This is a genomic window from Bradyrhizobium sp. 142 (genome assembly GCF_023074015.1).
Taxonomy (GTDB): domain Bacteria; phylum Pseudomonadota; class Alphaproteobacteria; order Rhizobiales; family Xanthobacteraceae; genus Bradyrhizobium.
This window is the reverse complement of the sequence record NZ_JADPKQ010000517.1, coordinates 1-49,662: the sequence shown is the minus strand read 5'-3', so window position 1 is coordinate 49,662 and position 49,662 is coordinate 1. Positions and strand designations below refer to the sequence as shown.

45 protein-coding genes, 1 tRNA gene and 1 pseudogene are annotated in these 49,662 nt (G+C 60.8%); 24 read left to right on the top strand and 23 right to left on the bottom strand.

The window, feature by feature from the left end:
• Positions 1-725: 725 nt before the first annotated feature.
• The 4 genes from IVA82_RS46425 (at position 726) to IVA82_RS46410 (ending at position 4,642) form a co-directional block, all read left to right on the top strand.
• Positions 726-2,288, top strand: coding sequence for a 2-isopropylmalate synthase (locus IVA82_RS46425; protein WP_247386964.1), 1,563 nt, complete (start codon positions 726-728; stop codon positions 2,286-2,288).
• A gap of 307 nt (positions 2,289-2,595) precedes the next feature.
• Entirely contained in the window at positions 2,596-3,597 is a 1,002-nt protein-coding gene (locus IVA82_RS46420; RefSeq protein WP_247386963.1) for a TRAP transporter substrate-binding protein, read from the top strand.
• Positions 3,598-3,784: 187 nt separating this feature from the next.
• Positions 3,785-4,399, top strand: a complete 615-nt coding sequence (locus IVA82_RS46415) for a Spy/CpxP family protein refolding chaperone (RefSeq protein WP_247386962.1) — start codon at positions 3,785-3,787, stop codon at positions 4,397-4,399.
• 167 nt (positions 4,400-4,566) lie between these two features.
• A tRNA-Lys gene (locus tag IVA82_RS46410) sits at positions 4,567-4,642 on the top strand.
• 300 nt (positions 4,643-4,942) lie between these two features.
• Here IVA82_RS46410 and IVA82_RS46405 read toward each other — a convergent pair.
• Together IVA82_RS46405 and IVA82_RS46400 are read right to left on the bottom strand one after the other, a co-directional pair.
• Positions 4,943-6,469, bottom strand: a complete 1,527-nt coding sequence (locus tag IVA82_RS46405) for a hypothetical protein (protein WP_247386961.1) — start codon at positions 6,467-6,469, stop codon at positions 4,943-4,945.
• Between the two features lie 803 nt (positions 6,470-7,272).
• Positions 7,273-8,103 carry an IclR family transcriptional regulator gene (locus IVA82_RS46400; protein ID WP_247386960.1) on the bottom strand — a complete coding sequence of 277 codons (831 nt, stop codon included), beginning with the start codon at positions 8,101-8,103 and terminating at the stop codon, positions 7,273-7,275.
• Positions 8,104-8,429: 326 nt separating this feature from the next.
• On the opposite strand from IVA82_RS46400, the gene IVA82_RS46395 reads away from it, so the two are divergent.
• The 3 genes from IVA82_RS46395 to IVA82_RS46385 are packed head-to-tail and all read left to right on the top strand — an operon-like array spanning position 8,430 to position 12,871.
• The gene (locus tag IVA82_RS46395; protein WP_247386959.1) at positions 8,430-9,221 is read left to right on the top strand and encodes an enoyl-CoA hydratase-related protein; all 792 of its coding nucleotides are present in this window, start codon (positions 8,430-8,432) and stop codon (positions 9,219-9,221) included.
• Between the two features lie 4 nt (positions 9,222-9,225).
• Positions 9,226-11,325 carry an acetate--CoA ligase family protein gene (locus IVA82_RS46390; protein ID WP_247386958.1) on the top strand — a complete coding sequence of 700 codons (2,100 nt, stop codon included), beginning with the start codon at positions 9,226-9,228 and terminating at the stop codon, positions 11,323-11,325.
• 49 nt (positions 11,326-11,374) lie between these two features.
• Positions 11,375-12,871 carry a DASS family sodium-coupled anion symporter gene (locus IVA82_RS46385; RefSeq protein WP_247386957.1) on the top strand — a complete coding sequence of 499 codons (1,497 nt, stop codon included), beginning with the start codon at positions 11,375-11,377 and terminating at the stop codon, positions 12,869-12,871.
• Between the two features lie 723 nt (positions 12,872-13,594).
• Here the strand turns inward: IVA82_RS46385 and IVA82_RS46380 are convergent.
• The 5 genes and pseudogenes from IVA82_RS46380 to IVA82_RS46360 all read right to left on the bottom strand — a co-directional run.
• Positions 13,595-14,080: a helix-turn-helix domain-containing protein gene (locus IVA82_RS46380; RefSeq protein ID WP_247386956.1), complete on the bottom strand. Its 486-nt coding sequence runs from the start codon at positions 14,078-14,080 to the stop codon at positions 13,595-13,597.
• Positions 14,077-14,385, bottom strand: coding sequence for a HigA family addiction module antitoxin (locus tag IVA82_RS46375; protein ID WP_214493836.1), 309 nt, complete (start codon positions 14,383-14,385; stop codon positions 14,077-14,079). The genes IVA82_RS46380 and IVA82_RS46375 overlap by 4 nt, the downstream gene beginning before the upstream one ends.
• A 13-nt stretch (positions 14,386-14,398) precedes the next feature.
• Positions 14,399-14,695, bottom strand: a complete 297-nt coding sequence (locus IVA82_RS46370) for a type II toxin-antitoxin system RelE/ParE family toxin (RefSeq protein ID WP_247386955.1) — start codon at positions 14,693-14,695, stop codon at positions 14,399-14,401.
• 250 nt (positions 14,696-14,945) lie between these two features.
• Complete coding sequence (locus IVA82_RS46365) at positions 14,946-15,158, bottom strand: AlpA family phage regulatory protein (RefSeq protein ID WP_247386954.1); 213 nt, start codon at positions 15,156-15,158, stop codon at positions 14,946-14,948.
• Between the two features lie 142 nt (positions 15,159-15,300).
• A pseudogene (locus IVA82_RS46360) lies at positions 15,301-15,546 on the bottom strand (conjugal transfer protein TraA); the annotation flags it as partial.
• A 1,198-nt stretch (positions 15,547-16,744) separates the two neighbouring features.
• Here IVA82_RS46360 and IVA82_RS46355 point away from each other — a divergent pair.
• From IVA82_RS46355 to IVA82_RS49300, 3 genes are all read left to right on the top strand, one after another.
• The gene (locus IVA82_RS46355; RefSeq protein ID WP_247386953.1) at positions 16,745-17,155 is read left to right on the top strand and encodes a VanZ family protein; all 411 of its coding nucleotides are present in this window, start codon (positions 16,745-16,747) and stop codon (positions 17,153-17,155) included.
• A gap of 1,675 nt (positions 17,156-18,830) precedes the next feature.
• Positions 18,831-18,956 carry a hypothetical protein gene (locus tag IVA82_RS49305; RefSeq protein WP_346658763.1) on the top strand — a complete coding sequence of 42 codons (126 nt, stop codon included), beginning with the start codon at positions 18,831-18,833 and terminating at the stop codon, positions 18,954-18,956.
• A 32-nt stretch (positions 18,957-18,988) separates the two neighbouring features.
• Positions 18,989-19,252 (top strand): hypothetical protein, encoded by a 264-nt coding sequence (locus IVA82_RS49300; RefSeq protein ID WP_346658762.1) that lies wholly within the window; start codon positions 18,989-18,991, stop codon positions 19,250-19,252.
• Between the two features lie 319 nt (positions 19,253-19,571).
• On the opposite strand, the gene IVA82_RS46345 is transcribed toward IVA82_RS49300, so the two are convergent.
• The 7 genes from IVA82_RS46345 to IVA82_RS46315 all read right to left on the bottom strand — a co-directional run bounded on the left by IVA82_RS46345 (position 19,572) and on the right by IVA82_RS46315 (position 24,366).
• A complete protein-coding gene (locus tag IVA82_RS46345; protein WP_247386952.1) occupies positions 19,572-20,333 on the bottom strand; it encodes a hypothetical protein in 762 nt (253 codons plus the stop codon).
• Positions 20,334-20,421: 88 nt separating this feature from the next.
• A complete protein-coding gene (locus IVA82_RS46340) occupies positions 20,422-21,171 on the bottom strand; it encodes a hypothetical protein (RefSeq protein WP_247386951.1) in 750 nt (249 codons plus the stop codon).
• Positions 21,172-21,224: 53 nt separating this feature from the next.
• Positions 21,225-21,674, bottom strand: coding sequence for a hypothetical protein (locus IVA82_RS46335; protein WP_247493961.1), 450 nt, complete (start codon positions 21,672-21,674; stop codon positions 21,225-21,227).
• Positions 21,675-21,822: 148 nt separating this feature from the next.
• A complete protein-coding gene (locus tag IVA82_RS46330) occupies positions 21,823-22,125 on the bottom strand; it encodes a hypothetical protein (protein WP_247386949.1) in 303 nt (100 codons plus the stop codon).
• A 438-nt stretch (positions 22,126-22,563) separates the two neighbouring features.
• The gene (locus IVA82_RS49295; RefSeq protein ID WP_247386967.1) at positions 22,564-23,571 is read right to left on the bottom strand and encodes an ATP-dependent Clp protease proteolytic subunit; all 1,008 of its coding nucleotides are present in this window, start codon (positions 23,569-23,571) and stop codon (positions 22,564-22,566) included.
• A 1-nt stretch (position 23,572) separates the two neighbouring features.
• Positions 23,573-23,818 carry a hypothetical protein gene (locus IVA82_RS46320; protein ID WP_247386948.1) on the bottom strand — a complete coding sequence of 82 codons (246 nt, stop codon included), beginning with the start codon at positions 23,816-23,818 and terminating at the stop codon, positions 23,573-23,575.
• A 98-nt stretch (positions 23,819-23,916) separates the two neighbouring features.
• Positions 23,917-24,366 carry a protein bicaudal D homolog gene (locus tag IVA82_RS46315; RefSeq protein ID WP_247386947.1) on the bottom strand — a complete coding sequence of 150 codons (450 nt, stop codon included), beginning with the start codon at positions 24,364-24,366 and terminating at the stop codon, positions 23,917-23,919.
• On the opposite strand from IVA82_RS46315, the gene IVA82_RS46310 reads away from it, so the two are divergent.
• Positions 24,359-24,790, top strand: coding sequence for a hypothetical protein (locus IVA82_RS46310; RefSeq protein ID WP_247386946.1), 432 nt, complete (start codon positions 24,359-24,361; stop codon positions 24,788-24,790). The two genes, IVA82_RS46315 and IVA82_RS46310, sit on opposite strands and share 8 nt — an antisense overlap.
• Positions 24,791-25,840: 1,050 nt before the next feature.
• Here IVA82_RS46310 and IVA82_RS46305 read toward each other — a convergent pair.
• Positions 25,841-26,146, bottom strand: a complete 306-nt coding sequence (locus IVA82_RS46305; protein ID WP_247386945.1) for a hypothetical protein — start codon at positions 26,144-26,146, stop codon at positions 25,841-25,843.
• Between the two features lie 327 nt (positions 26,147-26,473).
• On the opposite strand from IVA82_RS46305, the gene IVA82_RS46300 reads away from it, so the two are divergent.
• Complete coding sequence (locus IVA82_RS46300; RefSeq protein WP_247386944.1) at positions 26,474-27,217, top strand: hypothetical protein; 744 nt, start codon at positions 26,474-26,476, stop codon at positions 27,215-27,217.
• A gap of 29 nt (positions 27,218-27,246) precedes the next feature.
• On the opposite strand, the gene IVA82_RS46295 is transcribed toward IVA82_RS46300, so the two are convergent.
• The 4 genes from IVA82_RS46295 to IVA82_RS46280 all read right to left on the bottom strand — a co-directional run bounded on the left by IVA82_RS46295 (position 27,247) and on the right by IVA82_RS46280 (position 29,947).
• Complete coding sequence (locus tag IVA82_RS46295; RefSeq protein ID WP_247386943.1) at positions 27,247-27,390, bottom strand: hypothetical protein; 144 nt, start codon at positions 27,388-27,390, stop codon at positions 27,247-27,249.
• Between the two features lie 122 nt (positions 27,391-27,512).
• Complete coding sequence (locus IVA82_RS46290) at positions 27,513-27,695, bottom strand: hypothetical protein (RefSeq protein WP_247386942.1); 183 nt, start codon at positions 27,693-27,695, stop codon at positions 27,513-27,515.
• A gap of 214 nt (positions 27,696-27,909) precedes the next feature.
• Positions 27,910-28,473 carry a hypothetical protein gene (locus IVA82_RS46285; RefSeq protein ID WP_247386941.1) on the bottom strand — a complete coding sequence of 188 codons (564 nt, stop codon included), beginning with the start codon at positions 28,471-28,473 and terminating at the stop codon, positions 27,910-27,912.
• 1,171 nt (positions 28,474-29,644) lie between these two features.
• Positions 29,645-29,947: a hypothetical protein gene (locus tag IVA82_RS46280; RefSeq protein ID WP_346658761.1), complete on the bottom strand. Its 303-nt coding sequence runs from the start codon at positions 29,945-29,947 to the stop codon at positions 29,645-29,647.
• 897 nt (positions 29,948-30,844) lie between these two features.
• Between IVA82_RS46280 and IVA82_RS46275 the strand changes: the two genes are divergently transcribed.
• The 7 genes from IVA82_RS46275 (at position 30,845) to IVA82_RS48745 (ending at position 37,610) form a co-directional block, all read left to right on the top strand.
• Complete coding sequence (locus IVA82_RS46275; protein WP_247386940.1) at positions 30,845-31,735, top strand: N-acyl homoserine lactonase family protein; 891 nt, start codon at positions 30,845-30,847, stop codon at positions 31,733-31,735.
• A gap of 126 nt (positions 31,736-31,861) precedes the next feature.
• A complete protein-coding gene (locus IVA82_RS46270; protein WP_247386939.1) occupies positions 31,862-32,800 on the top strand; it encodes an ABC transporter ATP-binding protein in 939 nt (312 codons plus the stop codon).
• A complete protein-coding gene (locus tag IVA82_RS46265; RefSeq protein WP_247386938.1) occupies positions 32,797-33,498 on the top strand; it encodes an ABC transporter permease in 702 nt (233 codons plus the stop codon). The genes IVA82_RS46270 and IVA82_RS46265 overlap by 4 nt, the downstream gene beginning before the upstream one ends.
• 12 nt (positions 33,499-33,510) lie before the next feature.
• The gene (locus tag IVA82_RS46260) at positions 33,511-35,115 is read left to right on the top strand and encodes a Gldg family protein (RefSeq protein WP_247386937.1); all 1,605 of its coding nucleotides are present in this window, start codon (positions 33,511-33,513) and stop codon (positions 35,113-35,115) included.
• Positions 35,112-36,173, top strand: a complete 1,062-nt coding sequence (locus tag IVA82_RS46255) for a DUF4340 domain-containing protein (RefSeq protein WP_247386936.1) — start codon at positions 35,112-35,114, stop codon at positions 36,171-36,173. The genes IVA82_RS46260 and IVA82_RS46255 overlap by 4 nt, the downstream gene beginning before the upstream one ends.
• Positions 36,170-37,261, top strand: coding sequence for a HupE/UreJ family protein (locus tag IVA82_RS46250; RefSeq protein WP_247386935.1), 1,092 nt, complete (start codon positions 36,170-36,172; stop codon positions 37,259-37,261). Before IVA82_RS46255 ends, IVA82_RS46250 begins: the two co-directional genes overlap by 4 nt.
• A 178-nt stretch (positions 37,262-37,439) precedes the next feature.
• Complete coding sequence (locus IVA82_RS48745) at positions 37,440-37,610, top strand: SDR family oxidoreductase (protein WP_256469840.1); 171 nt, start codon at positions 37,440-37,442, stop codon at positions 37,608-37,610.
• A gap of 24 nt (positions 37,611-37,634) precedes the next feature.
• On the opposite strand, the gene IVA82_RS46240 is transcribed toward IVA82_RS48745, so the two are convergent.
• The 3 genes from IVA82_RS46240 to IVA82_RS46230 all read right to left on the bottom strand — a co-directional run bounded on the left by IVA82_RS46240 (position 37,635) and on the right by IVA82_RS46230 (position 41,631).
• On the bottom strand, positions 37,635-38,555 hold the full coding sequence (locus IVA82_RS46240; protein ID WP_247386933.1) for a LysR family transcriptional regulator: 921 nt from the start codon (positions 38,553-38,555) through the stop codon (positions 37,635-37,637).
• Positions 38,556-38,932: 377 nt separating this feature from the next.
• Positions 38,933-41,173, bottom strand: a complete 2,241-nt coding sequence (locus tag IVA82_RS46235; protein ID WP_247386932.1) for a molybdopterin cofactor-binding domain-containing protein — start codon at positions 41,171-41,173, stop codon at positions 38,933-38,935.
• Positions 41,174-41,184: 11 nt separating this feature from the next.
• Positions 41,185-41,631, bottom strand: coding sequence for a (2Fe-2S)-binding protein (locus tag IVA82_RS46230; protein ID WP_247386931.1), 447 nt, complete (start codon positions 41,629-41,631; stop codon positions 41,185-41,187).
• An 819-nt stretch (positions 41,632-42,450) separates the two neighbouring features.
• Here IVA82_RS46230 and IVA82_RS46225 point away from each other — a divergent pair.
• The 3 genes from IVA82_RS46225 to IVA82_RS46215 all read left to right on the top strand — a co-directional run bounded on the left by IVA82_RS46225 (position 42,451) and on the right by IVA82_RS46215 (position 45,706).
• Positions 42,451-43,767, top strand: coding sequence for a sugar ABC transporter substrate-binding protein (locus tag IVA82_RS46225; RefSeq protein ID WP_247386930.1), 1,317 nt, complete (start codon positions 42,451-42,453; stop codon positions 43,765-43,767).
• A 114-nt stretch (positions 43,768-43,881) separates the two neighbouring features.
• Positions 43,882-44,652, top strand: a complete 771-nt coding sequence (locus IVA82_RS46220; RefSeq protein WP_247386929.1) for an L-iditol 2-dehydrogenase — start codon at positions 43,882-43,884, stop codon at positions 44,650-44,652.
• A gap of 190 nt (positions 44,653-44,842) precedes the next feature.
• Positions 44,843-45,706, top strand: coding sequence for an AraC family transcriptional regulator (locus IVA82_RS46215; protein WP_346658760.1), 864 nt, complete (start codon positions 44,843-44,845; stop codon positions 45,704-45,706).
• A 129-nt stretch (positions 45,707-45,835) separates the two neighbouring features.
• On the opposite strand, the gene IVA82_RS46210 is transcribed toward IVA82_RS46215, so the two are convergent.
• Entirely contained in the window at positions 45,836-46,729 is an 894-nt protein-coding gene (locus tag IVA82_RS46210) for a LysR family transcriptional regulator (RefSeq protein WP_247386928.1), read from the bottom strand.
• A 379-nt stretch (positions 46,730-47,108) separates the two neighbouring features.
• On the opposite strand from IVA82_RS46210, the gene IVA82_RS46205 reads away from it, so the two are divergent.
• Positions 47,109-47,969, top strand: coding sequence for a tyrosine-type recombinase/integrase (locus IVA82_RS46205; protein WP_028153988.1), 861 nt, complete (start codon positions 47,109-47,111; stop codon positions 47,967-47,969).
• A gap of 20 nt (positions 47,970-47,989) precedes the next feature.
• Positions 47,990-49,216, top strand: a complete 1,227-nt coding sequence (locus tag IVA82_RS46200; RefSeq protein WP_247386966.1) for an IS91 family transposase — start codon at positions 47,990-47,992, stop codon at positions 49,214-49,216.
• Positions 49,217-49,662 lie beyond the last annotated feature (446 nt).

Genomic DNA, 49,662 nt, shown 5'->3' with positions numbered 1-49,662 from the left:
CGCTCTCTCAGAGGGGTCCCGTCCTTGCTGGGCTTTGCCTCCACCCGTGCATGAAAGATCAGGGTACCGGGCTGCGCGCCCGACCGGATACAAGGTGATGCGGTCCTGCCGCATTGTCATTCACGGCCCAGGCCTCGCATCACGTCACACCTGTTATCGTCATCGCGTGCGTTGCAGGGACGCCATTGTGGCGCCGAGCTCGTCGCGCTCAAGGCCGCTGCCGCGCCGTCTCCGGCGGTGGCCTACGGCCAGCCTTGACCGCTCCTCGCCGCGGCGCCCAAGACCGCCGCCATCAAACGACGCCCTCTTGACAACTCACTCCCCATACGAGGATGACGGGACCGGGAGGGTCGCCACCTGCAACCAGGTCAACTCCGCTGACCATCTTTTGGCGTTGCAGTTGCGCCTATTTCTCGTCTAAGAACGTCCCATTGAGTTCCCGGCAACCTATCGTCAACGGTTTTGACTGAGGATTTGTGGGCTCAAAAAGGGTCTGGCAATGCTGATTCGCGGCCAAATCGATGGGATTTCGAGGGAGGTGGCTCTGGCCGCCGCCACGATCCCGGCCGCGCTGCCCACCCTTCTTATTGGCGGGCTTCTTCTTACTTGCCCCTGAGGGCCGGCTGGGCGCTGCGCGCCTGGGCACTCAGGGGATGTACGAGATCAGCGGACCCCGACAGCGCCCAAGGAAATGACCGGCGCGAAAGCTCAAAAGGAAATTTGAAATGGCTCCCGTGAACAAGTCCGACAAGGACCGCGTCATCATTTTCGACACCACGCTGCGCGACGGCGAGCAGTGCCCCGGCGCCACCATGACCTTCGAGGAGAAGCTCGAGGTCGCCGAGCTGCTGGACGATATGGGGGTCGACGTCATCGAAGCCGGCTTCCCCATCACCTCCGAAGGCGACTTCCAGGCGGTCAGCGAAATCGCCCGACGTTCCAAGAGCGCGGTGATCGCTGGCTTGTCGCGCGCGCATCCGGCCGACATCGACCGCTGCGCCGAAGCAGTTAAGTTCGCAAAGCGTGGCCGCGTCCATACCGTGATCGCGACCTCGCCGCTGCACATGCGGGTGAAGCTGAACAAGACCCCGGAGCAGGTGCTTGAGACCTCGATTGCTATGGTCGCGCGCGCGCGCAACCAGATCGACGACGTCGAATGGTCGGCCGAGGACGGCACGCGCAGCGAGATGGATTTCCTCTGCCGCATCGTGGAGGCGGTTATCAAGGCCGGCGCGACCACGGTGAACATCCCCGACACCGTCGGCTACACGACGCCGGACGAATATACCCACTTCATGAAGACGCTGATCGAGCGCGTGCCGAACTCCGACAAGGCGGTGTTCTCGGTGCACTGCCATAATGATCTCGGCATGGCGGTTGCGAACTCGCTGGCCGGCATCGTCGGCGGCGCGCGCCAGGTCGAGTGCACCATCAACGGCATCGGCGAGCGCGCCGGCAACGCCGCACTCGAAGAGATCGTGATGGCGATCAATGTACGCAATGACAAATTCCCCTACTGGAATAAGATCGACACCACGCAGCTCACTCGCGCCTCGAAGGTGGTGTCGGCGGCGACCTCGTTCCCGGTGCAGTACAACAAGGCCATCGTCGGCCGTAACGCGTTCGCACACGAGAGCGGCATCCATCAGGACGGCGTGCTGAAGGACGCGTCCACCTACGAGATCATGCGCCCCGAAATGGTCGGCCTGAAGCAGTCGTCGCTGGTGCTCGGCAAACACTCCGGCCGCCATGCTTTCGTGCACAAGCTGGAGGAGATGGGCTACAAGCTCGGTCCGAACCAGCTGGAGGATGCGTTCACGCGGATGAAGGCCTTGGCCGACCGCAAGAAGGACATCTACGACGAGGACATCGAGGCGCTGGTCGACGAGGAGATGGCCGCGTCGCACGACCGCATCAAGCTGACCTCGCTGACCGTGATCGCCGGCACCCATGGTCCGCAGCGCGCGACCATGAAGCTCGACGTCGACGGGCAGATCAAGATCGAGGAAGCCGAGGGCAACGGCCCGGTGGACGCGGTGTTCAACTGCATCAAGCGCCTGGTGCCGCACGAGGCCAAGCTCGAGCTCTATCAGGTGCACGCGGTGACTGAAGGCACCGACGCGCAGGCCGAAGTCTCGGTGCGGCTGTCGCATGAGGGACGTGCGATGACGGCCCGCGCGGCGGACCCGGACACGCTGGTGGCCTCGGCAAAAGCCTATCTCGGCGCGCTCAACAAGATGGTGATGAAGCGCCAGCGCGATACGGTAACAACGGCGGCGGCGAGCTGACGTTGTCGACTTCGCCTCTCCCGCTTGCGGGAGAGGCCGACGCGCCCCGGCCGATGCGAAGCGCCGATGCGAAGCATCGTCCCGAGCGCGTCTCTCCTCTCGGGGATACTCGCTTGCGGAGACACCCTCTCCCCGACCCTCTCCCGCAAGCGGGAGAGGGAGCGCAGGGGAGTTTGCGGCATTCAACATGAATAGCTGCCCTGCTAACGGCCAATAGCAGGTGGTGGTGTTGGCCTGTATGGATGTGGCTGGCATGAGGACAGGCCGCCCGCGCGCCGGGCGGCCCAAAAAACAGCAGGGAGAGATTATGCGCACCTTCGCGATCGCGGCGTCCGTCGCGGTATTGACCTTGAGTCTTGTCGGCCCCGCCAGCGCCGACCCCATTATCATCAAGTTCAGCCACGTCGTCGCCACCGACACGCCGAAGGGCAAGGCGTCGGAGAAGTTCAAGGAGCTTGCCGAGAAATACACCGGCGGCAAGGTCAAGGTCGAAGTCTATCCGAACTCGACGCTCTACAAGGACAAGGAAGAGCTCGAGGCGCTTCAGCTCGGGAGCGTGCAGATGCTGGCGCCGTCCAACTCGAAATTCGGACCGCTCGGCATCCGCGAATTCGAAGTGTTCGATCTGCCCTATATCCTTCCCGACCTGAAGACGCTGCGCAAGGTGACGGAAGGCCCGCTCGGCGCGAGACTGCTCAAGCTGCTGGACTCCAAGGGGATCACCGGCCTCGCCTACTGGGACAACGGCTTCAAGCAGATGAGCGCCAACAAGAAGCTGGTGACGCCTGGCGACTACCAGGGCGTCAAGTTCCGTATCCAGTCCTCACGGGTGCTCCAGGCCCAGTTCAAGACTCTCGGCTCGCTCCCGCAAGTGATGGCTTTCGGGGAAGTCTACCAGGCGCTCCAGACCGGCGTGGTCGACGGCCAGGAAAACACCTGGTCGAACATCTATACCCAGAAGATGCACGAGGTGCAGAAGTACATCACCGAGACCAACCACGGCTATATCGGCTACGTCGTGATCGTGAACAAGAAGTTCTGGGACGAGCTGCCGGCCGACATCCGCGACCAGCTTACAAAGGCGATGAAGGAGGCGACTGACTTCAACAATACGCAGTCGCAGAAGGAGAACAACGACGCGCTCGCCGAGATCAAGAAGAGCGGCAAGAGCGAGATCATCAAGCTGACGCCGGAGCAGGACGAGGCGATGCGCAAGGCGATGGAGTCGGTCTATAAGGACGCCGCAGGCCGCATCGGCCAGCCGCTGATCGACGAGTTCCAGAAGGAAGCGAAGAGCACGACGAACTGACATGAGCGGGAGGGCTCCTGTCGGTATCAGGAGCCCTCCGGTTCATTCATGACATCCCTGTTGCGAATGATTTCAAACTGCGACAACGAATTACATCTTGGTAAGGGTAAGTCTCTGTCCAACTTGTAAGTTGAATGCGATGGCGCTTGCGCTCATCTTCTGGAGCATCCTTCCAGAGGAGGTCCGTATGAAGAAGTTCACCATCGCCGCCATCGCCGCGCTCAGCATCGCCGGCTCGGGCGCGGTCTATGCCCAATATCATCATCGCCCGTGGATGTCGGAGCACTTCCGCCACACGCGCATGAACCCGGAAGACCGCGCCGCCTTCGTCGACGCGCGGATCGCCGCGGTCCATGCCGGGCTGAAGCTCAATGCCGATCAGGACAAGCTGTGGCCGCCGGTCGAGACCGCGGTGCGTGAGCTCGCCAAGCTGCGCATCGACCGCGCCAATGCGCGGATGAATGCCGGCCCCGGAGACGCCGACAAGGATGCCGGCAAGCCGGATGATCCGGTTGCCCGCCTGCGCCAGCGTGCCGAGGACATGGGCGCGACCTCCGCGGCCCTGAAGAAGATCGCCGATGCGGCCGAGCCCCTCTACAAGACGCTGGATGACGGCCAGAAGCGGCGCCTCGCCGTGCTGACCCGCCATCGCGGTCCGTTCGGCGGCGGCGACGACGGTCCGCACCACCGCTTCATGGAGCGTGGCATGGACCGCATGATGGAGCGGGGTATGGATCGCTTCCATGGCGACCATTTCGACCGGGACGGCGGTCCGGACCGGGATCGCGAGGGCCGGCTGTAAGGGGGCGGGATTTTCCGGGGACTAACCTTGGCGAAGCCGCTGGAATTCAGCGGCTTTTCGCATTTTGGGGCCTGTGGACGAACCGTTGGAAAACCTTCGTTGCATCGCTTGCCATACCCGGTTCGCTTTGCTAAACGACCGGCCTCGCAAGGCTTTGACCGCCTTTCGGGCGCATAGCTCAGTTGGTAGAGCAGCTGACTCTTAATCAGCGGGTCCCAGGTTCGAGCCCTGGTGCGCCCACCACCCTTAAGTGATTGGCCCGCAAGGGCTTTTTTTAATTTCTCCGACGGAACAAACCCGGTTTCGTGCGACGTTTTTTGTGGTCGGACGTCGCACGCGATGCGACGAGATGTAGGGACTGTTCCTTTCGGTTTAAAGCGAGGAGCTGGCTCGGTCGATTTTGCTTGGTTTCAGGCCGATGGTCGGCTGTGACGATTGCTTAGGCCCAAGCCGTTGTCGGGGCGCTGTGCGGACGCCAATACTGACAGGTCGGGCTCGGGGGATTCCGAAGGGCTTCAGCGAGCCGAAGACCCCGGTCTGCGATCAGCCCTTCATCCCTTCCTTTCGCACCTGCAATTGAAGTCGGTCGATACCGGAATCGGCGCGATCCACATTGCGGGCGCGGTAGTGCTTCACGATGGTCTGCGCACTTCGGTACGAGTGCCCGGTGATATCGCAGATCGTCAACAGGTCGCAACCGGCCCGATCGAGTAGCATTACGCAGGTATCGCGTAGATCTTGGTCGTGCTTCTGGTCGAGTTCACCGGCGCCGTTGACGAACATTAGCGCCGGGCATGGCTTCAGGCGCCACGCCGTCTCATCGCCATTACTGTCACGCGCCGCCTGCGCGTCCAACCATTCCGCCAACGCACGCTTGCGCTGATCGATCGCGCGGGCACGCTGCGCCTTGTTCTCTTCATCCAGCGGGAAGGCCGCGAACAGGTTGTCGACGTTTCCGATCAGTTCGGAGTTCAGCCGCTCTGCGCGAACGATTGCCTGACGGATGGTGTCACGTGCCAGAAAGCCGAAAACGGCGACCGCGCGCGCAGTTGAGACCCAATGGCGATAAGTGCTCTCGTCGTACGGCTCACCATTGTCCTCGTTGACGACGAGTTCGAACGGGACCGTCTCAAGCTGAAGACGTAACTTGAGCTCCTTTACGCGCACGCGAGATGCGTTCAGCCGCGCGCTGAGTTGTGGCGCCTCCTTGATGTCGACCAGTTCGCCAGTCTTGCTCTGTCGGAACGCGTGACGTCCCTCGACACCGCTCTCGTTGCGCATGATCAGACGGTCGGTCTGGCGCTGTCCGGTGAAAAGCGCGAGGTAGAAGCTATCGCCGATCGATGGCCGCTCGATCGCATCGGCTGCAGCGACCCACGCTGAAAACTCAGGCATTGCGACTAGCACGATGCGACCGTCTGGATGATCGAACTCCATGCCTTCTCGCGGGTTGGGCCCGAGGCGCCACAGGATGCTTTCCTGCCCCCAAGTGAATGCGGATGAGAGTGCCGCAATCATCGCAAGCGCCATATGATGGCCGCGCACCGATTTCGCGTAGTTGTAGAATGCTCGGAACTCCGGCTTGCCGATCGATGAGGGCGTAGCAGTCGCGATCGCTTCGAGTTCACGCGTAGGCTCGGCTAAACCGAGCAGCTTAGCGGCACGGATTTCGGCACGCATCTTCGCCGCGCCCTCGCGCGTCTGCGGTCGGTACAGGATGGCGGAGATGCACTTGCCATAGGAGGATTGAGATGAGGCCGATAGCGCCTTGAACTCGTCCGATTTGCTCCAGTCGTCGAGAAGATCTTCGATCGTGCTCCGTTTGCGAACTGTAATTTTCTTCGGCAGTTTGCCGGCGCGGCGCGCCGCCTCGATCTCAGACTTTCGTTTGTCGGAGAAATCCGACGACTCCTGAAGATTGAACCATCGGCCGACCGGGCGGCCATTTTCATCGTGGGGCGGATGACGCAAGTCGCCATCGACAAAGCCGAGTGCTCTGGCGTAAGCGCCATGCGATGAGCGTGGACGGCCGTCACGCCACTTCACGTAAGGAAACTTCGGATCGGCCATAGATAGCCTCGGTGCCAAGTAAAATGCGGCAACTATTGGAATCTAGCCCGCCAGAATGTCAAGCGCCGTGATGTCCATAGGCCATTCGTAGCCGCTCGCGATGTTCTTCATCGGTCGCTGCCGGCGGTGGCGCGAATGTGTCATTAGCGATCGTCTTCGGACGCAGTGGATGATGCCGAGTCAGCCAGGCATCGAAGCCGGTACATTCCCATTTCAGCGGTCCGCGTTCGCTGATCGGCGCCGGCAAGCCATCGCGCTCGTGCCGGAGGCGGCGCGTGCGATAGAATGTATCTAGTGAAACACCTATCGTTCTCGCGACCTCAGTCGAGGAATAGGGCGGCTGCATGCTCTGGGGGCGCAAATGCATAGTCCGCAATGCCTCGCCACTCTTTCGCTTTTTTGACTGAAGTAGATGAAGCAGAGAAGGCCAAAGGTGAAAAGCATTCTGCATCAAGCGTAGGGGATTCGGCTTCTTTGGAGTGCGAAAAGGATGCATCGCCGCTACTTCGCACGTTCACTCGCCGTCCTTGGCGATTTACGGTATCAAGACGTAACTGATGCGGTGAGCCCAACCGCGCTTGATGGGGATGGGAATTTCACTGGCCGGTCAGCGAACGCAAACCAGCAACCAGGCCGTTATGAGCGGCGCGACATCGATCGGGTTCGTTGATTTTCCAGTAGTCTTGTTTGATTCCGAGCGCGCTTATTGCATCCTGTTCAGGCCGTTTCTGGTGCGGAAGTGGTGCGGGGCAACTGGAGGCGGATGCCCGATCGTTTGAGGTTTCTCGGAAACGTGTCCAATCTCAAATCGATGCAAGCTCTTGGGACTGCTGATGCCGTAGGAGGGTTGGATCGGGGCGGGACCCCGAGAGTGCCTCCTTGCATCGCGCCGCGAACTCCATGAGGTATTTGCCAATTTCTGCGCCAAGGGCTTCGGTTGATTCAATGTCTTGCATGCTCATGTTGAGCGCGTAAATCGGCAGACCTTCGAGGACGATCGGAGTGGCGACGGCGAGTACGCCGGGCTGCCAGGAGACCGCACAATAGCCGTCGCGCCTGACCGCTCGAATTGATTTCTGCACCTCGGCGATTAGCGCCTTGGTGGCGGCGGCATTGCGTCGCCTGAATTGCGCGAGCAGCGTGTCGCGGGCCTTGTCCGGGATCCCCGCGAGATAGGCACGCCCGAGCGAGGTCAATTCCATCGGCACCTGTTGACCGGCCACGATGCTACGCAGCGTCGGGCGCGGGTTGTAGCGAATGGATTCAAGGTAGACCATCATCGTACGATCCGCCGTTGCGAGACCGACGTTCAGCCGGCGCCGCGTGGATTCAGCCCGCATCAGCGGGCCGAGCACCTTGAGCACAGGCGATCCCATGCGGACGGCGTGGCCGAGGCTGAGTACGGCGGCGGCAAGCCGATAGGTTCGCTCGATCCGGACTTCGTAGAGCATGCCGACCTCGACCAAGGTCTTGGTCAGTCGGCTGACGGTGGAGCGGGGTAGGCCGGTGCGCTCGGCGATCTCGCCGTTGCCGAGCGTATCGACGCCGGGCCGGAAGGCACGCAGGATCTCGATGCCCCGCTCCAGCGACCGATTTCCATTTGCGCCGCCAGAATATTGCCGCGCTGAAGCCATGCCGCGTCCCTCCGACCAATTCCATTAAGTGGAAATCGGGCATATCCGCTTTTATGACACTTCATTATACAAGCAAGCAATAAAACAAAGCGCGAAGCATCTCGGGAGCACGAAACGCAATGTCTAACATTCCTGTCAGGTAACCTGCGGCTTGGTCCGGTTCGGTGATTTGGACGCGACGGACGCCGGCTTGAAATCGATACATCGTGGGTCCCTCGGCGCAGGCGTGCCGAGATGTCCGGGGCGGCACTCCGCCGGCGCGGCCGGAATGATGCGTCCTCCACGATATCTCTGCTTAGCGCCAAACAACGATCGAAGGCTTGCACATGACCTACCAGCTCATCGAATTCTCAGTGGACGCCGGTGTCGCGACAATCGCCCTGAACAGGCCCGACCGCCGGAACGCCATGAGCGACGACATGCGCTCGCAATTCGTGGACGCGCTCCAAGCGGTCACGAGCGACAGCGCGATCCGGGCGCTGGTGCTGACGGGGCGGGGCACCGCCTTCTGCGCAGGCGGCGATATCAGCGGCATGAAGCGGCGCCTGGAAGCTCCGCAAGGCGAAGTCGCGTTCAACGGCTGGAGCCGCCAACAGGGCGTGCATCGGGTCCAATCCATGCTGCTCAACCTGCCCAAGCCGACCATCGCCGCGGTCAACGGCGCGGCGGCCGGTCTTGGCGCTGATACTGCGCTCGCGTGCGATTTCCTGATCGGCTCGGAGCGTTCGAAGTTCACCTGGTCCTACATCAGGCGCGGATTGATCCCCGACGGCGGCGGATCCTATCTTCTGCCGCGCCGGGTCGGACTTCCCAGAGCGAAGGAGCTGATTTTCACCGGGCGGATGGTCGAAGCAGACGAGGCGCTCGCGTTCGGCATTCTCGACCGCAAGGTGGCGTCCGGTGAGCTGTTGTCGGCCGCGCAGGCGTGGGCCGTCGAGCTCGCGCTGGGATCGCGGACCGCGCTCGCGCTGGGCAAAAAAATCCTGAACCAGACCTTCGAGCGTTCGACCCACGAGATCTTCGATCTCGGCAGCCAGGCGCAGGCCGTCTGCTACACCAGCGCCGAGCACCGCGAAGCGGTGATGACGTTCCTCGCAAAGTCGTCCTCTAAGGAGTGATGCCATGAACGCCATCGCACGCCTCGTTCGGCCCCGGAGTGTCGCCGTCATCGGCGCTTCCGCCGATCCAGGCAAGACCTCGGGACGGCCGGTGTCATTCCTGCAAAAGCACGGCTTTTCGGGCGCGATTTACCCGGTCAACCCGAAGGTCGAACGCATCGGTGAGCTCACCTGCTATCCCGATGTCGGGGCGCTACCGGCGGTGCCCGACGTCGGGATCGTCCTCCTGGGCGCGGAGCGTGCGCATCTCGCCGTGGGGGAGCTCGCCAGAAGAGGTGTCGCCGCAGCGATCGTCCTTGCGAGCGGCTATACCGAAACTGGCGAGGAGGGGGCCTTGCGCCAGAAAGAGCTTCTGGAAGCTGCCGGCTCAATGCGGATTCTCGGTCCCAATACCATCGGGCTCGTCAACCTGACGGACAATATCGTGCTGTCGGCCTCGGGCGCACTGGCGATGGATCACTTCCCCGCCGGCCCAATCGGGCTCGTGTCGCAGAGCGGCGGAATCCTTGGGGCGTTGCTCTCCCGCGCGGCGGCGCGAGGCATCGGGTTGTCGAAGCTTGTCTCCACCAGCAACGAAGCCGACCTCGAGCTTTCGGACTTCATCGAGTTTCTTGCAGTGGACGAAGCCACCAAGGTGATCGCGCTGTATGTCGAAGCGATCCGGCATCCAGTCCGTTTCCGTGAAGCGGTCCGAAAAGCGCGACTGGCCGGCAAGCCAGTGGTGGCCTTCAAGATCGGCCGCTCGGAGGCCGGAGCCAAGGCGGCCGTCTCGCACACCGGCGCGCTGGCGGGCTCGGATCGCATGTACGATGCCCTGTTCAGGCAGCTCGGCGTGATCCGGGCGAAGACGTTCGAGGACCTGCTCGACATACCGGCGGCTCTCGCTGCGGGGCGGAAGCTCAACGGAAAGCGCGTGGCGATCCTCACCTCCACGGGCGGCGCCGGAACAATCGTTTCCGACAGCCTCGGCGTCGCCGGATTCGAGACGCCTGCGCCAGATGCCGAGACCGCGGCTCGTCTTGCTTCGCTGCAATCCGGCTCCCATGCCAATCTCGACCGCAATCCGGTCGATTTGACTCTGGCCGGCCTACACCCGGACATCCTGCGGGGAGCGATCCGCACTTTGCTTGCCAGCCCGTCTTATGATGCCCTGGTGATAATTGCAGGGTCGTCTGCCCTCGGATCTCCGGCGCTCCTTGCAGATGCCGTGCACGACTGCCTGCCATCCTCCGACAAGCCGGTCATCGCTTATGTCAGCCCATACGCGCCGAACGTCGGCACAGTTCTCACGGCGCGCGGCGTGCCAGCCTACGCGTCGGCCGAAAGCTGCGCGTCTGCATTCTCAGGCTTGCTCCTGGCGGCCCAGTGTTCGCAGCACGAAGTTGCTTCGTCGATCGAACGGCAGGTCAACATCAGCGACTTTTCTCCTGGCTCACTCGACGAGGCTCAGGCCAAGGCGCTCTTCACCCGGTTCGGCATTTCCGCGGTGAACGAGCGGATCGTCAAGACGCCGGCGGAGGCCGAAGCGACCGCGGGAGAACTTGGCGGAAAGGTCGTGCTGAAAATCCTGTCGGGCGAGATCACGCACAAGAGCGATGTCGGTGGCGTCGCGGTTAATCTGACGCCGGATACGATCGGCGGACGGCTGACCACCATGGTGAAGGACGTGGAGAAGGCGACCGGCGAGCGTCCGCAACGCTTCCTGGTGCAGGAGATGGTCGCGGGTGGCACCGAGCTGATCCTGGGCATGCACCGCGATCCGCTCGGCACGGCGATCCTGCTCGGGATGGGCGGCGTCACCGCGGAGCTTTTCAAGGATACGACCATGCGCCTTTTGCCGCCGCAGGGTGGCCTCAGCCGGGATGAAGCGCTCTCGATGCTGCATGACCTCATTACCTGGCCGTTGCTAGACGGATTTCGGGGACGACCGAAGGCGGACGTCGAGGCGCTGGTGTCGACGATCGTGGCCTTTTCGCTGATGGCCGCGCAGCTCGGCGAGCGCCTGGTCGAGGCCGAGATCAACCCCGTCTTCGTCTTGCCGGCAGGCCATGGCGTGCGGGCCGCGGACGGCGTCGTGGTGCTGGGAGCGGCAAGCGAGACGTGACGCCATCGGCGCTCCGCCGAGACAACAACAACAGGGATGGAGGATAAGCATGTCGACGCTGGTTCATGCTGCGGCCGAAACGACAGGGGCGAACACGAGAAAATCCCTGATCGTGCTGATCGGTCTCGCGGTCATGGTGGCAATCATCATGGCGCCGTCGCCGACCGGTCTGTCACCGGCGGGCCAGCGCGTCATCGCCGTGATGGCTTTCGTGGTGTTGATGTGGATCACCGAGGCGATCCCCTATGGGGTGAGTGCGGTCGCGCTCGTATTCCTGTTGATCCTGGCGCTCGGCTTTTCGCCCGCGGGGATCGATCCGGGGCCGATACTTGGAACGGCGAAGGCCATACCGCTCGCACTCAGCGGCTTCTCGAACAGCGGCTGGCTGTTTGTCGCGGCAGGTCTCGCGATGGCGGCGGCGATCACCAGCACAGGGCTCGAGAAGCGGGTGGCCTATCTGATCCTCAAGCTGGTTGGCGCGAACACCCACGCGATTATGCTCGGCATCATCCTGACCGCCTTCGCACTCACCTTCTTCATTCCTTCGGTGATCGCGCGAGCGGCGACGCTCGTTCCGATCGTGATCGGGTTGACCGAGGCATTTGGCCTTCCGCGCAACAGTCAGATCGGAAAGGCCATGCTCCTTCTCGCGGGCATTCTGCCGTCTGTGACAGGAGTGGGTGTTCTCACGGGAGCCGCGCCCAATCCAGTGATGGTCAATTTCCTGACCGGAGCTGGCCAGGTCCAGATCGGCTATGTCGACTGGCTGGTCTATCTGCTTCCCTACACCGTCCTTTTTTCCATTGGCCTCTATTTCCTGGCAACCCGGCTCTTCAAGTTTGAGTTCGCAGAATTGCCTGGAGGGAACGACTACATCGCCGCACGCCTTGCGGAATTGGGGCCGATGTCCACGACCGAGAAGCGGGCGTCGTTCATCATGGCGCTGACGATCCTCCTCTGGGCGACCGACAAGATCCATCATGTCGAAGCATCCGCAATTTCGGTGCTTTGCGTGCTGCTGCTCGTGTTGCCGGGTGTCGGGGTTATCACGTGCAATGATCTCTATAAGCGAATTGACTGGAATTCGATTCTGCTGTTCGGCGCGGGAATTTCGATGGCGGAGATGCTGACCAAGACCGGCGGGGCAGCGTGGCTGTCGAAGGTGGCGTTCGTCGAGTCCGGGATGGGAGGCCTGTCGGTCACGGCACTGGCGATCGCGATCTTCGTCCTCGTGTTCTTCGTCCGCTTCTGCTTCACCAGCATCACGTCCTGCCTGACTGCGATCACGCCGGCGATCATCGGCTTTCTGGTCTCGCTGCACAATCCGGACCTTCCGATCGTCGGAATCGTACTTGGTGTGGCTCTCATTGCCCAATGTTTGTCGATCATCCCGGTGACGTCCGCTCCGGCCATGATCGCCTACGGTGCCGGCGGCTTTACGACGCGGGACATGATACGTCTCGGGCTGCCGCTCGCGGCCGTCATGTACGGCCTCATCGTGCTATTCATGTTCACCTACTGGCCGCTCGTAGGTCTCTGGAAGTGAGAGGCAGAGAGCGCAGGCCAGGCTGCAGCAAACCCGGTCGTTCTTTGAACGGACTGATTGTTCCTAGAGCCTGTTCGGCGTTGGAAAGCGGCTTGGTCGCGATAGTTCCGCCGAATCTACGATCGAGCAGTGCGCACCATAGCGGGAGCGATCGAGAGCAGTTAGTTTGCGAGCTGCTGAACTAAACGAAGCGTTTCTGGTGCGGAGGGCCAAGAAGTGCGAAGCAGAGGCTTGCCAAGTGATTGATTTTTGGTGGGCCCGGCAGCGGCCATATGAAACGGCTTTTCTTGAGAGATTCCGTAGTCTTATTGAGATGTTGATTCATTGAGTACCAACAAAAAGACCAACAAATTTGCCAGGAGAAAAACATCGGTCCGCCGCCGCTACGCGCGGCCTCTGAGGTCGTCCACCGCGTCACATCGAACTTCGAAGGTAGCTCGATCGCAATTAGTCGTGAAAAAATTGGGGATGAGCGGTCCGGATCGCCTCTACGTTGATCTTGAAGTTCGCGTCAGCTAGCCAGCCATCCACCGCTGACCATCCGCAAGCATGTAAATGAAATTCTGGCGATGCTGCATTCGCCGACTGGACGGTGGGACGGATCAGCCGATTGCTCGACGGCGGCTTGATCGAGATCGGCTTCGTAATTCGCAACGGCGCCGCAACCGCTCTCAAAATCAGCGGAATGCTACTTCAAGAGCCTGGAAGATCAATGTTGCATTTCTAGCGAGGTTCGTGATCGATCCGGCCCTCATCCAATTCGCTCAGGCACCTGAGTCGTGCCAGAAACGCGGCAAGGTCGGCGGCGTAAAACAACGTCTTCTTGCCGAACTTGACGCGTTTGAGGTCACCTCGTTTGACCGCTGCGTACAGCGCCGTGCGGCCGATACTAAGCAAGTCGAGTGTCTCGTCGACCGCGTACGCTACTTTCGTAAGACCGAAGGCCCTAGGGTCGATCGGATCGACTCTGGTATTCTTGTCGTTGTCCATACCCGACACCGCGTTGTTCGTCGAAGCGCGGTCATGTGATTTGCGATGATGGGCCATGGTGCGCAATATGCCATGCGTCCTGGGGCAACTGAACGGCCCAAGTCTGCGCTGTGCTACGGCGGCAAAAAGGCCTGATTCCTCTTCGTTCTGCAATCGGCGGCAAATGCTTGCGAACGGCTGCATTTGCGTATGTCGCCCCCTGCTCATCACGTCACTCATGCTGCGCGCTTCAACGGACGTGCGCGCTCGACTCGCTTACGCTCCTTGGGCGTGTTCATCACCTCCCAAAGGTCGTGGCGCCGCTGCACGTTGAGCCAGAAGTCAGGGCTGTTGCCGAAGACGCGGGCCAGGATCAAGGCCGTCGCGGCGGTCACGTTCCTGCGGTCGCCGCACAACTCGTTGACGTGCTTGCGCTGAACGCCCATCGCCTCGGCGAGCGCGCCCTGCGTCAGGCCCATCGGCTCCATGAACTCTTCGGTCAAAATCTCTCCGACCGTCGCCGGCTTGCGCTTGGTGGTCAGCATGGTTGCCTCGCTCTCATCGGTAACTGTGATCGTCCAGATAAATCCCGTCCGCTTCGCCGCGCTCGCCATCCCAGCGGAAAATCAGCCGCCATTGCTGATTGACACGGATCGAATGAAACCCCGCCAGATTGCCGCGCAGCTTCTCGAAATGATTGCTGGGCGGCACGCGCAAGTCCTGATCGGTCGTCGTATCGTCGATTATCTGAAGCTTGCGGAACAGCCGGGCTTCAAGATCGGGCGGGATGTTGCGGGAATGGGTATCGTCCACGAAGAAAGCCCGTAACCAGCCATCCCGAAAGCCAACGATCATTCCGTCACTCCGGTTGAGAGTATTTGTACCACCCTATAACCCATTCTTCAAGGATGATCTCCGTCCTTCTGCGGGGCCGCTGCTTCGGAATGGGAGCGCGACTCGCTCACAATCCGCCCTTGTCTGCTTGGAGAGTCCAAACCGGTGCGGCGTCAGGCCGTCAAGGCCGAAGCCGCGAAGCGGGGCGAGATAGCGCCAGCCTTGACGGCCTGAGGCCGGTCCGGTTCAGCAGCAAGCGAGCACAGACCTGTCACTCCGCATCTGACCCGCGCTTCGGACGCCATCCAACCGGATCAGCGACCCATCGGTTGATGTTGGATTCCCTCCATCCCGCGCCGTTGACGCTGATCCTGATCTGGGGCGGGAACGTGCCTTCGGCGATCTTGCGGTAGATGGTAGAGCGGGACAGCCCGGTTCGGGCCAGGACGGTCTTCAAACGGATGATACGGTCTGGTTCTCGCACGGCTGGCCTGCCTCCTGCTGACTGTTTCTGACGGCTGCTGGTCCAGACAGGAGAGGCATTTAGGGGCATGCAAGACGGTTCGGCGCGGCATAGGGCTGTGGCGTGGAGGCGGCGGCAAATCGGCGGGTTCAGAGCCCTTGCTGCGGCCTCTGCCAAGGTCGATACCGTGTGTGAAGGCGAGTTCGTCGCCCAGACGGCGGCCTGAGCTGAAATTGCCGCCGATGCCGAGTTCGCGCTTGCGGTTGGCGAGCAGGGATTCCAGTTGTGGATCGCGTTGCAGGCTCTTGGCCATGTCGCCCATCGCGGTGCGCGTGGATTTGTAGCCCGACATGTCGCCCGCCTGATATTGACGCTGGCTGGCCTGGTCGAGTTTCTGCCAACGCTCGACACTAGCGCTCGGCATCCTTCGCCGGTGCGGCGAGCGCTGCACCATCGATCGGGCGGGTCGATGCTGCCGCATATCGGAAGTCGTTTATAACGAATTCCGATTGACGCGTCGTCAACCCTGGACGTCCGGTTTCGCGGCAAGGTGGTCCTCCCCGTCGAATCGACAATCGACATGGTCCTAAAGACATCCTATCGGCCCGGCGAATGGGAAGCGCTTCTTCGTCGGTACGACCGGACACCGGCATTGGCCGGATTGGGTCGCGCTTCTCCGGGTCCCTGATCTGGCGGGCTTCGTGAATTTGTTTATGCGTCAACCCAGCGTCGTCTGCCGTCGCGCGACTTCCCGCTTGGAAGATCGCGCATCAGCCGTTTTCTCCGAGACTGCCGTCGGTGCCCCGAGCGGTGCGGCGCGCTCACTAGAGCTGATCATGGGCGGGGCCGTCGCTTGTGACGGCGGCGGCCCCTTGCCGCGAAGGCGCCAGTACGCGAGACGAGCACGACTTCGCGACTGCATCCAGCATCGGCGCTGGGCCCGATCGGCGCAAGAACGTCCGTGCGTTAGTGTTACTTGGGCCGCCGCCTAACTACGTTTGGCCGCTTCGTGGATCGGCCTCGTGAGACCATTTCCTCAACAGTTCGCAGCACCCGAGCGAATTCAGACCGAAGATGTCGAGCGTGCGCCGCATCTTTTGGCTCTGAGAGAAAAGCAATCTTGACGAGGAAGCGGTTCAATCGCGATGTTACGACAAGATTGTCAGAGTGTTGCGAGCGCAGGGCCGTGATCTGTCGTCGTGTCTCAACGAGATCGAACCAGTGATCGTCGGGCTTATTCGCCAAATGGAGCTCTTATCATTGCGGCGGATAAACGAAGCCGCCGCGCCGAGTATCTTGGCGCGACGACCTTCGCCATGGTGAACCCGGACGGGGCAATGTCCGGTGCAGAGAGACTAGTGTTCAGCAGCCTCGGTGCAATCGAAACTGCGGATTAAGCTTGATGTCGCCGCGGCGAGTTAAGTCTGGAACCGCTACCGCAGAGCGTTGAGAACGTCCAACAATGCTCGTACATTCGATCTAGGAAGTGCTGGGGAAGCGCGAAGGTGCAAACGGTCGGACGTCGGCCACGGCCGTGAGGAATGCTGGCCGACTTGACCCACCTGCCGGTCGGTGCGCCTATCGTTCGATCAAAAATGAGGCCACCCATGCGCAGGGCGTTACGTTGGCTATTGCTCGGCGGTGCGACAGTGTCCGCGGTCGCGTCCGCCACAGCGCAAACCGTGGCGTGGGCTTCTCTTGCCTTCATCACCTACGCAAGTCTCTCTCCATTCCACGACAGGCCTCAACTGAGCAGTTCGGCCAACATCGAACACATCGCGGCCTTTGCGTTCCTAGGTTTCGCATTTTGTGTCGCGTACCGGGACCGGATGACGCTGGTGTGCAGCGTCGTGCTTGGTAGCGCAGTGGTGCTGGAATTGATGCAAAAGCTGACGCCAGATCGCCATGCTAGATTGCTGGATGCGTCCGAAAAGGTCGTTGGCGGGTTGCTCGGGATTTTGCTCGCCAGCATCGCTTTACGCCTGATCGAGCGCTGGACGGCTGCGTCTGATGTCTGACGGTTCTTGCGGGTTTGCCGGGTCCATGAGGCGCTGCGGGCCGCCAGCGGTTGCGCTGGGCATCACAGACCGTGTCTGGACCATTGGCGATTTGATTGATGCCGTGCTGCCGTTGGAGCCGAACAAGCCGGTTCGAGTGAAGCGCAACTTCCGGGTAATAGACGGCGGGCGCTCCTCGCCGCCGGCCATCGATCCTCGGGAAGCCGTGGTCAGTCCCCCTCGGGCAGCCTCAGGATCACCACGTTGCCCGGTTCGCTGGGACTTGACCGCTCGCGCTGCCTCTTTACCACCTGCTCAAGCTCGAGAGCTTCAATTGCGAGCTCATCTGCCAAGCGCCTGAACAATTCGCGTTTTTCTGGGTCGCTCGTCCGCCTGCTCATGAGGGCGAAATCTGAGGCGTTGGCACGTAACTTGTCTAATCTGTCCCCTAGGTCCTTCATCGCTCAGGTCCTAAACGGCTTTGGCAAAACGCTCGAACACCCTATCCGCTCTTCCTTAACCACTCGTTAGGCGGTGATCCGGTGAACGGGGCGGAGTTCCCGATTCGCAAAAATGCGTCCCGAGTTCGTATCATTCCGTTGATGCGTATGGCTTAATGAGCCTCTGGCTGGCGACCACCGGCGGCATTGGACGGCAAAGGACGACACCACCGCAGATGCTGAGGCGTTTGTCTTGCTGCATGGTGTTGCGGCAGGGGCGGTGCCATTCTCAGGGGTGGTTCCGAGCCGATGCTGATGAGCGTCGGCTGATCGAGTCGCCCATCGTGTGATGGAGTTGCTCAAGCCGCCGCGCGCGCTCTTGCTTTTTGGCAACTATCCTTGCAGCGAGAATCTCATCGACCTCTGTGTGGAGAGCCCACAGCTCATCGATGGATATGTTCTCAAATTGCTCTCTGTACATGATTCCACCCAATCTGCTTCCCAAATCGCTAGGGGCTTTTTCTTGGCGTTCGCGCCGGGACCGTCGTGCTTGGCGATTCTTTCAACGGCGACGTGCCGGGACACTTGGCGCCGTTCTCTGTGCCTCGGGCCAGCCGACCGCGACGAGGAGAGGATGTGGGCCGGCAGGGGGGTGCGTGGGCCAAGGCGCGCACGGGTGCGCTTTCAAGCGCCCGGGTCTCCTACCATAAACCGGAGAAATCGCACTGTTCGCTTGTGAACATACCGGCCCCAGCATCTGACGGGTGGCTGCCCCGATGCTGAGGCCGTTTCTGCGCCGGTTGTCGAAAGCGGGGCAAATGCAACCTGCGCTGCACGGGTTCTTATGGAGCGTCCGCTCGGGCGAAGGCAGATCGTGCGGCAGGAGCCCGGAAGGCTGCCGATCGGCTCGCCTGCGAAGCCTGGACGCCATGTCCATCTTACGAAGGTTGGAAAGCGAACAGACGACGGCCGAGTTGGTATTCCAGTATCCGATCGTTCAATGGCCCGATGAGCGTTCAAATGGAAAACCGCGTGATCGTAGTACATGCCTCCGGAAGGCTGCTAGACCAGTTGCGCGGAGAGGCATCCCGCGTTTCACGAGCCAACAAGGTGGACTGGTGGATGGAGCGAGGTGATAGAGGGACACATTTTTGCTTCGAGGACGCTGAGACGAAAATGCTTTCGCGTCGATCTGCGAAAACCTCGCTATTTCGTACATGGAGGCCTAGGCAGGCGATCAAGACGGGAGGCCGTCGATGGGTGATGCGGCAAAAGACCAAGGCCTTGTGGCGCTGATTGGCGGCATTCTGAGCGGCAAGCGCGCGGAGGCGCAAGCTTCCGAACCGCATCCGCTCGCTGAGGCCGCCAATCAGCGCCGATGAGCGCGCCCTCAACGGCGCCCGTGGCGCCGGAGATGCCGCCCCCCACAAACGGCCCCGACGAAAGACGAGCACGATTGCCCGCCGTCGCGATCGGCGACCTCGTCCTTAGCGAGCTTCGCAAGATGGATGGCTTTCCGAGATCCGGAGTATCGATCACCGTCTACGGATGCCGGAATTGGAACGCCATGATCAGGTTCGCGCCGTTCTCGACCACTTCCCAGAACGCTGCACGCTTCCGCCAGGCCATGCCGGACATCGTGTTCGAGCTCCGTAAATACGTCGAGCTCGAGGGCTAGGCGGATTCCTATCTCCGGAGCATGCACAAGGCATTCGAGTTCTGCATTCCAACCTCTGGGAAAGATCGTCCGGCCCGTCTGGCTGCACGAGATCAAGTATTGACGGATGAGCCGCACGCGCTCGCCCTCGCGCTCGAGCCGCAGGCGATAGCCCACCAAGGGCGGCTACGATTGGCTTCGGGCAACCAGCAGTTTTTCATCGTAATAAAGCATCGTCGACACCTTCGCCATTTTCGGCGTTACAATGATGAAGCCCTTCATCTGCGGTGTAATTGTTACGCTCGTCTTGAACGCCGTGGTTGAGCCGCCCCATGTGGAGCTATCGGTCGACAGCGCCGCGTTGCTTGCGAGGATGGTCGCCTTGATTGCAGTTGCCGAGAGGAGATAGGCGTCGCCGACGAACCAAGATATTCGACATCGATCCAGAAATCGTCATTGTTCGGAACCGCGCCGCCGCCCCATATTCCGTAGAGGGTAACCGTGACCGATGACCCAACGGTCTCATTCCAGATCGCGATCGGTGGCCCCTCCATGGCCATGTGCCACAGGGCATTTGCCGTGGTGACAAGCTTGCGCGAAGCGGCGGTCGTTCCGTCACTTTGTCCACCGTCCTGACAATCGTGGTCTCAGTCGTCAGCGCCCCGGAGAATGTGTACACCTCATCGCGGTAGTTCTTGGTGCCGCTGTCGCGTTTCGACAGGATGACCGTCGTCAGGTCGCTGCCTATGGTCGCGACCGTCACCGAAGCACCGATCTTGCACTTGTCGATCAGCATCATGCCGCTGCCGGTCGAGGAAAGATTGACCAAAGTCTTACCGGAGCCGAGCAGAGTGAGGTCGAGCCCGCGCAGCCATGCATCTACGGCCACAATACCGCTAATGAGAGTCGTCGGGGCGGTGCCCGACACCGCGCTCGCCGTGTTGCACCACTCCCATTGGTTGGCATTGACCCGAATATTCTGGCCAGCATTGTTGAACGTGAGGACGCAATTGTCGTGAACAACCCGCCCGGCCAGATTGGAGCCGCTCCCGATGGTGATGCGGCTATTGCCGTCTGCCGACCCGAGAACGTGACCGGGCATTGCACGAACTTCTGGAACTGGCCACCGCCGCCTGCGGACCCGAACACGATACCCGTGCCGGATGCAGTAAGGGCAAAGCCGATGCCGGTCACGTAATGTTGAGGCTGCTCCAGACGATCTGCCCGAACGACGCCGAGCAGGTGACGGTAGCGCCAGTCGTCAGGTCACTCGACTGGGGAGGGTAATTTCCCGCGTGATTGTGACAAAGAACGTAGTTCGGGGACGCCGCGGTGTTCTGACCTGTCAGCGTAAACGAGGATGAGTTGGTTTCGGCGTGATTGTCGCCGACATAAATAGAGTCCCCCGCCAGCGACCAGGTGTTCGCAAGCCCGCACTGTAGGCGCGCATGAGGAGCCGCGGCGCCGGCAAAGGACGAGGCGAGCCCGATATGAGTCCAGGTCACCGTGTTGTCGGCGGTTGTATTGCGAACGGCGCCTATGCTCCAGCTCGGCTCAGAACCGTTGCCGGCCGTCCCCGCCGTCGAGCAGATGAACAGATGAGTTCCAGCAACGTCCTTGATAATGACGCCGAGAGAAATTGCAGTGTTCTTCGCTATCGTCCATGATGGCGTGTTGGTTGCATCGCCGTTGACGCCGGCCTGTCCGGTGCACTCCTGCCAGGTAACGGTGTTGTCCGTCGTTTTAGCGCCCCGTGTGACCGTCCACGTCGGTTCGGTCGTGGCATGTGTGGTGCCGCCAACGATGGCGACGAAAACACGCTCATTTCCGACAGAAGGTGTCGCGGAGGATTGCCGCCGAAGCGCGCCGCGGCCGCATAGGCAACCGAACTGACGTACCAAGAAGTCGCAAGCGTCGCCATTAAGCACCTGCCCGATCATCCCAAGACAAGAAGCCGCTCGGCACGGACTGAGCAAACGCCGTCGCACCGAAATTAGCGGTCATGCTCGCTGACCCCCGACAATCCCCCAAAGGCGTAGAATGGTCCCGTCACAGACAAGAATGAAATTCCTCCAACACCCGTCGCCGGATTGTTGGCGCCCGAGCCATTCCAGCTGCCCCCGCCGTTGCGGAACCAAATAATTTTCGATCCTAGATCGACCGCGACGCAGCAGATGTCGCCATTCGCGAAGCCCGCGCCAAGTGAACCCGACGGCGCGAAGTGTCCGTTCGCCCAAACGACCGCGGCGCCGCGGCTTGTCGGATCGCCCGTGTCAACATCTGGAGTCATCGAACTGGTGACGACACCGCAGTTGAACGCGGCGCTACCCTGGCTTGTGATCGTCATTTCAAAATAAGCCCGGCGTGCACTCAGCGGATTAGTCGAGCGAACGCCCGCATTGCCGCCGGTGGACGTTGAAAATATCAGGTTGCTGCCGCTCAATGCGACCGGACCACCTACGTCGGCCGGATTTCATGTCGTGGCATCAGAGGCGGCGGCGGCGGTTCGTCCGGCGGCGGCGTTGTCAGCGAGTTGACACGGCATTGAAGTATCGATTCTGCAGTGAACTCGACCATGTATATCTGCTCGCTCATGCTGCACCATCGATCGCGTGAACGAAGCCTTTCGCCAAGGCCTCAGCCGCAGGCCACACTCGCCCTTCAGTCTTCCACTCTCGTGCAAGCTGCTCAGTTATGCCAAGCCGCGACGACAGTAGCGACACACCCACATCGTCCGTCGCATTGAGAGATTCGTTGATCGGTGACTTCTCTTCAGCCGAGAGCAGCCGCATCGCCTCGAATTGCTCCGCAGTACAAACTCTTGCAGAGTTATGGATCAACACACTTCCACTAGGAACGATCGATCGAACGTCGGCCGCCAGCGCGATAAACACCGCGGCGCTCGAGCATCGGCCAACTATTCGCGCCTCACGCGCCATCTGTGCTGCAACAGGGCCGTTGCGATCACCAACGCGCTTCCGGCTTCACCGCCAGCGCAGTGAATTTCCACGCAAATGGAGCGGTCGCCCGCCTCGCGGATCGCCTGCAGAAAGGGCTTCGGATCGCGCTTCGGCGCACGTCCTAAAGCGATGTCAAGGCCGCTCGGCACACGGGAGAAGACCTGTAAGACGACCGCGGGTCCTGCACCCTCTGGGCGGCGCGATGGATTAGGGAAGTCCGGAAGCGCCGTAGGTCGGGGACGCGGATCGCCATTGGTGACGTAGATGGCTTCCGCCGAGTGAGGCCGAGCGGAATTGCTTCGCTCGGCCTCCATGATCGGCGCCGATGCTTCCGCGGTCGCCGAACCGCTCTTTATTCTAGCCATGACCCGGTTATCCTGTTTTGCCCGCTATCTCGTGGATCAGGCCGGCCTTCAGCGCGTCGCCGAGGCGCATTGGCTTTTCCGTTTTCATCTCTCGTGCAAAAAACTTCCGATCAAAGCCTGTGCGACTTGTAATGAAATCGAGAATTTCGGCGTCAGCCATTTCCGCAGTGCTGGCAGCTTCAGCGAGTTCTGAGGCCGTCCACCGTTTATCGGCGCGCGCCGTCGGAACCACCTCGGTCCGATAGATCATTATTTCGGCATTCTGATTTGCAACTCGCAGATCAAACGCCAGCAATGGAATAACGGCGGCTGATAAGCACTGCCCATTTATGATAGCTTTCTTAGTTTGCGCAGGATGCTCCATGATCGCCGCGGCCATGTCGAAAGCGTCGGCAACGCTTCCGCCGACCGAGTCGAAGTGCGCTAAAATCGTGTTGGCGTGCAACGAAGTCGCCAATTGCTTTCGCACATTGGCGGCGCGGATCCCTGACGCTTTTCCAATCTCGCCTTTGATCCGTAATGAAACGAACGGCGCGCTAGAGTTTCCAAGCGTGCGAACTAAACTCGCAAGTGCAGCGTTCGCGCGCTTCTTGTTAGGGCGAAAGAACGCCGCCATATAGTGGCCTGGCTTCACATAGTCGGAGACCGGTTCAATTTTTGTGACGAGGTTATATTTGCGCGCCGCCGCTGCGGTCACTCGGAAGTCATCGCCTGTGAAGACCATGTCGCGCAATTCGCGGGATCCCGTCGCCTTCAGATACAGATCCGCAATTTTCTGGTCGACGCCTAGCATCGTCGCACTACGTTGCGCATGGGTTCGCGCCGTCCACCGATCTGGGGCGTACTGGTATTTGCCTCCGTCACGGTAAAGTCCGCACGAATGGATCAGAAATTCTGTCGTGGCCGGCGCGATGCGCTCGCGGCAGGCTGCTAGAGCGAGTGTCGCGGCGCTTGAGCACCGTCCGACAACAACACCGACCGTGCGCCCTTTGGAAGTAGATACAGTCTCGCTTATCTCAAAACCCTTGTCGGAATGTCCACCAGGCGTCGATCAGCATCACCAGTTCGCGGCAGCGGCGATTTGTGGCCGCAGTGATCTCCGAAATCACGCGCGCCGCGTCGTTCTCGACGTAGTCGGACAGACACACGACAGCGCGTCCCGGTGCCGCCTTCTCGTACACTGCACGCAAAGCATCGTAATTCGCTTCGTGAGCATCTGCACTTGCGGTGATCGTTCGGAGTTGGGCCAGCCCGTCGCTCAAATCAATCTTGACAAAGAACGGCCGGCGACGATGACACGTCGCCGGCCGAGAGCTGGGCCGCCCGCGGAGAAGGATACCCGCTTGCCCAGGTTTGAATGTCATTTGCCGAGGATCCCCTTAGCGTGTTCGCGCATGTAGAATGACGGCACCATGCTCAGATATGGCGCTTCATGATCGCCTGCGAACCTGATTTCCTCGCAAAAGGCGATCAATATCTCGGACGCCTCATCTAGCTCCTGCAACGCAGCCAAAGCGCGCGCGGCAGCCTGCTTGCGAAGGCTCGAAAGTTCTGCCGTGACAACCTTGGATCGCTCCAACCTCAGCTTGGTGACTTTGGTCCTTCGTGATGCAATTTTATCCCGGAGCTCGGATAGATCCGCTTCCAACCGCTGAATGTCGGAGACTAAGCCGCCGCGCCCATCGCGATATGCTTGACAGAGCGCGTTATGCTCAGCAGCAAGCGTGTCATAGGACGTGCGCAGCCCGTCCAGCGTCGCCTGCTCGAACTTGAGTGCCGATCCCTGGGCGACGGAACGCGCCATGCTCATGACGGTTTCGCGCGTGACCTTTGGAGATTTGGCTAACATGCTGGGCTGTGTCCTCGTTGATCGACACCGACGGTTATTGATCCGCTATCGATTTTTCGAGTCACGCGTGACGAAAAGTTCAAGTATGCGGCCGGCGGCTGCGCATACAGCCTTAGGATCGGCGGATTCGTCCTCGTGCAACAAGCTGCGGTCGATCATGCAATCGATCAATCGAAAGAGGTCCTTCACCGGAACGTTGCGTAGCAGATCGATTCCCTTTGCCTTCGCGCAGGCGCCTTTCCTGCTGTCGGCGTGCAGCGCCCGCGTCGGCCATCATCATGACGACGCCGCAACCCAGACGCATGCGGCGTTCCAGCGCCCGAACGCGGGCTTTTGCGGCGTCGAGACCATCATCCTTATCAGCGGAAACCGAATTGCACATTGAGCGCCCTCGTCAATCAGTCTGCTAACGGCTGTTCGCGCTCAATCCACGCTCTGCCGGGTGCGGGACCAGGATCCAGATGGAAATGCCCCAGACGTCAAGTACCTTAGAGGCGCGGTCGCCTGTGGCCGCTATCGAGTTCGCGCTTGGAAAGATCGCAATGAGGCGAACTGCTCGCTGAAGCGGAGTTCTGGAGCACCTGGCGGCTGCAGCTCACTGAGCAATGCGCGGCTCCAGGCGCTCCCGGCACATCCCACCCGAGAGTTCGAAGCGTTCGCTACCCCAAAGCAAAAGCGTCGTACGAAGGCGGAAATCGCTGCACAAGAATAGAAGAGTGTCGCTAATCATTAAAGGGAATGGGCCCGCTGGAATGCGGGCCTGATTCTTTCAGTTGTTTTTGGTCGCCACTCTTCCGAGCTTCGGTTTTTTCTCAATCGGCGCGGTGCCCAATAGGTCGCGCTCCTCGTCGAACTTAAGATCGAACGGTAGCTCAATACTACTTTGCTGATTGTTATTCCGCCGTCGCTCATTTTTTGAGTTGCACTCTACCGTGAATTGCATAGTTTTCCTGATTTGATCGATCGGCTTTTTTCAAGTCCTTTTTCCGGGGCAGGTAATGAGTAAGCAGTATCAGATTTACACTTGTTCTGCGGTTCTGCAGAAACGACAAGCGCTGATCGCGCAGCTTTTAGAAGTGCAGAAGCTCCGAGATCGGTTGCGAGAGGCCGAGGCGAGGATGATTGGCCGAAGGCGGCGACGCGCTGCCGGTGCTACTACCAGGAAAAGAGCGCATTGCCGGCGTCAGACAGCGGCCTACCTCCGTTAGTCGCAAATGCTAACGGATGTTCGGGATGTGTCCAGCAATCGCGCAAGACGGTGAAAACCAATCCGGCCCCCAATAACCGTGCTTTGGCCGGCGTCGCCGGTCGATAGATGCGCTACTTCCAGGGCAAGCCGTCGGGCAGGTTCAATTGAGGCAGCGGGTCTGATGACCGATAAGCGCAGCCGCTCTTTGGCTACCTCGCTTCGTGAGCAGCGCTGAGGGCACACTGGTCAGTGTCGCCTCTGATCCAACTCTCTCAGCAACGCGTGCAGAAAATCACTCGCATGGTCATAACTGACGCTGCCGTTCGCGATCTCGCGAGCGCGCGGACAAAGCACCGCGCTGATCGTTTCGGGGCCAAGTGAGTCGGCTCGGGCCGACCATAGATCGAGCAGATCGTCGGGGATATTTTCGCTCGATCCAAACAATTTTATCAGACGATATTCGCCCTCGGATTGATTGTCGTGGTGAGCCTTGACGGCAAAAAGCGCAAAAAAGCCACGGAACGCGTCACGGGAAACGGCAGGCTTCGCCATGGTAATTTCCCCGGTTAATCAAAGAGCCACAATAATAGAATCACATAATAACGCAGATTGAGTGTGGTTGAAATTAAAAGTCAATTAAATGCCTGAGCGGCAATATCAAGAATCGCCCCGAGAAGCTCCCCTATTCGGTAAAAACGCAGATTGCGATCGAACATTCCTCACGACGTTCAGTTTCCCCGGCGGTCCTCGTCTGCGAGGTGAGCCACTTCGGCGGTAGCCGCCCTCATGCTCAATGCTTATTCGTCTTCCGGCTCATTCGCCGTTAATGATTGATTTAGTTCGCAGCATGATCATTGGAGGGCCGCAAGGGATCCGGTCATGCAAGTGCACCAGGCGAATACCTTGGAAGAGATCGAGACGAGGGTCGCTGACAGCAGCAGCGAAGACCCCATGTCACGTGTGATGCTGAACCCGCGCGATTTTTCAAGTCCTAGTCGAGAAGAGGTTCTGGCGTTATTGAAGGCAGACGGCGATCGAAAGCACACGATTTCGCTGGTCGCAGGCGCACTGATTGTCGGTTTTGTGTTCGGATGGGCCGGCGGCTTTGCTTGGTACGGTCCCATAACTTTCGCGTCGCTCAATTCAACCACTCAGACAGAAACGCCTTCGCGTCGAACTGCCGAAACAAAGTCAGGCCGCAAGACCGAAGGCCTGCGAAAGACCGCATCGACTCGGGCTTTGCGAACGCCACCAGGCGCGAGTCAAATCTCCGCGGATGGAGCGAGCATTTCCGCCAAACCTACGGCCGCATGGTCAGATGGGGCATACCTCTCCGGGGACGCTTCAAGCACACCTCCGGCTGTCCAAGCAGATATAACGGTGACCGGCTCGATAGCTCCCAGCGCACCTTTCATGGCCGCGACGGAGACAAGGCCGACAACTATTGTGGGCTGGACCGTTCTTGATGTTCGCGGCGGGACGGCGGTGCTTGGAGGACCCGACGGGATTCGGATGGCAACACGCGGCGACACCGTACCCGGTATTGGGCGGATCGACTCCATCGTGCGTTGGGGCAACCGCTGGATCGTTGCAACAGCTACTGGATTAATCTCGACGCCGTGAAATGCACGCCGGACTTTTCTTGCTGCTTTCTATAGCGTATCCGGCGTCTTAAGTTCGTGGCGGATCAGCTCTTCCTTCAGCTGTCGTTCTGCTTCCAAATAGAACTCTTGATCGCGCCCCCTTTGGCATTCCTGCTTGCTGCCACAGCTCATATGCGCGGCACTCGCTGCCATGTGCGTTACTCCCATAGCTTATCACCTGACGAGCATCGCTGCCGGGCCGGTCTCCCTACTTCCTGCGGAGCCGCTCGACCTCGTTACACATAGTCTTGTGGAAAGCAGTATCCCCACAAATCTCAACAATTCAAACTTTTGGCCATATACTTCACAAGATGTCTGCACGTTACATTGTTGGCGCGTATCCTTTGCTCGGCACAGATCGCCTCAGCTTCCGAATATTTTCGCGCCACAAAGGCAATGACCGGCTTTCGATCCACCTCGATTGTAAATACCGAGAGCGAAAGCTTATCGTCGATCATGGCTTGTCCTTACCTTCAGCTTCGCGCTCTTTTTCGCTGCACGACGGTCATCAATCGCGCTAGGCGCCTAATCCGCCGGACGCTGTCAGCGAAGCGCTGGGAAGGAGTTCGCTTCTGGATCTTGAAAACAAAGTTCCGAATGCGACTAATCACTACTCTCGCTCCTATCTTCCGCTCCATCAGCGCAAAATTTTCTGGCCGGCTGACGGGCGTTCTAGATCGCGCCAAGCTTCACGCAGATCACATGAATGATCACGAATATCGGAAGAGCGAACCAAAACCATACGACGACGTCGCCCTCGCGATCCGACGCAAACTCACGGTTGGCGTCCGTCTCACGGCCGTGAAGTACGACTGAAAGGACCTGGCTCGGCCGCGTGCGTTTGGCTGCGCGCCGCAAAAGTGTGTTGACTGTGGCTTCGTGCTTGAGGGTTGTCTCCGCGCGCGCCTCTTGATCGGACATCTGTTCAGCTACCTCTTCACTAGCCGGCGGACAGATTCCGATCACTGCTTCTCTGCGGGGGCGTTGGCGGCACTGGGCGGTGCAGCCGTGGATGGCCGCAGCGAAGTTTCTGCCGGCGCTGCGGCAGCCGTGCAGTCGCCCGCCCAGATCTTGGTGCCTCTGACCGTGCCGACGAGTTTGCAACCAATCGGCGCTTGCGGCTTGAGCTGAACCGGCGGCCTTTTCGCTGCTTTCGGTGGAGCAGTTTGAGCAAAGGCGCCACTCGTAAAGAGCAGCGCTATCATCCAGATTAGCGGCTTCATGGTTTGTCCCCATTGGCCGAGCCTCAGCCATGCCAACGAGGGAATGTCCTGCAAGCTGGGGCTGGGCGCAATAGGCTGTGTCAGAAGTCTCGCGTCAAAGCGGGACGCGTCCTTCAGCTCGCGTGATAATGCGAATGCAATCAGCAGATTCCTTGCCGGTTGAGGCCCTTAAATTAAGGCCCTTAACGAGGGTGGCGCAATCGAAGGAAGCTAAAAAAGATTGCGATCAGTTTTTGAGTGATTTTCCGAAGCTTTGGCCGCCGTCGGAGCAGGATAATTGTCGGTAGGGATAGAATCCCGATCTTGTACAAGCGACGGTCACGTTGCCGGATGTAAAAGTGAACGTCGGAGCGTGCTGCTTTGCATGCCTGGTCTTAAAGCATTGAATCTGGCCGTTATTGAACTGTCTTAGCTGCGAATTGGCCTTTACGTAGTTTAAAAATCCGGGGCAATCGTTAGCGAAAGCGCTAGCCGGAAAAACTAAAATCATGGAGATGGAAAGAATAAGCTTCATTGACATCCTCCTCTTATCTCGATCCGCATGGCTCGATCCGCTTTTGGTCCTACCAAGCGTTCTGATAGTCGGCCGCGAGCGCCTTCAGCATTCTTGCAGTGTTGCACACCGCAAACACGAGCTTGCCGTCAGCGGTGGCGTGGCTGCCCATTAAGTTGCGCGGCAGGCACCCCTCAACCCAACTCATGGATGCGTTGGGCAAGCTTGTGGCGGACACGGTTTAGTGCGACAGCCCGTATTTTCGGATCTCGTGCGACCGCGTCGGGCATAGTCCCGATACAGAGTTTCGATAAATGCCCACATGGCCGGTTTCCTCTTGGTCTATGTGCGCTAGATTAGATGCGGTTTGTTTCCGGTGTGCTTCGTCAACCCGGGAAATGGTGTCGGTGGAACTTTTGTTGATTTGTCGGTCTTGCAAAAATGTCGCCTCCGCAATCCGAGCTCGCTATATGCTCGGCCAGGAAAGCTGGACCTGCGATCATTGCGGAGCAACCGACTCGGTAACTTTCTGGCGGTTTGAGGGGATAGCTCACCGCGCGTGCGGTACGTGGGACCGTGACACCGCTAAAGTTCGCGCTCCATTGCCGGATGGCTGCGGTTCTTCAGCTTAATCCAGAACTTTTGCCGGCGGTCGCAATAAGGGCGATCGCGATGCTTTGAAACCAGGCCCTCAAGGCCCCATTCGGCACGCGGCCCGGAATAGATCGGGGCCGATCTCGCCGCGGTGCGCCAACAGCCGCTCCAGATTGATCTTACGGAGATGCAGCGGGAGATCGCGCAAGTCGTCGCCGCCGATGGCGAGGACGTCGAAGGCGTAGAGCTGCACTTCGTGGTCGTGCTTGCGCGAGTGCAGGGCGTTGAAATCGGAGATGCCGTCAACGCCGAGAATAACGGCCTCGCCATCGATGGCGAAGTGCTTCTGCCCGTTCTTAAGTGCGGCCTCGGCGATTCCAGGGATACCGCCTCGTCCCATCGGTGCCGTTCCGGGAGAGCAGGCACACGCGCCGGCAGCGACATCAGCTAGATGAAAGATAGGAGAGGTGTATATTGGCACGGTACCGCGGCCGGCCACGTCACGCAGAAGAGCACGCTAACGGAATCATCGAGCAACTCGAAAATGCGAGAGACGCCGGCCGCATCAAATTGACGCGAATGGTGGTGCAGCTCTATCTACGTTCGCACGACGCGAGAATCGTAGCCGCTAGAGAGGCCTATAAGATTGGTCGTCCGCATCCCGCCGGCGTATTTGTTCAGCTCGCTGAGAAGATGTCAGCTTTGAGTGGAACCGTCGAGCCTGTGAAGGTCTTCTCAAAGCCAAAAGGCACAGCGGGACACAGGCGAGTAATTCTCAGCTTTGAGGTGGAGAATAGAGTGGACGGGTTTTGGCGGAACTGGATCATTCATCAACTGCAAGAGGTCAAGGTGCCAGTAATATTCTCCTCTAAGCCCCCAGCGCGCTTGTGAGCGCAACGAAGTTCGACAACGCAGTCCGCAAGCTTGATCCTGTCCTAAGAGAAATAAGAGAGGACTACCGCTATAGGTCGCTCAGGGCTCTCGCGGCTCGCCTGAATGAACTCGGAATAGCCGCCCCAAACGGCAATCCGTTCACGTGCGCCACGCTCCACAGAATTCGGCAACCGTAGCAGGCTTTCCTGTGCGGCTCAGCCTGGACGACGTGTCTTTTGAACACAGCTGTGGCAGACGTCGTCCCCGACGCAATTTGCGATGCAGCAAAAGGTTGCACCGCAGGCCGTCGCAGCGCTTGGATTTATTGGCACGGCGGCGCGCATTCGACTGCACGGGCACGTGAGACTATGGTACGATAGACTAACTGCTCAAATGGTGCGTTCGAAAAGGTAGGGAGGACGACATGCGGGTTACTGCGTCGAAGGTCCTTGGCTCGCTCGCCGCAGGACTTTTTTTTATGTCCGCCACCGCGATGGCCGCGGAACCGCCTAAAGAGATGAAGCTCTATGTCTTCAGCTCCGGGGCCCTCAATCTCGACAAGTCGATCATCCAGAACGGCAGCAGCGGCAAGGTCCAGATTCCCGTCGGATTTTTCCTGATTCGGCATCCCAAGGGCGACGTGCTGTTCGACTGCGGCAACAATGACAGGATAATCAAGGACCCCGACTATTGGGGGCCCTTTGTGAAGGCGCTTGATCCGGGCCGTGATCCGGACATTGCGATCGACGCGCAGCTCGCCAAGATCAACCTCAAGCCATCTGACATCAAATATGTCGTCCTCGGCCATTTCCACGTCGATCATGCCGGCAACATCGGCAAGTTCCTGGACTCGACCTTCGTATTCCAGCGCGACGAGATCCGGAACGCGTTCTGGCCGGCGCCGGGCTACGCCACCTTCTTCATCTCCGACGATTTTGCCATGCTGCGCAACAGCATCGGCGGCGGCATGCCGTCAAAATACAAGAGCATCGAGCTCGACGGCGATCTCGACCTGTTCGGTGACAACAGCGTTTTCATCCACCGGTCCGTGTCGCACACGCCGGGAAGCCAGATCCTGGTCGTGCGTCTGCCGAAGACCGGCACCGTCGTGCTGACCAGCGACGCCGTCTATCTCCAGGAGAATCTGGATAAGAACATCCTGCCCAGCATCGGCAGCGTCTATGATCCCGTCGGCATGCTCGATGCCTACGCCTGGGTAAAGCGGGTTCGCGACACCGAAGGCGCCGACATCATCTACGCCCACGACCCCGATACCTTCAAGGCGCACAAGCACTCGCCCGAATTTTACGAGTGATTTGGCCTGCGACGTCTGGTCGTCTCACGCGGATCGTCATCCCGGGCCCGGTGCCCGGGATTCTGCTCGGTGCTCACTTCGTTGTCCTTCAAGGGCGCGCCCCGCCAGATGGGTGTTTGAGTCTCGATGCCTCCAGTAGTTTTGGCGCAGCACGTGACGAAATGGTACGGGCCGCGGCGCGCCGTCACCGACGTCTCCTTTGCGATCGAGCCAGGCGAGATCGTCGGCCTGCTCGGGCCGAACGGCTCCGGCAAGAGCACGATCTTCCGCATGCTCACAGGTTATCTGGTGCCGACCTCGGGACGGCTCGAGGTCGCCGGTCATGATGTTGTGGCGGATTCCCTCGGTGTGCGCCGCGCGATCAGCTACGTGCCCGAAGACGCGCCGCTCTATGACCATATGCGGGTCAGCGAATTTCTGCATTTCATGGCCGGCATCAAGGGGCTGCGCGGGACCGAGGCAAAGGCCGCAGTCGAAGAGGTGGCCGCGCGGCTCGATCTCGGGCGCGTCATGACACTGTCGGCCGGAAAACTATCGCGCGGTTTCCGCCAGCGCGTCTCGATCGCGCAGGCGCTGCTGGCCGATCCGAAAGTGCTCGTATTGGACGAACCGACCAGCGGACTTGATCCACACCAGGTGATCGCGGTGCGCGATCTGATCAAGTCGCTGGCGGGGAGTCATACCGTGCTGTTGGCCTCGCACGTCCTGCCCGAGATCGAGAAGATCGCCTCCCGTGTGATGATCCTGCTCGATGGCAGGCTTCTGACGTCCGACGCGCTGAAGGACGTCGTGCAGGATCTCAGCTTCCGGCTGTCGACGGACGCTTCCGCGGATGCCGTACGCAGCGCGATGAGAGACGTCGCAGGCCTGCGCGAGGTCGTCATCGACCCCGATCGCGGCGCAGGGCATGTCCTGATCAGGGCGGAGTTGGGCACGTCGCTGGCGGCCGAGCTGCTGTCGGCGCTGGTCGCAGCTCGGATTCCGGTTCGCGAGTTGACCGAGCTGCGGCCTGACCTCGAGCGGGTGTTCCTCGATCTCACCCGACGGCCGGGGGAGGCCGCATGAGAAGCTTCGCAGTCCTGCTCCAGAAGGAAGAGACGGCGCTGTTCTCCTCGCCGATCGCCTACGTGCTGATGACGGTTTTCCTGCTGATCATGGGCTACAGCTTTACGCTCACGCTGTTTCTCAGTCATCAGCCCAGCATGGTACATGTCTTCTTTCAGATGTTCGTTCTGTTCATGCTCACCGCGCCGCTGATCACGATGCGGCTGTTCGCAGAGGAACGGAAGCTTAAGACGCTGGAGGTGCTGCTGACCTCACCAGTGTCCGAGATCACCATCGTGCTGGCGAAATTCACCGCCGCGATGAGCCTGATCGTGGTCATGCTGCTGTTGTCCGGCGCCTATGCCGCCGCGCTCGCCTGGTTTGGTGACCCGGATTTTGGCCCGATCTACAGCGGCTATCTCGGCCTCCTGCTGTTCGGTGGCGCGCTGGTCGGCACGGGCCTGTTGGCCTCGGCGCTCACCGCCAATCAGGTGATCGCCGCGCTGATCTCCCTCAGCATCTTCCTCCTGCTCTGGATCATCGACAATTTCGGCTGGCTGTTGCCGAGTCCGGCGGACACGCTGGTGGTGAACCTGTCGCTGTCGGTTCATTTCCGTCCCTTTGCCGTCGGTTCGATCTATCTGTCCGACGTGGGCTTCTTCCTCAGCGTCACGCTGCTGACCCTGCTGTTGACGGTCCGCGCGCTGGCGCGGCGCTAGGGGGCGCACCAGATGCTTCGGTCCGCCAGATCCGATCTTGCCCTTCTCGTGCTGGTCGCCGGCGCCGTCGTCGCCGGCCTGCTCGGCTTTGCCGGACTTGGCGAGACGGTGTCGAACAGCCTGCTGTTCGTCGCGTGCTTCCTGGTGCTGCTTGCATTGTTCGTGCTCGCGATGCGGCTTCCGCTGCGCGGCAGTGGATCACGCGGGTCGGCCTGGGTGACAAACGCGTCGATCGTGCTCGGCGCCGTCGCGATCGTGGTCGGCGCCAATGTCGCGCTCTATCGCCATGACGTGCATTTCGACGTCAGCCGGGAAGGGCGCAACACGCCACCGCAACAGCTCACCGACGTGATCGCGCAGCTGCGCACACCGCTCGACCTGACCTATTTCTACAATGCTGGCGATCCCAACGCCGTCAAAGTCAAGGAGCTGGTCCAGACCGCCGCACGCAACCATCCGCTGCTCGCGTTCCGCGCTATCGATCTGGACAAGGAGCCCGGACTTGCCCGCGATCTCGGTGTCCGCGCCTACAACACCGCGGTGCTGCAGGCCGAGGATCGCAAGGTTCTGGTCGAGAACGTTACCGATCCCGCGCGCCTTGGCTATGCGGCGTTGCGCGTGCTGCGCAAGCGTGTCGAGACCGTCTGCTTCGTCACCGGCCATGGCGAGCCCTTCCGGCCGCTGCCCTCGCACTTCCACTTCAGCCATGTCGAGACCTTGAAAGGGCACGAGACGCCCGGGGCCGGCGACGTGTTGGAAGCCGCCCCGGAACAGCTCGACAGGCTACAGCTCGCCCTCGACCAGATTGGCTTCGAGATGCGCGAGATCGTGACCGCCACGGCATCGAGCATTCCGCCCGATTGTTCGGTTGTCACCGTCGTCGGCCCGCGCACCGTCTTTGCCGCCGATGAGGTCGCGCTGCTCGGCAGCTACTTGAGAAGCGGTGGCCGGATGCTGCTCCTGATCGATCCCATGTCTCAGGTCGACGGCGATTTCGAGCGGCAATTGCTGAAGCCGGTCGGATTGTCGAGCGAGGCCGCAGTCGTCATTGATCCCCTCAATCATTTCCGCACCGATGCCGACAAGGTCGCGGTACCCTATTATCCGGGGCATCCGATCACCAAGCGCCTCGCGCTGACCCTGTTCCCGCAGGCAAGGCCGATCGCGGTCACGGCGCCGCCGTTCGGTGTGAGCCTGATCGTGCTGGCGGCGAGCAGCCAGGACAGTTATCTCCGCTCACCGAAAGCCGCCGTCGCCAGCGCCGATGCGCAGGCGCCGGGCACCGCGCGCGGCGCTCAGCCGCTCGCGGTTGCGCTGGAAGGAGGCTGGCCGGGCGGCGCATCGCCCGACAAGCGCTTCCGCCTGGTGGTGGCCGGCACCAGCAAGGTCGCCACCAACGAATACTTCCCCTACGTCTCCAACGGCGAGCTGTCGCTGGCGATGCTGCGCTGGCTCGCCGAGGACGATGCCACGCCGAGCGTTGCGCCGCAAACGTTCAAGCTGCCGGAGATCGTGTTGACCAGCAGCCAGATGCGCGACACCTTCATCGTCCTGGAGGTGCTGTTGCCGCTGAGCACGGCGCTGTTCGGCGTGACGATGTGGTGGAGGCGTCGGTGACGGAGCAGGCCGCGACGCGCGCGAAAGCCCGATGGCCGATGCCGCTGCTGGCTGCGTTCCTGGTGGGGCTCCTCTGCCTCCTCATCGTCAGCGGGCAATGGCCGGAGCTGCGCAGCAAAGTTGCGTTTGCGCCCAAGGGACTCGTGACGACGGCACCGGCCGACGTGCGGCGGGTGGAGATCCGGTCCGGCAGCGATGGCATCGCCCTGCTACGCAGGGCCGGCGTCTGGACGATCGAAGGACTCGACGGCGCGGTGACGGCCGAACTCGGATCGCATATCGAGACCGCTCTGCGACTCGTCAGCGTCAGCGAACCCGCGCGCGAGATTCCGGCGAGCGACCTCACGGCGGCGAGCTACGCCGCGTTCGGCCTGGACCCGCCCGTCACCGTCGGTGTGATCGAGGCAAATGACGGTTCGGTGACCTCGGTGAATTTCGGCGCGCTCAATCCGGCGAGCACCTCGCATTATGTCAGGCTCGGCGGCCGTCCTGCGGTCTACCTGATGCAGCGGCATGTCAGCGAGGAATGGCGCGTCGTATCGGACATGGCGCGCCGGTTGCGCGGTCAGGCCGAGACCGGCGTCGCCACCCGCGGCAAGACCCTGTTGCTGCCGGTATCGATGGCGCAGGTCTGGGCGCTCGAGATCGTCTTTGCGGGCAAGCTGACACGCTTCGAACGCGACCCGTATGGAAAGTGGTTCCGGCATCTCGGTCAGCATAATCATGAGGCCGGCAGTGTCGTTCATGTCGCCGATCCCGAGCAGGCGCGCATCATTGACGCAGCCCTGCGCGCGCTCGATGCCACCGCGGTCGAAACGCGGGTAGGGCCGGCGAAAGGCGCGCAACTCGCTCGCTACGGACTGGACCTGCCTAGCTTGATCGTGCTGGTCTACTCTCGCGACAGCTTTACGCCGCTCGCCAAGCTCGAACTCGGAGCATTGTCCGACAGTCTTGACCGCTACGCACGTCTTGCGCCGGATGGCGCGGTGGTCACCGTGGCCGAATTCGAGATGCGCCGGCTAACCGAGCTGCTGCGCGCGGTCGGAGCGGCATCATGAGGCGGCTGCGCGTCCTGATACTGGCTGCGATGTTGGTCGGCTTCGGCGCGGCGGCCTCCGCGCACCAGGTCAATCTGTCGACGGCACGCCTGGCCTTGACCAGCGATCGCATCGTGACCGTCGAAGTAGCGCTCAAGGGCAGCGACGTCGACCGGCTGGCGGGCACGAAGGTCTATGATGCGAAGGAGGACACGGTCGATCCCGCGGCGGTCAGCACCGCGACGTCGTCGATCCTGGCCTATGTAAATGCGCACCTCGCCGTGACAGCAGCCGGAGGTGCTGCGTGTCCGGCCGGAGATGCCGCGATCGTCGCGGACGGTGACGGCGTTCTTTTCCGCAATACCTATTCCTGCGCTGATGTCGCCGGCGATGTCATCTACCGCTCCACTGTGCTGACGGAGAAGGATCCGACCGCGCGGCAGGTAGTGCTGGTCGCGCAGGACGGTCGCGAGGCGCAGGCGCTGCTCGACGCCGCCAATACCACCATCACGCTCACGGCGGCGGCACCGTCACTGGCGTCCACGATGCGCGGCTATCTCCTCACTGGTATTGAGCACATCTTCCTCGGCTACGATCACATCGCCTTCCTTGTTGCGGTCGTACTCTGGGCACGGCGGCTCGTTCCCGTCATCAAAATCGTCACCGCGTTCACCATCGCGCATTCAATCACGCTGTCGCTTTCCGCGCTCGATGTAGTCGCCGTCTCGAGCCGCATCGTGGAACCGGCGATCGCGGCCTCGATCGTCTTCGTTGCCGTGGAAAACTTCTTCTCGCGCGATATCGACCGGCGCTGGCGGGTGACCTTCGTGTTCGGCCTCATCCACGGCTTCGGCTTTGCCGGCGCGCTTCGGGAGATCGGCCTGCCACCCAACGCGGTCGTGCCGGCGCTCGCGGCCTTCAACATCGGCGTGGAAATCGGGCAGGTGGCCGTTGTCGCGATCGTACTGCCGGTGCTCCGCCTATTCGATCGAGTCACGACGGTCGATCGAGCCAAGCCCGTCAGGGCCGCAAGGCTGGTCTATGCGATATCGTCGGCTATCAGCCTACTAGGCGGCTATTGGCTCCTCATACGCGTGTCCGAAGCGTGATGCGGTGATCGGACCCGCTGTCTCGGCTCGCAGGCAGACCCCCTCACATTTAACGCTGCGCCACAGCCGTTCGGCGAACACATTGTCCCGCCACGCCCCTTTGCCGTCCATGCTGATGGCGATAGGCGGTTAGTGAGCATGCCGGTGAAGGCCGAGCCGGTCAATTGCAAGCCCGCAATTGCAGCCGAGACGGATCTCAAGCCACCGGGGAAACGTAGGCAACTATGCCCTCAAACGGTTGGCGGATCCCGCCGAGATCGCCCGCGCCATCCTGTTCCTGACCTGCGAAGATTCTTCATATGTGACGGGTGCGGCGTTGGCCGTCGACGGCGGGCGGTCCTTTCACTGATCGAGATCTGCTGTCAACCGTCAGTCACGGCTCGCAAATCAGTTCGGGACCCAGATCTATCCCCGCAGCTGCGATCTCGCTCACGAGATTGCGGCTTGCCTCGTTGAGCGGTTGCCGCTCCCGGAAGATAAGTGCGATATCGCGGTTGAGCAGTGGGCCAGCGATGTCGAACGGCCTGATCTTCCCCGCTTGAACGTCGGAATTTATGGCTGATGCTGGCAGCAGTGCCAGGCTGTCGCTCCCGGCGACGAGAGCCTTGATACAGTTTACCGTCCCGCACTCAGTCAGCTGGGCCGGCAGGTCGACGCTCTCCGACGCGAGTAATTTCTCTAGCAGGGTTCTCTGCCTGCCAACCATCTGGATGATCCACGGAAACTGAGCGAGATTTGGCCATGAGGGGTTTTCGAAACCAAACGCGGGATGATTCGGCCGGGCGATGACGAACAGGCGATCACGGAACAGGACGCGCTGCTTCAGGCCTTCGAGGAAGCCGTAGCATTCGGTCTGAGCGACGATGAAATCCACCTCCCCACGCATGAGACTAAGCAGGAGTTCGAGCTGGATTTTCTCGGCGACGCGGAGGACTGTTTTCGAATGGTTGTCCCGCCACTTGCAGATCGCATGCGGGACGATGGAATTAGCAAGGCTAGGCAGCGTGCCGAAAGCGACGGCGCTGTGTCTTTGCCCGTCCGATTCCCTCATGCGGCTTTCCGCCAGCTTCAGCTCATCGCGGATCAGCCGCGCATGCGCGTAGAGAACCTCTCCCATCTCGGTCGGTTTGACTCCCATTGGACTGCGCTCGAGAAGTTGGCCTCCAAGGCTCTGCTCCAGGCGGTCGATCGAGCACGACAATGCTGGCTGGGAAATCAGCAGCTCCTTGGCCGCCTTTTTGAAACTCCCGCTCTCGATCACTGACGCGAGATAGAGCAACTTCTTGGGATCCAATTTTTCCTCCCGATTAAATCGGATGTTTTTTTGTTTTTATGAGCGCCGCCTAAACGGTCGTCATTCCGATCGAAACATGATTATGGACCACCCGCAGAGGCCTTCAACTCCGAGCGGCGGGTAGGGCTATAGCGTACAGTTATACCCTGCGATCTGTAGACGATGCAAAGCGAGAAAAGTGGCCGATCAGGCACCTTCCGGGCAGCCCGTCGACCAATTTTGGCAGCTGTCTCGATGGTTACTCCAGCGCGTCGGCAAAGGTCGGGACGTCTTATTGCAACGCTGGGAGCCGGGTACCATGCCGATAGCGAAGCGCCTCGTCACGCCCGCGGCGCCCGGCAGCTCTCATCAGACGCGCATGGCAGCCTGGTTGCGGATCAGCCCACGTCGCCGAACTTGATCTTGGACAGGGGCAGGCTGCGAATTCGCTGGCCGGTCAGCGCCGCGACGGCATTGGCCACGGCTGGTGGCACGCCGGGCAGGCCTGGCTCGCCGATGCCGCCCATCGGAGCGCCGCTCTGAACGATGCGCACATGCACGCGCGGCATCCGGTCGGGCGGAAGGATGGGATAGGCATCGAAGTTGCGCGCCTGGGGCGTTCCCTTGGCGTAGACGACTTCTTCGAACAAGGCCGAGGAAAGGCCGAGCGCGACAGCCGAGTTGACCTGCGCTTCGATGATGGCCGGATTGACGATGCTGCCCGGATCAATTGCCACCCAGACATCGTGAACGGCGACCGCGCCATCCTTGAGCGAGACCTCCGCAATCGTCGCGACCTCGCTTCCGAACGGCGAGGCCATGGCGACACCGCGCGCCCGCTTGCTGCCGTCTGACGCGCTGAAGGGGCCGCGCTTCCAACCGCCCGAAAGATCGCCGACGGCTTCCAGCAGTGTCTTGTGGCGGAGCTTGTCATCCAGCAGCCGGAGCCGCAGCTGATAGGGATCCTGCTGGCCGGCATCGGCAAGTTCGTCGAAGAACGTTTCGTAGAAGAAATCGTTCATCGAGTGGCCGACCGAGCGCCAGAACCCGATGATGTTGGGATCATCGACAAGGACATGGGCGACACGGCGATTGGGAATTGCGTAGGGTTTCCCAGCGATCCCCTCGACGGCCGAACGGTCGGCGACGCCCGGTTTGCGACCGAACCAGCGATCGACCGGGCCTTCACCAACGGCCTCAGCTTCGAGCGCGACGGGAATGCCATTGACGTCGAGGCCGCCCCGGAAGCGTGCAAAGCCCATCGGGCGCAGCGCGTCGCGCAGAAATTCCTCTTCGCGGCTCCAGATGACCTTGACCGGACGCCCGACCGCTTTTGCCAGCAAAATGGCTTGCGGAAATGGATTTGCGGTGTCGTACAGGAAATGCCGGCCGAAGAATCCGCCCAGCATGGGAGAATGAATCTTCACCTTTTCCGGGGCAATGCCAGCCGCCTTCGCGGCTGCATTCTGAAACAGCTCGGGTGCCTGATTGGGCATCCAAAGTTCTAGCGTGCCATCTTCGTTCCAGCGTGCGATTGCCGAGGGCGGCTCCAGTTGACCATGCGCCAGATAAGGTGCGTCATATTTTGCGGTTACCACGCGCGTGGCGCCGGCAAGCGCCGCGGCGGCATCACCTGCTGTTTCCGCAGAAATACCCGGACCGGGAGTGGCATCTAAGAGGGCCTTGCGCCCTTCCGACGAGAAATCTGCCGGCATCAAGCGCTGCGTGTTGGAGGCGGTCTCCGTCCACGTGACCTGAAGCGTTTCGACCGCGCGCCGGGCATGCCACCAGCGATCAGCCACGACGGCTACGGCACCGGGCAGGCGGTGGATGGAATGAACGCCGGGCATCGTTTTCACCTCGGCCTCATTCTTGAACCCGGCAGGTTCGAGACCGCGGCGCGGGGCGTGCTGGACAGCCGCCTGCAGCATGCCGTCGACCCTGAGATCGATCCCGTAGCTCACCTTCCCGGTGGACTTGTCGCGCGCGTCGAGGCGCGCAACCGGCTTGCCGATCCAGCGAAATTCGTTTTCGGAACGAAGCGTCACGTCTTGCGGCACGGGTAGGGCCGCCGCCTCACTTGCCAATGTGCCGTATTCGATTGTGCGGTTCGAGGCGGCGTGACGTACGCGTCCTAGCTCCGTTGTGAGGCTCGCGACGGGGACGCGAAGGCGAGCCGCCGCGGCCTGTAGCAGCATCTGCCGGGCGGAGGCGCCGACGCGGCGCATTGTCTGGTAACTCGAGCGCACGGAGTAGCTTCCCCCAGTGAACCGGTTGCCGTTCACCAGCAGATAGTCTTTGCCAGGCGGGGCGCATTCGACGGTGAAGCCGGCCGGGTCTGCGTCGAGTTCTTCGCCGACGATCTGCGCGAGTGCCGTCGATACGCCCTGGCCCCCTTCGACGAAGGGGCTGCGTAGCAGGATCGTGTTGTCGGTCCGGATTTCGAGGAACGCCGACACGCGCGGAGCTGCCTTGGTACCGGCAGCCGCGTTTTGCGCCAGCGCCTTGCTGCCAGGCAGCCTCACGCCGAGAACGAGGGCGCCAACGGAGGCACCCAGGAAGCCGCGACGTGAGAGGTTGACCGGTCGTCCCTTCGCAAAATCGGTGGCGGCACGGAAATCGCGATTCATGTTGTTCATGCGCGCCGTCCTCAGCCCTGTGCGACCTGCCGCACCGCCGCGGCAATTGCATTGTAGGTGCCGCAGCGGCACAGATTGACCATGGCGCCCGCGATATCCTGGGTGCTGGGTTTGGGGTTCTGCTTCAGCAATGCCGTCGCGGCCATCACTTGACCGGACTGGCAGTAGCCACATTGCGGCACCTGATTGGCAACCCAGGCGTCGACCACGCGCCGGCCGACCGCATCCTCACTAATCGCCTCGATCGTCGTGATGGATTGCCCGGCGACGCTGCCGACGGGTGTCACGCAGGAGCGCGTTGCCTGACCGTCGATCAACACCGTGCAGGCGCCGCATTGGGCTATGCCGCAGCCATATTTGGTGCCGGTCATGCCGAGCTCGTCGCGGATCACCCACAGCAGAGGCGTATCGTCCTCCATCGTCACCTGGTGAGTCCTGCCGTTGATGACCACTTCCATAGAGATGCTCCTGAGATTCTCGCACTAGCGCGACATTGCGACCTGCAGCTACGAGACGCGAAATACAAGGAATAACTTCTAATCTGAATGACGGTCTGGCGTTAGATGGTTGAGTTCGCATGCGGTTATGAGCCAGTTCGATAAATGGAAGGAGGCCTGTAGGCCGCGTCGCGCTCCGGCGTCGTAGCCGACGACGTCTCGTGGAACAATCGACATTCTTGAGCCGAGGAGCTTCGAGTAGATCTTCGACTCGTCCAAGGTGGCGCGCTGTCACATGATAGCTTCCCAACAGAGGGGTATAACCCAGTGGTATCAGCTATCTCTGCTGGTGCGCGATTGAGCTTGAGAATGTCCATGAGCGAGATGCATACGTTGGCTCTCACCTGCGGCCTGGACCGAGGTCGCCTTTGTTGGCATCAAGCTGCGCCGCAGCTTGCAGGTTGGGATCTCGACGATCGGTCGCCGATTTAGCCCGTGTACGGGCTCCTCCCTGGACTGCCCGACCGCTCGACGAGCGGTCGGGCTCTTTTGCTCGTCACTGCATCCATTAGGGTGGGTGAATCTCGGGAAAGAGGGGCGAGATGTAGAGACAACTTCCCCCCGATTCCGACAAACGACGCGTCTTGGCGGAAGACGCTCGGGGCGGCCGGCCGGATGCCTTGGGCTGCATAAAAGTATCAGCTTTTGCACCCAGGGCTCTAGCCGCGTTGATCGTCCGACCCGAATCTCCGACCGGGCTCGGCGGATCGAGACGATCATAGCTCGTCGGAATTCGTCTCCCGATCATCTTTAAAACCAAAAGACCTTCGGAGGAAATGCATGAAGTTGCTCGCAACAAGCTCTCTCGGCGCATTTGCAGCCGTCGTTTTGATGTCCGGCGCCATGGCTGAGACCAGATTGACAATTGCGACGGTCAACAATGGCGACATGATCCGCATGCAGAAGCTGACGGATGATTTCACCAAGGCCAATCCGGACATCGCGCTGAACTGGGTCACGCTCGAAGAGAACGTGCTGCGCCAGAAAGTGACGACCGACATCGCCACCAAATCCGGCCAGTACGACGTCTTGACGATCGGGACCTATGAGGTTCCGATCTGGGCCAAGAAGAACTGGCTGGTGCCGCTCGACGATCTCGGCGCCGACTACGATGTCGACGATCTCCTGCCGGCGATACGCTCAGGACTGTCTCTCGATGGCAAGCTCTATGCTGCACCGTTTTACGGTGAATCCTCGATGATCATGTATCGCAAGGATCTGTTTGAGAAAGCCGGCATCAAGATGCCGGAGAGCCCGACATGGGACTTCGTCGCTGACGCTGCACGCAAGATCACGAACAAGGCGTCCGAGACCTACGGCATCTGCCTGCGCGGCAAGGCGGGCTGGGGCGAGAACATGGCGTTTCTTTCGGCGACGGCAAACTCGTTCGGCGCACGATGGTTCGATGAGAAATGGCGGCCGCAGTTCGATCAGCCGGAATGGAAGAACACTCTGAGCTTCTATGTCAAGCTGATGCGCGATGCCGGCCCTCCGGGCGCCTCCTCGAATGGATTCAACGAGAATCTCGCGCTCTTCAACGCCGGCAAATGCGGCATGTGGATCGATGCGACTGTCGCAGCGTCCTTCGTGACCGATCCCAAGGATTCGAAGGTCGCCGAAAAGGTCGGCTTCGCGCTGGCTCCAAATACCGGTCTCGGAAAGAACGCCAACTGGCTGTGGGCCTGGTCGCTTGCAGTGCCGGCGGGTTCGCAGAAGGTCGCAGCCGCGAAGAAGTTCATCGCCTGGGCGACGAACAAACATTATCTCGAACTCGTCGCTTCGAAGGAAGGCTGGGCCAATGTGCCTCCAGGCACGCGCAAGTCGCTTTACGCGAATCCCGAGTATCAGAAGGCCGCGCCGTTCAGCAAGCTCACCCTGGAGTCGATCAACTCGGCTGATCCGGCCCATCCCACCGTCAAGCCGGTCCCCTATGTCGGTATCCAGTTCGTCGCCATCCCGGAATTCCAGGGCATAGGGACCGCGGTCGGCCAGCAGTTCTCGGGGGCTCTCGCGGGCAGCAGTTCGGTTGACGCCGCACTCGCGGCCGCCCAGAACATCGCCATGCGCGAAATGACCAAGGCCGGCTACGTCAAATAGCTTGACTCTCTCCGGACGCTGGCGCGTCCACAAAGTTGAGCTGCTCGGCATGCCGGGCAGCCTGCTCAGGAAGCAATCTGACCCACGCTTGCGATTGGCAGGAAGACTATGGCAATGAGACTGAAGGACAAGGTTGCATTCATCACGGGCGGGGCGCGTGGCATCGGGCGGGCATTCGCGGAGGCCTATGTCCGCGAAGGCGCCACGGTTGCAATCGGGGATGTCGATCTCAGCGGGGCGCAACGCGCGGCTGCTGAAATTGGGCCGGCCTGCTCCGCCATACACATGAATGTGGCCGACATCGGCTCCATTCAAGCCGGCGTCGATTCGGTCGTCAACAGAGCCGGCAAGATCGACATTTTGGTCAACAACGCCGCTCTGTTCGATCTCGCCCCAATCGTGGACATCACGCCCGCGAGCTATGACAGGCTCTTCAGCGTCAATGTGCATGGCGTGCTCTTCACCATGCAAGCTGTCGCCCGGCACATGATCACAACCGGCAAAGGCGGCAAGATGATCAACATGGCGAGCCAGGCGGGCCGGCGTGGCGAGGCGCTGGTGGCCGTATACTGCGCGACCAAAGCTGCCGTCATAAGTCTCACGCAGTCGGCCGGGCTGAACCTGATCAAGCACGGGATCAATGTCAACGCCATTGCTCCAGGCGTCGTCGACGGCGAGCACTGGGATCACGTCGATTCCCTGTTTGCTCAGTACGAAGGCCTGCCAAGAGGCGAAAAGAAGCGTCTTGTCGGAGAAGGCGTCCCGCTCGGTCGAATGGGGAAGCCGGAGGACCTGGTCGGTTGCGCCATTTTCCTGGCCAGCTCGGACAGCGACTATGTCGTGTCGCAGACCTTCAATGTCGATGGCGGGCAATGGATGAGTTGAGGCAGACGGGACGTCGCTCAACAAGCGGCCATACCGAGGCTAGGCTGTTTTCGAATGCCGTTACCGATATGCTGCCTCGAGTGAAAAGCGGGAAATCCGGCCGCAATGGCTAGAAACGACAATAAGGTCAAGGCTGAACGAAGGGAGAGAGAATCTCGACCTCGGTTTGAGCAAGTCCTGACCGCAGAGAATGAGACGTTCCTCTGGAGGATCGACGATTACCCGTGGGCACGATCTGTGTGGAATTTCCACCCGGAGTGCGAGATTCACCTCATCCGCAAGTCAAACCGGTACGGTCTTCATCGGTGACTACATTGGCGAATTCTCGCCGGGCCATTTGACGATCGTAGGCGGCGGCCTTCCCCACAATTGGGTCACTCACGTTCGCGCCAGCGGGACGGTCACCGGCAGAGATCTCGTCGTTCAGTTTGATCCAGAAAAGCTCAAGAAGGCGAGCATCCACCTGCCCGAGATGGCAGCTTTGGATAAATTTCTTGAACTGGCGCGCCGCGGAATCTTATTTTCCGGAGATACGGCTCGCATCGGCGCAGATGCACTTGAGACGATGGGAGACGCGCGAGGGTTCGATCGATTGAACCAATTCCTGCAGCTCCTCCAACTATTGGCGACCTCCGACACCTATAAGGTTCTTTCGTCTGCCGATTTCTTGCCGGACCTGAATTCTTCGGCTCTCGACATCATGCAGCGTTGTAGCAGTTACATTTGTGACCATATGGCCTCCGACTTGTCGCTTCCCGATGTGGCTAAAGTGGCCGGCATGACCGAAAGTACGTTCAGCCGCTTCTTTCAGAAAAACGCGGGCCGCAGCTTCTCAGATTATTTGACCGAGTTGCGTCTCGGTCGCGCTTGCCGGCTTCTGGCTGAAACACAACAGCCTGTCTCAGCTATTTGTTACGACGTAGGCTATTCCAACCTGTCCAACTTCAACAGGAACTTCTTGAAGCGACGGGCAATGACGCCGTCGCGATATAGAGATTTAGCTCTTCGCAAATGTCGGCCTAGTGATCGTCCGCGCCCGAAGGAAGCTACATGATCATTTTTCGCGACATGGTCCGTCGAGCTATTCTCCTGATGAGCGACATCGAGGTGCTATCCATGTAGATTGGCCGGACAATTGAGGGCGAGGTGACGCTTATGCCGGAAGAGCAGCAGTCAATTCGCGTCACTCGCGATGGCGAAGAGCTTCCACCAGGGCCACAAACGCTGGCGATGACTGGCGCCGGCTTGGGTAGTACAAATGGTATCCTTCCCAGTAGGGAGACCACTTCTCAAGCACACGCGCGAGACGTCCCTTCGCGATATGCGGAAGGGCGATTTCCTCGGGAACATAGGCGAGCCCAAGGCCATCGATGGCTGCCTCGAGGACGTGAAAGATGTTGTTGAACACGAGCTGCCCATCCACGCGAACCTTGATCTCTCGGCCGTTCTGTTCGAACTCCCACGCCCATAGACCGCCGGAGGTTGGGAAACGTTGGTTGATGCAGACGTGCCGAACGAGATCCTGCGGTCTGGACGGCTCCGCATGATCTTTGAAGTAAGACTTCGAACCGACGACGGCGAAGCGAAAATCGGGGCCGATCCGCGCCGAAATCATATCCTTGGCCAGCTGCTCTCCCATCCGAACGCCGGCATCGTAGCGCTCGGTCACGATGTCGGAGAGGCCGTTGTCGAGCATGAGATCGACCTTGATGTCGGGGTATTTGGGAAGGAATTTTCGGAGCTTGGGCCAGAGGACGTTGTTGATCGCATAGTCAGCAGCCGTAATCCGAATGGTCCCGGCGGGCTTGTCCCGCAGGTCGCTCAGCGCATCGACTTGGGCCTCGATCTCATCGAAATGGGGAGCGATGTTGTCCAGCAGGCGTTCGCCGGCCTCAGTCGGCGAAACGGCGCGTGTCGTGCGCATAAGCAGCCGGATACCAAGGCGAGCTTCGAGCTGTCGGATTGTGTGACTCAGCGCAGATTGGGATATGCCCATCTTCGCTGCTGCCCTGGTGAAACTGCGTTCGCGAGCGACTGCGACGAACGCGATCAAGTCATTGACATTCTCTCGCGGCACTCATGAGTCCTTCTCATAGCAGGGAGGGGATTATAGCGCCCATTCGAGGCGACGCTATGGAAAGACCAAGGGCGAAGGATTAAGTCGGGCAATGCGGTCAGTCGCCGGTTGGATCCTTTGGAGCGCTACATCGTCTAGGACCGGGCCTATGGAGGAGCCAGAGGGCGACGTGACCGACAGAAGCACGGTCGCCGCGCTGACGAGCAACACCGGCCGATAGGCCCAAGCCTCCTGCAATTAGAGCGGTTCATCGATTGATTGAATCGGGAGGGATTGAACGAAGCCGCTGCCGCGGCGTAAGGGGCAAGGTGGCGTAGATCGCCTCCTGGCTGAGAGGATGTGGGTGTTGGAGCCCACCCCCTCAGACAGGAGTATCGAGATGGCCGATTTGAGCCCTCTTCGCCGCCGCATGATCGAAGACATGACCGTCCGCAATCTGTCGCCGGCGACGCAACGATCCTACATCAGCGCGGTTTCGAAGTTCAGCCGCTATTTTGGCCGATCGCCTGACCGGTTGGAACTGGAAGACGTCCGCGCCTTCCAGGTGCATCTGGTCTCGACCGGCATCTCATGGCCGGCGCTGAACCAGATCGTCTGTGCGCTACGGTTTTTCTACGGCGTCACGCTCGGCGAGGCGCTCATCCCGGAGCGCATTCCCTATGCGCGAGAACCGCGCAAGCTGCCGGTCGTGCTCAGCGCCGACGAAGTGGTTCAGTTCCTCGAGGCCGTGTCCAGCCTGAAGAGCCGCGCCGCGCTCACCACGGCCTATGCGGCCGGACTCAGGGCCTCCGAAGTCGCGGGACTGCGGATCGAAGACATCGACAGCGCCCGCGGCGTCATCCAGGTGCGCCACGGCAAGGGCGCGAAGGATCGCAACGTGATGCTGTCGCCCCAGCTGCTGGGCATCCTGCGCACCTACTGGCGGCTCGCCCGGCCGCGGCTTTATCTGTTCCCTGGTCGTGACGAAGATCATCCGATCGATCAGACCGTGTTGCACGCCGCCTGTCGGTCGGCGGTGAAGGCTGCGGGCCTGACCAAGCGCGTCACGCTCCACACGCTGCGCCACAGCTTCGCGACGCATCTTCTCGAGAACGGAACCGATATCCGGATCATCCAGGTCTTGCTCGGGCACAACAATTTGTCGTCGACAGCGCGCTACACGCAGGTCGCCACCGATACGATCCGGGCGACGCAGAGCCCGCTCGATCGCCTGTCGCTGGAGGTGACGCCACCTCGATGATCCGCGGCGGGATGCGGGTGATGATCCGCCCCGACAGCCGCTCCAACAGGCCCGCCATCGAGATTGCCGATATTCTGCGCCGGCATGGCGACACCTATCGTCGGGTACATGCCGGTCATCTGGGGCGGGTCGAGCGGCGCGTGATGAGCGCGATCGTTGCGTGCCGGACCGAGGCGCTCGGCGGCCACATGGAGGCTTGCGACGACTGCGGCACGACACGCGTTGCCTATAATTCCTGCCGCAATCGGCACTGTCCGAAGTGTCAGGGGACAGCCCGAGCCGCGTGGCTCGCCGCGCGTCAAGCCGACCTGCTTCCGGTTCCCTATTTCCACGTTGTCTTTACACTTCCCGCACCGATCGCCGCGATCGCTTTCCAGAACAAGGCCGTCGTCTATGCCATCCTGTTCAAGGCTGCCGCCGAGGCGATGACGACGCTCGCCGCCAATCCACGCCGGCTCGGCGGTGCGATCGGCGGCGTCGCCGTCCTCCACACCTGGGGACAGGCGCTGATGCATCATCCCCACGTCCATTGCGTCGTTCCGGGTGGCGGCCTCTCGCCCGATGGCGCGCGCTGGATCGCTTGCCGACCGAACTTCTTCCTGGCCGTCAAACCGTTGTCCAGACTATTTCGCACACTTTTTCTCAAACGTCTGTCGACAGCCTTCAACTCCGGTGCCTTGCGTTTCTTCGGCGATCTCGGAGCTCTGGCCGAGCCGGCTGCCTTTGCGGCCCACCTCGACGCCATGCGACGCATCAACTGGGTTGTTTACGCCAAGCGGCCCTTCGGCGGGCCCGCACAGGTGTTGGCCTATCTCGGCCGCTACACCCATCGCGTCGCCATCGCCAACAGCCGGCTCGTCGCCCTCGACGAAGATCAAGTCGCCTTCTCATGGAAGGACTACCGCCAGAACAGCGCGACAAAGATCATGAAGCTCAAGCCCGACGAGTTCATCCGCCGCTTCCTTCTTCACACGCTGCCCGATGGCTTCCATCGCATCCGCCACTTCGGCTTCATGGCCAACGGCCATCGCGCTGCCAAACTCGCCCTTTGCCGCAAACTTCTCGATCGTGAGCGGACAGCGCCAAACGATGGCGAGCCGTCGCCTGTGGATTCGGACGCTCTGACGTCGGCCAGGGTTCCCGCCTGTCCTGATTGTGGTGGCGTCATGCGCATCATCGCGCGCTTTCGACACAGCTTCAGTCGTTCCAACCCTCGAACCCCACCATTCCGATGCGACACATCGTGAGCCAGTTCGTGCCCTGCACGACGATCATCATTCCCACCGTCTCGATCATCGCCGACGCTGTCGAAGTCGTGCGGCCACACCGCGCGACGACAACCATTCAATGCAGCGGCCCATCGATCGCGACCGCCTGCAAAACACTCCCGGTCTCAAATTGCCGCCGATGCGCAACCAGCACGTCTCCGCTTCAGATACACAGTCTGCCGATAGCTACTTGCGATCGCGAACAATCCCCATAGCCTCACCACCGTGCCCACCCTTCCGCGCCTTCGTTCAATCCGGCTTCAATGAGGTCGCGTCATAGGCGTCTGCCGTACGTTCGCGTCTGCGCGACCTCACAGAACCCTCCAGATTCCGTCGGGCGGCGGTTTGTGATTCAAGATGCTGGCTGGATCGGAGGCCAGCATCAGATGGTCCGACCTCTTTCGAATGATCTTCGTGAACGAGCC

Excerpts from the sequence above, each read along its gene's own strand:
- IVA82_RS46425 (WP_247386964.1), top strand. The coding sequence starts at position 726 with ATGGCTCCCGTGAACAAGTCCGACAAGGACCGCGTCATCATTTTCGAC.
- IVA82_RS46420 (WP_247386963.1), top strand. The coding sequence starts at position 2,596 with ATGCGCACCTTCGCGATCGCGGCGTCCGTCGCGGTATTGACCTTGAGT.
- IVA82_RS46415 (WP_247386962.1), top strand. The coding sequence starts at position 3,785 with ATGAAGAAGTTCACCATCGCCGCCATCGCCGCGCTCAGCATCGCCGGC.
- IVA82_RS46405 (WP_247386961.1), bottom strand. The coding sequence starts at position 6,469 with ATGGCCGATCCGAAGTTTCCTTACGTGAAGTGGCGTGACGGCCGTCCA.
- IVA82_RS46400 (WP_247386960.1), bottom strand. The coding sequence starts at position 8,103 with ATGGCTTCAGCGCGGCAATATTCTGGCGGCGCAAATGGAAATCGGTCG.
- IVA82_RS46395 (WP_247386959.1), top strand. The coding sequence starts at position 8,430 with ATGACCTACCAGCTCATCGAATTCTCAGTGGACGCCGGTGTCGCGACA.
- IVA82_RS46390 (WP_247386958.1), top strand. The coding sequence starts at position 9,226 with ATGAACGCCATCGCACGCCTCGTTCGGCCCCGGAGTGTCGCCGTCATC.
- IVA82_RS46385 (WP_247386957.1), top strand. The coding sequence starts at position 11,375 with ATGTCGACGCTGGTTCATGCTGCGGCCGAAACGACAGGGGCGAACACG.
- IVA82_RS46380 (WP_247386956.1), bottom strand. The coding sequence starts at position 14,080 with ATGAGTGACGTGATGAGCAGGGGGCGACATACGCAAATGCAGCCGTTC.
- IVA82_RS46375 (WP_214493836.1), bottom strand. The coding sequence starts at position 14,385 with ATGCTGACCACCAAGCGCAAGCCGGCGACGGTCGGAGAGATTTTGACC.
- IVA82_RS46370 (WP_247386955.1), bottom strand. The coding sequence starts at position 14,695 with ATGATCGTTGGCTTTCGGGATGGCTGGTTACGGGCTTTCTTCGTGGAC.
- IVA82_RS46355 (WP_247386953.1), top strand. The coding sequence starts at position 16,745 with ATGCGCAGGGCGTTACGTTGGCTATTGCTCGGCGGTGCGACAGTGTCC.
- IVA82_RS49305 (WP_346658763.1), top strand. The coding sequence starts at position 18,831 with ATGGGTGATGCGGCAAAAGACCAAGGCCTTGTGGCGCTGATTGGCGGC.
- IVA82_RS49300 (WP_346658762.1), top strand. The coding sequence starts at position 18,989 with ATGCCGCCCCCCACAAACGGCCCCGACGAAAGACGAGCACGATTGCCC.
- IVA82_RS46345 (WP_247386952.1), bottom strand. The coding sequence starts at position 20,333 with ATGCCCGGTCACGTTCTCGGGTCGGCAGACGGCAATAGCCGCATCACC.
- IVA82_RS46340 (WP_247386951.1), bottom strand. The coding sequence starts at position 21,171 with ATGATCGGGCAGGTGCTTAATGGCGACGCTTGCGACTTCTTGGTACGT.
- IVA82_RS46310 (WP_247386946.1), top strand. The coding sequence starts at position 24,359 with ATGCTCATGACGGTTTCGCGCGTGACCTTTGGAGATTTGGCTAACATG.
- IVA82_RS46315 (WP_247386947.1), bottom strand. The coding sequence starts at position 24,366 with ATGAGCATGGCGCGTTCCGTCGCCCAGGGATCGGCACTCAAGTTCGAG.
- IVA82_RS46305 (WP_247386945.1), bottom strand. The coding sequence starts at position 26,146 with ATGGCGAAGCCTGCCGTTTCCCGTGACGCGTTCCGTGGCTTTTTTGCG.
- IVA82_RS46300 (WP_247386944.1), top strand. The coding sequence starts at position 26,474 with ATGCAAGTGCACCAGGCGAATACCTTGGAAGAGATCGAGACGAGGGTC.
- IVA82_RS46295 (WP_247386943.1), bottom strand. The coding sequence starts at position 27,390 with ATGGCAGCGAGTGCCGCGCATATGAGCTGTGGCAGCAAGCAGGAATGC.
- IVA82_RS46290 (WP_247386942.1), bottom strand. The coding sequence starts at position 27,695 with ATGATCGACGATAAGCTTTCGCTCTCGGTATTTACAATCGAGGTGGAT.
- IVA82_RS46285 (WP_247386941.1), bottom strand. The coding sequence starts at position 28,473 with ATGGGGACAAACCATGAAGCCGCTAATCTGGATGATAGCGCTGCTCTT.
- IVA82_RS46280 (WP_346658761.1), bottom strand. The coding sequence starts at position 29,947 with ATGGGACGAGGCGGTATCCCTGGAATCGCCGAGGCCGCACTTAAGAAC.
- IVA82_RS46275 (WP_247386940.1), top strand. The coding sequence starts at position 30,845 with ATGCGGGTTACTGCGTCGAAGGTCCTTGGCTCGCTCGCCGCAGGACTT.
- IVA82_RS46270 (WP_247386939.1), top strand. The coding sequence starts at position 31,862 with ATGCCTCCAGTAGTTTTGGCGCAGCACGTGACGAAATGGTACGGGCCG.
- IVA82_RS46265 (WP_247386938.1), top strand. The coding sequence starts at position 32,797 with ATGAGAAGCTTCGCAGTCCTGCTCCAGAAGGAAGAGACGGCGCTGTTC.
- IVA82_RS46260 (WP_247386937.1), top strand. The coding sequence starts at position 33,511 with ATGCTTCGGTCCGCCAGATCCGATCTTGCCCTTCTCGTGCTGGTCGCC.
- IVA82_RS46250 (WP_247386935.1), top strand. The coding sequence starts at position 36,170 with ATGAGGCGGCTGCGCGTCCTGATACTGGCTGCGATGTTGGTCGGCTTC.
- IVA82_RS46235 (WP_247386932.1), bottom strand. The coding sequence starts at position 41,173 with ATGAACAACATGAATCGCGATTTCCGTGCCGCCACCGATTTTGCGAAG.
- IVA82_RS46230 (WP_247386931.1), bottom strand. The coding sequence starts at position 41,631 with ATGGAAGTGGTCATCAACGGCAGGACTCACCAGGTGACGATGGAGGAC.
- IVA82_RS46225 (WP_247386930.1), top strand. The coding sequence starts at position 42,451 with ATGAAGTTGCTCGCAACAAGCTCTCTCGGCGCATTTGCAGCCGTCGTT.
- IVA82_RS46220 (WP_247386929.1), top strand. The coding sequence starts at position 43,882 with ATGAGACTGAAGGACAAGGTTGCATTCATCACGGGCGGGGCGCGTGGC.
- IVA82_RS46215 (WP_346658760.1), top strand. The coding sequence starts at position 44,843 with ATGAGACGTTCCTCTGGAGGATCGACGATTACCCGTGGGCACGATCTG.
- IVA82_RS46205 (WP_028153988.1), top strand. The coding sequence starts at position 47,109 with ATGGCCGATTTGAGCCCTCTTCGCCGCCGCATGATCGAAGACATGACC.
- IVA82_RS46200 (WP_247386966.1), top strand. The coding sequence starts at position 47,990 with ATGATCCGCCCCGACAGCCGCTCCAACAGGCCCGCCATCGAGATTGCC.